Annotated in this window: 48 protein-coding genes and 2 pseudogenes (1 of these 50 only partly in view); 20 read left to right on the top strand and 30 right to left on the bottom strand. The window is 69.2% G+C overall.

The window, feature by feature from the left end; translation table 11 throughout:
• The 8 genes from AC1RQF_RS26750 to AC1RQF_RS26715 form a co-directional block, all read right to left on the bottom strand.
• Positions 1-37: the 5' portion of a class I SAM-dependent methyltransferase gene (locus tag AC1RQF_RS26750; RefSeq protein ID WP_492873319.1), read on the bottom strand. It extends 590 nt beyond the left edge of the window; only the first 37 of its 627 coding nucleotides appear in the window; the start codon lies at positions 35-37; its stop codon lies beyond the left edge, outside the window.
• Between the two features lie 59 nt (positions 38-96).
• Complete coding sequence (gene ubiB, locus AC1RQF_RS26745; protein ID WP_492873318.1) at positions 97-1674, bottom strand: ubiquinone biosynthesis regulatory protein kinase UbiB; 1578 nt, start codon at positions 1672-1674, stop codon at positions 97-99.
• 12 nt (positions 1675-1686) lie between these two features.
• On the bottom strand, positions 1687-2331 hold the full coding sequence (locus tag AC1RQF_RS26740; protein WP_273999083.1) for a ubiquinone biosynthesis accessory factor UbiJ: 645 nt from the start codon (positions 2329-2331) through the stop codon (positions 1687-1689).
• Positions 2332-2437: 106 nt separating this feature from the next.
• A complete protein-coding gene (locus AC1RQF_RS26735; protein ID WP_273999084.1) occupies positions 2438-3457 on the bottom strand; it encodes a Tim44 domain-containing protein in 1020 nt (339 codons plus the stop codon).
• A 42-nt stretch (positions 3458-3499) separates the two neighbouring features.
• Positions 3500-4231, bottom strand: coding sequence for a bifunctional demethylmenaquinone methyltransferase/2-methoxy-6-polyprenyl-1,4-benzoquinol methylase UbiE (ubiE, locus tag AC1RQF_RS26730; RefSeq protein WP_492873317.1), 732 nt, complete (start codon positions 4229-4231; stop codon positions 3500-3502).
• A gap of 52 nt (positions 4232-4283) precedes the next feature.
• Positions 4284-4697 (bottom strand): gamma-butyrobetaine hydroxylase family protein, encoded by a 414-nt coding sequence (locus AC1RQF_RS26725; RefSeq protein ID WP_252982323.1) that lies wholly within the window; start codon positions 4695-4697, stop codon positions 4284-4286.
• Positions 4694-5137, bottom strand: coding sequence for an HIT family protein (locus AC1RQF_RS26720; RefSeq protein ID WP_252982324.1), 444 nt, complete (start codon positions 5135-5137; stop codon positions 4694-4696). The genes AC1RQF_RS26725 and AC1RQF_RS26720 overlap by 4 nt, the downstream gene beginning before the upstream one ends.
• Positions 5138-5182: 45 nt before the next feature.
• Entirely contained in the window at positions 5183-9196 is a 4014-nt protein-coding gene (locus AC1RQF_RS26715) for an FAD/FMN-binding oxidoreductase (protein ID WP_273999089.1), read from the bottom strand.
• On the opposite strand from AC1RQF_RS26715, the gene AC1RQF_RS26710 reads away from it, so the two are divergent.
• Positions 9195-9482, top strand: coding sequence for a hypothetical protein (locus AC1RQF_RS26710; protein WP_252982326.1), 288 nt, complete (start codon positions 9195-9197; stop codon positions 9480-9482). The two genes, AC1RQF_RS26715 and AC1RQF_RS26710, sit on opposite strands and share 2 nt — an antisense overlap.
• Before the next feature lie 112 nt (positions 9483-9594).
• Here the strand turns inward: AC1RQF_RS26710 and AC1RQF_RS26705 are convergent.
• Positions 9595-9666: pseudogene (locus tag AC1RQF_RS26705) on the bottom strand (DNA methyltransferase); the annotation flags it as partial.
• A gap of 37 nt (positions 9667-9703) precedes the next feature.
• Between AC1RQF_RS26705 and ilvA the strand changes: the two are divergent.
• A complete protein-coding gene (gene ilvA / locus AC1RQF_RS26700; protein ID WP_273999090.1) occupies positions 9704-11227 on the top strand; it encodes a threonine ammonia-lyase, biosynthetic in 1524 nt (507 codons plus the stop codon).
• 14 nt (positions 11228-11241) lie between these two features.
• The gene (queF, locus tag AC1RQF_RS26695) at positions 11242-12066 is read left to right on the top strand and encodes an NADPH-dependent 7-cyano-7-deazaguanine reductase QueF (RefSeq protein WP_273999091.1); all 825 of its coding nucleotides are present in this window, start codon (positions 11242-11244) and stop codon (positions 12064-12066) included.
• A gap of 213 nt (positions 12067-12279) precedes the next feature.
• Here the strand turns inward: queF and AC1RQF_RS26690 are convergent, their stop codons facing one another.
• The 5 genes from AC1RQF_RS26690 to AC1RQF_RS26670 all read right to left on the bottom strand — a co-directional run bounded on the left by AC1RQF_RS26690 (position 12280) and on the right by AC1RQF_RS26670 (position 16323).
• Positions 12280-12702, bottom strand: coding sequence for a type II toxin-antitoxin system HicB family antitoxin (locus tag AC1RQF_RS26690; protein WP_492873316.1), 423 nt, complete (start codon positions 12700-12702; stop codon positions 12280-12282).
• Between the two features lie 98 nt (positions 12703-12800).
• A complete protein-coding gene (locus tag AC1RQF_RS26685; protein WP_273999093.1) occupies positions 12801-12974 on the bottom strand; it encodes a type II toxin-antitoxin system HicA family toxin in 174 nt (57 codons plus the stop codon).
• Positions 12975-13484: 510 nt separating this feature from the next.
• Entirely contained in the window at positions 13485-13871 is a 387-nt protein-coding gene (locus AC1RQF_RS26680; RefSeq protein ID WP_273999095.1) for a RidA family protein, read from the bottom strand.
• A gap of 87 nt (positions 13872-13958) precedes the next feature.
• Entirely contained in the window at positions 13959-15428 is a 1470-nt protein-coding gene (locus AC1RQF_RS26675; protein WP_273999096.1) for an N-acyl-D-amino-acid deacylase family protein, read from the bottom strand.
• A gap of 1 nt (position 15429) precedes the next feature.
• Positions 15430-16323, bottom strand: a complete 894-nt coding sequence (locus AC1RQF_RS26670; protein WP_273999097.1) for a MurR/RpiR family transcriptional regulator — start codon at positions 16321-16323, stop codon at positions 15430-15432.
• Positions 16324-16442: 119 nt separating this feature from the next.
• On the opposite strand from AC1RQF_RS26670, the gene AC1RQF_RS26665 reads away from it, so the two are divergent.
• Positions 16443-17780 (top strand): amino acid deaminase, encoded by a 1338-nt coding sequence (locus AC1RQF_RS26665; protein ID WP_492873315.1) that lies wholly within the window; start codon positions 16443-16445, stop codon positions 17778-17780.
• An 89-nt stretch (positions 17781-17869) separates the two neighbouring features.
• Positions 17870-18451, top strand: a complete 582-nt coding sequence (locus tag AC1RQF_RS26660) for a DJ-1/PfpI family protein (RefSeq protein ID WP_273999100.1) — start codon at positions 17870-17872, stop codon at positions 18449-18451.
• A 4-nt stretch (positions 18452-18455) separates the two neighbouring features.
• Here AC1RQF_RS26660 and AC1RQF_RS26655 read toward each other — a convergent pair whose 3' ends face one another.
• Positions 18456-18908, bottom strand: coding sequence for a MarR family winged helix-turn-helix transcriptional regulator (locus AC1RQF_RS26655; RefSeq protein ID WP_273999101.1), 453 nt, complete (start codon positions 18906-18908; stop codon positions 18456-18458).
• Positions 18909-18946: 38 nt separating this feature from the next.
• Positions 18947-20542, bottom strand: coding sequence for an MFS transporter (locus AC1RQF_RS26650; RefSeq protein WP_273999102.1), 1596 nt, complete (start codon positions 20540-20542; stop codon positions 18947-18949).
• Positions 20543-20647: 105 nt separating this feature from the next.
• On the opposite strand from AC1RQF_RS26650, the gene AC1RQF_RS26645 reads away from it, so the two are divergent.
• Positions 20648-21508: an EcsC family protein gene (locus tag AC1RQF_RS26645; RefSeq protein WP_273999103.1), complete on the top strand. Its 861-nt coding sequence runs from the start codon at positions 20648-20650 to the stop codon at positions 21506-21508.
• Here the strand turns inward: AC1RQF_RS26645 and AC1RQF_RS26640 are convergent.
• Together AC1RQF_RS26640 and AC1RQF_RS26635 are read right to left on the bottom strand one after the other, a co-directional pair.
• Positions 21478-22428 carry an alpha/beta hydrolase gene (locus tag AC1RQF_RS26640; protein ID WP_273999104.1) on the bottom strand — a complete coding sequence of 317 codons (951 nt, stop codon included), beginning with the start codon at positions 22426-22428 and terminating at the stop codon, positions 21478-21480. The genes AC1RQF_RS26645 and AC1RQF_RS26640 overlap by 31 nt on opposite strands.
• A 63-nt stretch (positions 22429-22491) precedes the next feature.
• Positions 22492-22926 (bottom strand): CHRD domain-containing protein, encoded by a 435-nt coding sequence (locus AC1RQF_RS26635; protein WP_273999105.1) that lies wholly within the window; start codon positions 22924-22926, stop codon positions 22492-22494.
• Between the two features lie 444 nt (positions 22927-23370).
• Between AC1RQF_RS26635 and AC1RQF_RS26630 the strand changes: the two genes are divergently transcribed.
• The gene (locus AC1RQF_RS26630; protein WP_274004371.1) at positions 23371-24330 is read left to right on the top strand and encodes a hypothetical protein; all 960 of its coding nucleotides are present in this window, start codon (positions 23371-23373) and stop codon (positions 24328-24330) included.
• Positions 24331-24339: 9 nt separating this feature from the next.
• Here AC1RQF_RS26630 and AC1RQF_RS26625 read toward each other — a convergent pair whose 3' ends face one another.
• From AC1RQF_RS26625 to AC1RQF_RS26605, 5 genes are all read right to left on the bottom strand, one after another.
• On the bottom strand, positions 24340-24933 hold the full coding sequence (locus tag AC1RQF_RS26625; protein ID WP_492873314.1) for a hypothetical protein: 594 nt from the start codon (positions 24931-24933) through the stop codon (positions 24340-24342).
• A 145-nt stretch (positions 24934-25078) separates the two neighbouring features.
• Complete coding sequence (locus AC1RQF_RS26620) at positions 25079-26311, bottom strand: glycosyltransferase family 4 protein (RefSeq protein WP_492873313.1); 1233 nt, start codon at positions 26309-26311, stop codon at positions 25079-25081.
• A 138-nt stretch (positions 26312-26449) separates the two neighbouring features.
• Complete coding sequence (locus AC1RQF_RS26615) at positions 26450-27727, bottom strand: polysaccharide biosynthesis/export family protein (protein ID WP_492873312.1); 1278 nt, start codon at positions 27725-27727, stop codon at positions 26450-26452.
• Between the two features lie 43 nt (positions 27728-27770).
• Positions 27771-29144: an undecaprenyl-phosphate glucose phosphotransferase gene (locus AC1RQF_RS26610; RefSeq protein ID WP_273999109.1), complete on the bottom strand. Its 1374-nt coding sequence runs from the start codon at positions 29142-29144 to the stop codon at positions 27771-27773.
• 18 nt (positions 29145-29162) lie between these two features.
• A complete protein-coding gene (locus tag AC1RQF_RS26605; RefSeq protein WP_273999110.1) occupies positions 29163-29957 on the bottom strand; it encodes a Crp/Fnr family transcriptional regulator in 795 nt (264 codons plus the stop codon).
• Between the two features lie 948 nt (positions 29958-30905).
• On the opposite strand from AC1RQF_RS26605, the gene AC1RQF_RS26600 reads away from it, so the two are divergent.
• From AC1RQF_RS26600 to AC1RQF_RS26570, 7 genes are all read left to right on the top strand, one after another.
• The gene (locus AC1RQF_RS26600) at positions 30906-31694 is read left to right on the top strand and encodes a Crp/Fnr family transcriptional regulator (protein ID WP_273999111.1); all 789 of its coding nucleotides are present in this window, start codon (positions 30906-30908) and stop codon (positions 31692-31694) included.
• Between the two features lie 178 nt (positions 31695-31872).
• Positions 31873-32124 (top strand): acyl carrier protein, encoded by a 252-nt coding sequence (locus AC1RQF_RS26595; protein WP_273999113.1) that lies wholly within the window; start codon positions 31873-31875, stop codon positions 32122-32124.
• On the top strand, positions 32121-33335 hold the full coding sequence (locus AC1RQF_RS26590; RefSeq protein WP_273999114.1) for an acyl-CoA dehydrogenase family protein: 1215 nt from the start codon (positions 32121-32123) through the stop codon (positions 33333-33335). Before AC1RQF_RS26595 ends, AC1RQF_RS26590 begins: the two co-directional genes overlap by 4 nt.
• Positions 33332-34297 carry an amino acid--[acyl-carrier-protein] ligase gene (locus tag AC1RQF_RS26585; RefSeq protein ID WP_273999116.1) on the top strand — a complete coding sequence of 322 codons (966 nt, stop codon included), beginning with the start codon at positions 33332-33334 and terminating at the stop codon, positions 34295-34297. Before AC1RQF_RS26590 ends, AC1RQF_RS26585 begins: the two co-directional genes overlap by 4 nt.
• Positions 34294-35358 (top strand): DUF1839 family protein, encoded by a 1065-nt coding sequence (locus AC1RQF_RS26580; RefSeq protein ID WP_273999117.1) that lies wholly within the window; start codon positions 34294-34296, stop codon positions 35356-35358. The genes AC1RQF_RS26585 and AC1RQF_RS26580 overlap by 4 nt, the downstream gene beginning before the upstream one ends.
• On the top strand, positions 35355-37880 hold the full coding sequence (locus AC1RQF_RS26575) for a glycoside hydrolase family 2 protein (RefSeq protein WP_492873311.1): 2526 nt from the start codon (positions 35355-35357) through the stop codon (positions 37878-37880). The genes AC1RQF_RS26580 and AC1RQF_RS26575 overlap by 4 nt, the downstream gene beginning before the upstream one ends.
• On the top strand, positions 37877-39706 hold the full coding sequence (locus AC1RQF_RS26570; RefSeq protein ID WP_273999120.1) for a serine aminopeptidase domain-containing protein: 1830 nt from the start codon (positions 37877-37879) through the stop codon (positions 39704-39706). The genes AC1RQF_RS26575 and AC1RQF_RS26570 overlap by 4 nt, the downstream gene beginning before the upstream one ends.
• Position 39707: 1 nt before the next feature.
• On the opposite strand, the gene AC1RQF_RS26565 is transcribed toward AC1RQF_RS26570, so the two are convergent.
• From AC1RQF_RS26565 to AC1RQF_RS26555, 3 genes are all read right to left on the bottom strand, one after another.
• Positions 39708-41102: a sigma-54 dependent transcriptional regulator gene (locus AC1RQF_RS26565; protein ID WP_273999121.1), complete on the bottom strand. Its 1395-nt coding sequence runs from the start codon at positions 41100-41102 to the stop codon at positions 39708-39710.
• 768 nt (positions 41103-41870) lie between these two features.
• Positions 41871-42518, bottom strand: coding sequence for a phosphatase PAP2 family protein (locus tag AC1RQF_RS26560; protein ID WP_273999122.1), 648 nt, complete (start codon positions 42516-42518; stop codon positions 41871-41873).
• A 25-nt stretch (positions 42519-42543) separates the two neighbouring features.
• Complete coding sequence (locus AC1RQF_RS26555) at positions 42544-43812, bottom strand: glycosyltransferase family 4 protein (protein ID WP_337995293.1); 1269 nt, start codon at positions 43810-43812, stop codon at positions 42544-42546.
• A gap of 323 nt (positions 43813-44135) precedes the next feature.
• Here AC1RQF_RS26555 and AC1RQF_RS26550 point away from each other — a divergent pair, with 323 nt between their 5' ends.
• From AC1RQF_RS26550 to AC1RQF_RS26535, 4 genes are read left to right on the top strand one after another with little or no spacing between them, the layout of a single operon-like run.
• Positions 44136-44720 (top strand): GNAT family protein, encoded by a 585-nt coding sequence (locus AC1RQF_RS26550; RefSeq protein WP_273999123.1) that lies wholly within the window; start codon positions 44136-44138, stop codon positions 44718-44720.
• Positions 44717-46303 carry a mannose-1-phosphate guanylyltransferase/mannose-6-phosphate isomerase gene (locus tag AC1RQF_RS26545; protein ID WP_273999124.1) on the top strand — a complete coding sequence of 529 codons (1587 nt, stop codon included), beginning with the start codon at positions 44717-44719 and terminating at the stop codon, positions 46301-46303. The genes AC1RQF_RS26550 and AC1RQF_RS26545 overlap by 4 nt, the downstream gene beginning before the upstream one ends.
• Before the next feature lie 52 nt (positions 46304-46355).
• Positions 46356-47594 (top strand): glycosyltransferase family 4 protein, encoded by a 1239-nt coding sequence (locus tag AC1RQF_RS26540; RefSeq protein ID WP_492873310.1) that lies wholly within the window; start codon positions 46356-46358, stop codon positions 47592-47594.
• A complete protein-coding gene (locus AC1RQF_RS26535; RefSeq protein WP_273999128.1) occupies positions 47591-48847 on the top strand; it encodes a flippase in 1257 nt (418 codons plus the stop codon). The genes AC1RQF_RS26540 and AC1RQF_RS26535 overlap by 4 nt, the downstream gene beginning before the upstream one ends.
• 28 nt (positions 48848-48875) lie before the next feature.
• Here AC1RQF_RS26535 and AC1RQF_RS26530 read toward each other — a convergent pair whose 3' ends face one another.
• Together AC1RQF_RS26530 and AC1RQF_RS26525 are read right to left on the bottom strand one after the other, a co-directional pair.
• Positions 48876-50954 carry a putative bifunctional diguanylate cyclase/phosphodiesterase gene (locus tag AC1RQF_RS26530; protein WP_273999129.1) on the bottom strand — a complete coding sequence of 693 codons (2079 nt, stop codon included), beginning with the start codon at positions 50952-50954 and terminating at the stop codon, positions 48876-48878.
• 424 nt (positions 50955-51378) lie between these two features.
• Complete coding sequence (locus tag AC1RQF_RS26525; protein ID WP_273999132.1) at positions 51379-52152, bottom strand: class II aldolase/adducin family protein; 774 nt, start codon at positions 52150-52152, stop codon at positions 51379-51381.
• Positions 52153-52289: 137 nt separating this feature from the next.
• Here AC1RQF_RS26525 and AC1RQF_RS26520 point away from each other — a divergent pair, with 137 nt between their 5' ends.
• Positions 52290-53195, top strand: coding sequence for a LysR family transcriptional regulator (locus AC1RQF_RS26520; protein WP_273999133.1), 906 nt, complete (start codon positions 52290-52292; stop codon positions 53193-53195).
• A gap of 223 nt (positions 53196-53418) precedes the next feature.
• On the top strand, positions 53419-55293 hold the full coding sequence (locus AC1RQF_RS26515) for a DUF3857 domain-containing transglutaminase family protein (protein ID WP_492873309.1): 1875 nt from the start codon (positions 53419-53421) through the stop codon (positions 55291-55293).
• Positions 55294-55347: 54 nt separating this feature from the next.
• Here AC1RQF_RS26515 and AC1RQF_RS26510 read toward each other — a convergent pair whose 3' ends face one another.
• Both AC1RQF_RS26510 and AC1RQF_RS26505 read right to left on the bottom strand, forming a co-directional pair.
• Entirely contained in the window at positions 55348-56904 is a 1557-nt protein-coding gene (locus AC1RQF_RS26510) for a DHA2 family efflux MFS transporter permease subunit (protein ID WP_492873308.1), read from the bottom strand.
• A gap of 41 nt (positions 56905-56945) precedes the next feature.
• Positions 56946-57264, bottom strand: a pseudogene (locus AC1RQF_RS26505) (EmrA/EmrK family multidrug efflux transporter periplasmic adaptor subunit); the annotation flags it as partial.

Raw genomic sequence — 57264 nt, 5'->3', positions numbered from 1 at the left:
CGCCGCTCGGGCCCGCGTCAGGGTGGGGAGGCTTCACTGCGCGCATCGTTCCGTGCTCCAGGTGCGGCGCCGCGCGCCGGCGTGTTGTGGCGGCGCTCAGCCGCCGTACGCGAGGACGATCAGGATCCGGGTCATCACCGCGCCGACGCCCATTGCGAGCCCAAACACCAACAGCGCCTGCAACAGCCGGTTGGTGCGCTTCTGTTCGAGCAGGATCTGCCGCATCATCTCGTCGCTCGCCACGCGCGGCGCCGCATGGCGTTCCGCGAGCACGTGGTGGATCAGCCGCGGCAGCTGGGGCAGCGTCTTGCTCCATTGCGGCGCCTCGACCTTGAAACGCTCGTACCAGCCGCGCAGGCCGATCTGCTCGGTCATCCAGCGTTCGAGATACGGCTTCGCGGTTTTCCACAGGTCCAGTTCGGGGTCGAGCGAACGGCCGAGGCCCTCGACGTTCAGCATGGTCTTCTGCAGCAGCACCAGCTGCGGCTGGATCTCGACGTTGAAGCGGCGCGAGGTGGAGAACAGCCGCATCAGCACCTGGCCGAGCGAGATGTCCTTGAGCGCGCGGTCGAAGTACGGCTCGCAGACCGCGCGGATCGCGCTCTCCAGCTCCTCGACCCGCGTATCGGACGGCACCCAGCCGGATTCGAGGTGTAGCGTGGCGACCCGGTGGTAGTCGCGCTTGAAGAACGCGAGGAAATTCTGCGCGAGGTAGTTCTTGTCGAAGTCGGACAGCGCGCCGACGATGCCGAAGTCGAGCGCGATGTAACGGCCGAAGTTCTTCGGGTCGAGGCTGACCTGGATGTTGCCCGGGTGCATGTCCGCGTGGAAGAAGCCGTCGCGGAACACCTGCGTGAAGAAGATCTCGACGCCTTCGCGCGCGAGCTTCGGGATATCGACGCCCGCCGCGCGCAGCGTATCGATCTGGCTGATCGGCACGCCCGACATGCGCTCCATCACGAGCACGCTCGAGGTCGAATAGTCCCAGAACATCTCGGGCACGAGCAGCAGATCGACGCCCGCGAAGTTGCGGCGCAGCTGGCTGCCGTTGGCGGCCTCGCGCATCAGGTCCAGCTCGTCGTGCAGGTACTTGTCGAACTCGGCGACCACCTCGCGCGGCTTCAGGCGACGGCCGTCCGGCCACAGCCGCTCGGTCCAGGTGGCGATGTCGCGCAACAGCGCGAGGTCGGAATCGATCACGGGCAGCATGTTCGGCCGCAGCACCTTGATCGCGACCGCGCGGCCCGCGTGCGTGCCCTCGCGGAACTTGGCGAAGTGCACCTGCGCGATCGACGCGCTCGCGACCGGATCGCGCTCGAATTCGTCGAACACCACGTCGACCTGCGCGCCGAGCGACTTCTCGATCAGCGCGATCGCGACCGCCGACTCGAACGGCGGCACCTGATCCTGCAGCTTCGCGAGTTCGTTCGCGAAATCGACGGGCAGCAGGTCGCGCCGCGTCGACAGCACCTGGCCGAACTTCACGAAGATCGGGCCCAGGCTTTCGAGCGCCCGGCGCAGCCGCACCGCGGGTGGATCGGAAAAGCGCCGGCCGATCGTCGTGATGCGCAGCAGCAGCTTCACGCGCCGGTCGTCGACGCGCGACAACATCACCTCGTCCAGGCCGAAACGGATAACGGTATAGACAATCTTGATGAAACGGAAAATGCGCATGCGTGACGGCCCTCAGTGCGCGCTGCGCGGGCTGCCGCCCGCGCGCGCGCCAATGCTTTGTTCTAGTCGCTCGACCCGCTTCTCGACCCGCGCGAGCGCATCGCGCGCGCGCGCCAGTTCCGCGCCGACATCGGCGAGCGCGGCGCGCCGCACCACCTGGGGATTCTCATCGAGCCAGTACTCGGTCAGCGAGCCCAGCAGGTTGCGGCCGGTGCGCCGCGCATGCTCGCCCGTCGTACGCACGAGCGCGGCGATCCGATGCGCCGGCGCGTCGCCGATCAGGCGCGCCAGATCCTCCTCCGGCTCCCAGCGCAGATGCTCGGCGAGCTTCGCGATCTGCGTGGCGAATTCGGCGTCGCCCTCGATCTTCACGTGCTTCATCAGCGCCGCCTGGCCGCCCTGCGCGAACGCAGCCGCCGCGTCGAGCGGCGAGCGCCCCGCCGCGCCGAGTGCGATCGAGACGTCGCAGCCGCGCGCGTCGTGTTCGTCGACCGCGGCCAGACAGCCGTCCGGCTGCACCGCGAGCAGCAGCGTCACGGGCGGCACGTCGAGCCGGGCGAGCTTGCCGGCGTAGGGAGTCAGGCGGTCGCGCGCCCAGGATTCGCGGGCGAGCAGGTGATTGACGGCAGCGACAAAAGGCTTGGCGGCAAAGGTCATCGGACAGGGAAAGAAAAACCCGCGCAGGCGGGACGCCTGCGCGGGTTTCTATTGTAACGTCGGTTCGGTCCCGCCCTCTTGCCGCGTGACAGGAAACCGATTTCGGTCAGTGCGTGTTGACCTGCTGGATGCCCGCGAGCAGCCAGCCCTGGCCGTCCGCCTTCGACAGGTTCCAGATTTCCTCGAACGGCTCGGCCGACGCGCCGGCCGCCTCGCGGATCAGCCCCGAGAAGCGCACGCTCGCGAGCGACTCGGCGCCGCGCTCCTCGACCGCCAGCAGCTCGGCGTCGAGCTGCGCGACGTCGGTCTGGTTGGCGCCCGCGCCGCGCGAGGCGAGGTCGACCTTCACTTCCGCGAACATCTCCGGCGTCGTGAATTCACGGATATCGGCCATGTTGCCTTCGTCCCAGGCAGCCTGCAGGCGCACGAAGTAGACCTTCGCGTTGCGCAGGAACGCCTCGGTGTCGAAGCCGGCCGGCACCGCCACGGCGGCCGCGGCCGCCGCGACCGGCGCCGCGCCGCCGCCGAACACGCGCTGCGCCTCGCCGGCGTAGCTGCTGCCCGAGCCCGCGTAGCCCTGATTCTGGTTCTGGCTGAAGCCGGTGTCGAAGCCACCCTGGTTCAGCGACGGCTGGCTGCCGCCCGTCGCGTACGCCGGTTCCTGCGAACGACGACGATTCATGAACTTGCGGATCAGCCAGATGCCGACCATCGCGAGCAGCGCGATCACGATGACGTTCGCCATCATGCTCGCGAACGCCCCGCCCAGACCGAAGTGCGACAGCAGCGCGGCGATGCCGAGGCCGGCCGCGAGACCGGCGATCGGCCCGAGCCAGCGCGAGCGGTTCGGCTGCGCGGCCGGCGTCGGCTGCGCGCCGGGCGCGCGCTGCGCCTGCGACGGCGCGGCCTGCTGCATCGGCTGCTGCGCGGGCGGGGTCGCCTGGCGCTGCTGCAGCGACTGCGACTGGCGGCCGACGCTGCGGCCGCCGCCCATGCGCTTCGCCTCGGCGTCGAGCGACGCGAACGTACCGGCCGTGAGCAGGCCGACCATCAGGAGCGTGCCGATCCGTTTCGCCCACGGCTTCGGCTGCTTGCTGCGGTTAAACAATGAACGGGAATCAGACATCTCCATCTCCAGAATGTAAGACAAATGTATGGAAAGAACCCCTTAGTACTTGGTTCCGAGGTGTAACGCTACCACGCCACCTGACAAATTGTAATATTTGACGGCGTCGAGACCAGCGAGTTCCATCATCGTCTTCAGCGTGTCCTGATCGGGGTGCATCCGGATGGATTCAGCAAGATACCGGTAACTTTCAGCATCTTTCGCGAACTTGTCGCCAAGCCACGGTAATACTTTGAAAGAATAGAGATCGTAGGCTTTCTTCAGCGGCGACCACACCTTCGAGAACTCGAGCACCATCACGCGGCCGCCCGGCTTCGTCACGCGGCGCATCTCGGCCAGCGCCAGATCCTTGTGGGTCATGTTGCGCAGCCCGAACGCGACCGTCACGAGGTCGAAGTGGTTGTCCGGAAAGGGAATTTTCTCCGCGTCGCACAGGAGCGAGGGGGTCACGACGCCGCCGTCGAGCAACCGGTCGCGGCCGACCCGCAGCATCGATTCGTTGATGTCGGTATGCCAGACCTCGCCCGTCGGGCCGGCCGCCTTCGCGAACGAACGGGTCAGGTCGCCCGTGCCGGCCGCGAGGTCGAGCACCTTGAAGCCGGGCCGCACGTTCGCCTGCGCGATCGTGAACGCCTTCCACGCCCGATGCATGCCGGCCGACATCAGGTCGTTCATCAGGTCGTAGTTGCTCGCGACCGAGTGGAACACCCCCGCCACCTTCTTCGCTTTCTCGGATTCCTCGACGGTTTCGAAGCCGAAGTGGGTTTTGCTCATCGCGTAGATTCCTCTGGAAAAGACAGAACGGCGCCGCATCCGGCGCCGTTGCTCAGTGGCAGTGGCCTTGCGACCCCGAGGCCGCTGGCATCGGGGCGTCGCGTTCGACGCCCGCCGCCTTCAATTTATCGAAATACTCGCGCCATAGCGCGTCCTGGCGGGTCGCCAGCTCGTACAGCAGATCCCACGAGTAGATGCCGGTCGAATGGCCGTCGGAGAAGGTCGGCTGCAATGCGTAGTGGCCGACGCCCTCGAGCGCCGTGATCGACACCTCGCGCTTGCCGGTCTGCAGGGTTTCCTGCCCCGGCCCGTGGCCGCGCACTTCCGCCGACGGCGAATAGACGCGCATCAGCTCGAAGGGAATCCGGTAGCTCTCGCCGTTCGGGTACTGCAGTTCGAGCACGCGCGACACCGCGTGCACGACGACGCCGGACGGAATCGGCGTCGTGGAAGTCAAGCCGCTCATGGCTCTCCCTGTTCGATGATCTGTTCGATTTCCTCGCGCACCGCGTTGTGCAGCAGCGTGGCCTGCGCGGCGCGCAGCCGCAGCAGCGCGTCCGACACCGAGCGCTGGCGAGGCGCCCAGACCGGCTGCGGAAAGTGCGCGTCGTTGGAGAAGCGCGGGATCACGTGCCAGTGCACGTGCGGCACCTGGTTGCCGAGGCTCGCGAGGTTCACCTTGGCGGGCTGCATCACGCGCCGCACCGCCCGCTCGACCGCGCACACGATCCGCATCAGGTACACGCGCTCCGCCTCGCTCAGGTCGGAGAATTCGGCGACGTGCGCATGCCAGATCACCCGGCAGAAGCCCGGGTAATCGGTCTCGCCGGTCGCCAGAACGACGCGCAGCGCGTCATCCTTCCACAGCAGTTCGCCGCCGTCCTCGCGGCAGAAGATGCAATCCATCGTCGCTTCCTTACGGGTGGAATTACGGGTGGAATGTTCGTGACATTACACCAGTACGCGCTCGATCCCGCCATTATTCGCGCGAGCGACATAGTCGGCCATCCAGTTCTCGCCGAGTACATTGCGCGCGATCTCGACCACGATGTAGTCGGCCGAGATGTCGGCGTCCTCGTTGTAGCGCGACAGGCCCTGCAGGCAGGACGGGCAGCTGGTCAGGATCTTCACGTCGGCAGCGGCGGCCGGCGGCGCGCCGTCGGCCGCCACGACCGGGATGTTGCGCAGCTTGGCCGCGCCCTTGCGCAGCTCCTCTTCCTTGCGGAAGCGCACCTGCGTCGACACGTCCGGGCGCGTGACCGCGAGCGTGCCCGATTCGCCGCAGCAGCGATCGTTCTTCTCGATCCGGTAGCCGTCCTTCTCCGCGCCCATCAGCTCGTTGACCAGCGTGACCGGGTCCATCGTCTTGATCGGCGTATGGCACGGGTCGTGGTACATGTAGCGCACGCCCGCCACGCCGTCGAGCTTGATGCCCTTCTCGAGCAGGAACTCGTGGATGTCGATGATCCGGCAGCCCGGGAAGATCTTGTCGAATTCGTACCCGGCGAGCTGGTCGTAGCAGGTGCCGCACGACACCACGACGGTCTTGATGTCGAGGTAGTTGAGCGTCGTCGCGACCCGGTGGAACAGCACCCGGTTGTCGGTGACGATCTTCTCCGCCTTGTCGTACTGGCCCGCGCCGCGCTGCGGATAGCCGCAGCACAGGTAGCCCGGCGGCAGCACCGTCTGCACCCCGGCTTCCCACAGCATCGCCTGGGTCGCGAGCCCGACCTGCGAGAACAGGCGCTCGGAGCCGCAGCCCGGGAAGTAGAACACCGCCTCCGAATCGACCGAGGTCGTCTTCGGATCGCGGATGATCGGCACGATCTTGTTGTCCTCGATGTCGAGCAGCGCGCGCGCCGTCTTCTTCGGCAGGTTGCCCGGCATCTTCTTGTTGACGAAGTGGATCACCTGTTCGACCACGGGCGGCTTGCCGGTGGTCGCGGGCGGATGCGCTGTCTGCTTCTTCACCACCTTCTTGAGCACGTCGTTGGCGAAGCGCTGCGCCTTGTAGCCCACCCCCATCATCACGCTGCGCGCGGCATTGATGGTCTGCGGATTGGTCGCGTTCAGGAAGAACATCCCCGCCGCCTGGCCCGGGTTGAACTTCTTCTTGCCCATCTTGCGCAGCAGGTTGCGCATGTTCATCGTCACGTCGCCGAAGTCGATCTTCACCGGGCACGGCGTCTCGCACTTGTGGCACACCGTGCAGTGGTCGGCGACGTCGTTGAACTCGTCCCAGTGCTTGATCGACACGCCGCGCCGGGTCTGTTCCTCGTACAGGAACGCCTCGACCAGCAGCGAGGTCGCGAGGATCTTGTTGCGCGGGCTGTACAGCAGGTTCGCGCGCGGCACGTGGGTCGCGCACACCGGCTTGCACTTGCCGCAGCGCAGGCAGTCCTTCACCGAGCTGGCGATCGCGCCGATGTCGGACTGCTGCATGATCAGCGATTCGTAGCCCATCAGCCCGAAGGACGGCGTGTACGCGTTGCGCAGGTCCGCGCCCGCGAGCAGCTTGCCCTTGTTGAAGCGCCCTTCCGGATCGACGCGCTGCTTGTAGGCGCGGAATTCGCCGATCTCGTCCTCGGTCAGGAACTCGAGCTTCGTGATGCCGATGCCGTGCTCGCCCGAGATCACGCCGTCGAGCGAGCGCGCGAGCTTCATGATGCGCGCGACCGCGGTATGGGCGTCCTGCAGCATCTCGTAGTTGTCGGAGTTGACGGGCAGGTTGGTGTGCACGTTGCCGTCGCCCGCGTGCATGTGCAGCGCGACGAACACGCGGCCGCGCAGCACCTGCTTGTGGACGCCCTGCGCCTCGTCGAGGATCTGCTTGAACGCGCCGCCGTTGAAGATCGCGCGCAGCTCCGCGCGGATCTCCTGCTTCCACGACACCCGCACGGTGCGGTCCTGAACGATGTGGAACACGGTTGCATCCGGCTGCGCGTCGACGCGGTCGGCGAGCTTTTCGGCGAGCGCCTCGTAGCCGAGCTGCACGAGGTAGTGCTGCGCCTCGCGCAGCGACAGGTCGAGCTTGTCGCGCAGGAAGATCCAGCGCGCGCGCACCCGCTTGAGCAGCGCGAGCGCCTGCTGCACGCGGTCCTCCAGCAGTTCCGCGCTCGGGATCTCGTTGGCGTCGTCGCTCTTGCCGAGCGGCAGCTTGCCCGTCGAGAAGAACGCCTCGAGCGCGTCGACCAGCTGCAGCTTGTTCTTGATCGACAGCTCGATGTTGATGCGCTCGATGCCGTCGGTGTACTCGCCCATCCGGTCGAGCGGGATCACCACGTCCTCGTTGATCTTGAACGCGTTGGTGTGCTTCGCGATCGCCGCGGTGCGGCTGCGGTCGAGCCAGAAGCGCTTGCGCGCCTCCGCGCTGACCGCGACGAAGCCCTCGCCGCTCTTGCCGTTCGCCATCCGGATCACTTCCGAGGTCGCGGTCGCGACCGCGTCCGCGTCGTCGCCGACGATGTCGCCGATCAGCACCATCTTCGGGAAGGCGTTGCGCTTGCTCTTGGTCGCGTAGCCGACCGCGCGCAGATAGCGCTCGTCGAGGTGCTCGAGGCCCGCGAGGATCGCGCCGCCCTGTTTCGAGGTCTCGAACAGGTAGTCCTTGATCTCGACGATGCTCGGAATCGCCTCGCGCGCCTGGCCGAAGAATTCGAGGCACACGGTGCGGGTATGCGCGGGCATCTTGTGCAGCACCCAGCGCGCGGACGTGATGAGCCCGTCGCAGCCTTCCTTCTGCACGCCCGGCAGGCCCGCGAGGAACTTGTCGGTGACGTCCTTGCCCAGCCCTTCCTTGCGGAAACGGCGGCCCTCGATATCGAGCGTCTCGGTGCGCAGCAGCTTCTCGCCCGGCGCGCGCGCGCCGTCGAACCACTTCAGTTCGAAGCGCGCGACCGCGATGTCGTGGATCTTGCCGAGGTTGTGCTCGATCCGCGTGACCTCCAGCCAGTTGCCGTCCGGATCGACCATCCGCCACCACGCCAGATTGTCGAGCGCGGTGCCCCACAGCACGGCCTTCTTGCCGCCCGCGTTCATCGCGACGTTGCCGCCGATGCAGGATGCGTCGAGCGAGGTCGGATCGACCGCGAACACGTAGCCGGCCGCCTCGGCCGCCTCGGTCACGCGGCGCGTGACCACGCCCGCGCCGGAGAAGATCGTCGGCACCTTGTGCGCGACGCCCGGCAGCTCGGTCAGCTCGACCGCGCCGAGCTGTTCGAGCTTCTCGGTGTTGACCACCGCGGAAAACGGCGTGAGCGGCACCGCGCCGCCCGTATAGCCGGTGCCGCCGCCGCGCGGGATCACCGTCAGGCCCAGCTCGAAGCAGGTCTTCACGAGCGCCGCGATCTCGGCCTCGCTGTCCGGCGTCAGCACGACGAACGGATACTCGACGCGCCAGTCGGTCGCGTCGGTCACATGCGACACGCGCGAGAGGCCGTCGAAGCGGATGTTGTCCTTTTGCGTGCAGCGGCCGAGCGCCTTCGTCGCGCGCCGGCGCAACTCGGCCATCTTCTCGAATTCGTGCGCGAAGGTGTCGACCGCGCGATGCGCGGCCGCGGCCAGCATCTCGACGCGCGCCGCGCGCTCGCGGCCGGCGTCGTCGCGGTGCGCGGTGAGGTCGGCGCTGCGGCGCTTCTCGATCTCGGACAGGCGGTGGTTCAGCGCCTCGATCAGCAACGCGCGGCGCTTCGGATTGTCGAGCAGGTCGTCCTGCAGGTAGGGATTGCGACGCACCACCCAGATGTCGCCGAGCACTTCGTACAGCATCCGCGCCGAGCGGCCGGTGCGGCGTTCGGCGCGCAGCTCGTCGAGCACGGCCCAGGCTTCGTCGCCGAGCAGGCGGATCACGATCTCGCGATCGGAGAACGACGTGTAGTTATACGGGATCTCGCGCAGGCGGGGCGCGGGGTCGGCGGCGACGGCAGCGGCCGCGCCGTGCGGGTCGAAAACTTGCGGTGCGTTCATGTTCGGACGATTCGAAGCGCCGTCCACGCCGTCACGACGTGAGACCGGCAAGCGCGAGGTGCGCAATCTTGGGGAAATCTTCTGTTACCAGGCGCGTGGCTTTGCATGGGACCCGAGCCGGCGCGACGGCGCCCGACTGCGAATCGATCATCACGCCCTGGCGGCGCTCGGAGCCATCAACACGATCGCGCGCAACGCGCGTGCCGTTCCGCCGCAGGACATGCTGCGCGCGGCGACGGCTTCAAACTGGCGATCCGGGGCGGCCTTTGCATCTTCCGATCCTTGATTCAAAAAGGGATTCTAACCCATGATCGCCCATCCCGTGAGGGGCCGGACCGGACCCGGGACCGGACCCGGGACCGGCTCCGGCGGGCCTCGCGGCGCGGCGCGCGCGGCCTTTCACCATCCGTCCGGTCGGTAACCATCCGGTTAAGCCCGAAACGACGAGGGTTGGCGCTATCATTGCCGTTTTACCGTTCGCTTACCGCTTCCGTCCCGCGTTCTCTCATGGCTTCCCACGATTATCTGAAGAAAATCCTGACCGCACGCGTCTACGACGTCGCGGTAGAGACCGAACTCGAACTCGCGCGCAACCTGTCCGCGCGGCTCGGCAACCCGGTCTACCTGAAGCGCGAGGACAACCAGCCGGTGTTCTCGTTCAAGCTGCGCGGCGCGTACAACAAGATGGCGCACATTCCCGCCGACGCGCTCGCGCGCGGCGTGATCACCGCCTCGGCCGGCAATCACGCGCAGGGCGTGGCGTTCTCGGCCGCGCGGCTCGGCGTCAAGGCGGTGATCGTGGTGCCCGTGACCACCCCGCAGGTCAAGGTCGACGCGGTGCGCGCGCACGGCGGCCCGACGGTCGAGGTGATCCAGGCGGGCGAGTCGTACAGCGATGCCTATGCGCATGCGCTCGAGGTGCAGCGCGCGCGCGACCTGACCTTCGTGCACCCGTTCGACGATCCGTACGTAATCGCCGGCCAGGGCACGATCGCGATGGAAATCCTGCGCCAGCATCAGGGCCCGATCCACGCGATCTTCGTGCCGATCGGCGGCGGCGGCCTCGCCGCGGGCGTGGCCGCGTACGTGAAGGCGGTGCGCCCGGAAATCCGCGTGATCGGCGTGCAGACCGACGACTCCTGCGCGATGGCGCAGTCGCTGAAAGCCGGCGCGCGCGTCGCGCTCACCGAGGTCGGGCTGTTCTCCGACGGCACCGCGGTCAAGCTGGTCGGCGAGGAAACCTTTCGATTGTGCGACGCGTATCTTGACGATGTCGTGACGGTCGATACCGACGCGCTGTGCGCCGCGATCAAGGACGTATTCCAGGACACCCGCAGCGTGCTGGAGCCCGCCGGCTCGCTCGCGGTCGCGGGCGCGAAGCGCTACGCGGAGCGCGAGGGAATCGAGGGCCAGACGCTCGTCGCGGTCACCTCGGGCGCGAACATGAATTTCGACCGGATGCGCTTCGTCGCGGAGCGCGCCGAGGTCGGCGAGGCACGCGAGGCGGTGTTCGCAGTGACGATCCCCGAGGAGCGCGGCAGTTTCCGGCGCTTCTGCGCGCTGGTCGGCGACCGCAACGTGACCGAGTTCAACTACCGCATCGCCGATGCGCGGGCGGCCCACATCTTCGTCGGCGTGCAGATCCGCCGGCGCGACGAACCGGCCGAGATCGCGGCCAACTTCGAGGCGCACGGCTTCACCACCGTCGACCTGTCGGGCGACGAGCTGTCGAAGCAGCACGTGCGCTACATGGTCGGCGGCCGCTCGCCGCTCGCGCGCGACGAGCGGCTGTTCCGCTTCGAATTCCCGGAACGGCCGGGCGCGCTGATGAAATTCCTGTCGTCGATGGCCCCCGACTGGAACATCAGCCTGTTCCACTATCGCAACCAGGGCGCCGACTACAGCTCGATCCTGGTCGGGCTGCAGGTGCCGCAGGCCGATCATGCGGAGTTCGACCGCTTCCTCGCCGCGCTCGGCTACCCGTACTGGGAAGAAAGCGGCAATCCGGCGTATCGTCTATTCCTTTCCTGACTTCAGACCGCACCATGCATCCCGAACATTCCCCACTCGGCAAGGACACCGTCTACTCGGACCGCTACGATGCGGCGCTGCTGTTCCCGATCCCGCGCGCGGGATCGCGCGAGCAGATCGGCATCGGCGCGCAGCTGCCGTTCTTCGGCACCGACATCTGGAACGCCTACGAGCTGTCCTGGCTCAACGCGCGCGGCAAGCCGCAGGTCGCGGTCGCGACCTTCTTCGTGCCGGCCGAATCGCCGAACATCGTCGAATCGAAATCGTTCAAGCTGTACCTGGGTTCGTTCGCGCAGACCGTGTTCGAGTCGCTCGACGCGGTGCGCGACACGCTCAAGCGCGACGTCTCCGCCAGCTGCGGCGCGAGCGTGGCCGTGCAGCTCACGGCGGCCGCCGACTTCCGCAAGCTGAAGATGGAGGAGTTGGACGGGCTGTCGCTCGACCGGCTCGATCTCGATGCGGAGGTCTACCATCCGGATCCGTCGCTGCTGTCGGCGGCGCACGACGAGGCGCCCGTCGAGGAAACCCTGGTGTCGGACCTGCTGAAGTCGAACTGCCCGGTCACGGGCCAGCCGGACTGGGGCAGCGTGCAGATCCACTATGTCGGCCCGCCGATCGACCACGCCGGGCTGCTGCGCTACATCATCTCGTTTCGCAGCCACACGGGCTTCCATGAGCAGTGCGTCGAGCGGATCTTCGCCGACGTGCTGCGCGCGTGCAAGCCGGTCAAGCTCGCGGTGTATGCGCGATACACGCGGCGCGGCGGGCTCGACATCAACCCGTTCCGCACCAACTACAACCAGCCGATGCCGGACAACGCGCGCACGGCGCGGCAGTAAGCAGCGTAAAAACGGACGCCAACGATGCGCGCCGCCGGGCGGAAAGGTCCGACAAGCCGCGCATGGTTAGCATCGAGTTTCCGGTAGTGAATCAAGGAGTTTCACGTAACGCGTCGATCGCGCAATGCAAAAAGAAAACGCCGAACCATCGATCAGTCGGTCGTCGGACCATCCATCGGCCCGTTCGCTCCGGATCATGTCGGCCGATGCCATCTAGAACGCCTCGGCGGTAATCTCCAGACGCTTTCCGAGCGCAGCAAACGCCGCCTCCAGCGTGTCGATCTTCGTCACGTGCGACAGATCCATGATCCTTTGAACCTCCTGACGCCGGATCCCCATCCGCTTGGCCAGTTCGAACGGCCGCACGCTTTGATCCACCATCGCATTCAGAAGCAGAACCTTGGCGGACACGCTCGCGGGCAACTCCACGAACGCCTCGCCACGTCTTGCGCCGGAGGGAGGGGGAACCACCCGCTCATCTTCGATGTAGAAGTCCATCGCGGTCAGCAGCGCGTCCTCCGCCATGACCCACGCCTCCTCCTTCGTGGCGCCGGAGGTAATGGCTTCAGGAATATCTCGAAACGTTACGACGTATCCCTCTCCGTCCCGCTCCAGTTTGGCCGGATAACGCAACATAGGAATCTCCTTCTACTCATCAAGCACGATTGCATGAAGTCGTGCGCATCAAGCAATCAGTGTGGCCGGTGCGACCGAAACCCCTTGGGGCTTCCTCCTCACGCCAATCCCAGTTGCTTGCAAATTGCCCTCCTCAAGCCCTCCCCTATCTCTCCGGAGTGCCTCGGAAGCGTCGTCTGCCGGCCATTCAGGTACACCTTCGCATGCTTCGCCCCCTCCTCGAAGGTGGCGCCCCGATCGACCAACCATCGCCTGAATTCGCTGAATTTCACTCGGCCTCCCGCTTCTGCCTGCCCGCGCCTCCGCTCGCCTCGTGATTCAGATGCCACGCACCCGAGAAGAGTAAACAATTTTGTTTACTTCAACAAGGCCCCGGAAAACATTTTTGCCGACGCCGAAGCACAGTGCCGGCCAACGATCGGCCGACTCGACAGACGCGCATGACACGTGTCGGCGCGATCCCTCCCGCCGTGGCTGAACGACGCACACCGAAAGGGAGCCCTCACGGGCCGCGCATCGGGGAAAGGACGAGATTGAAATGGGACGCGCTTCGGAAAGCGCCGCGCAGGATCGTCGACGCACGACTGCGACGGCGCGCCGGCAAGAGCAGGTGCGCGATCCGCGCCTGCCGATTCCTCGGCACGCCAGCCGCCAACAGCGGCGCGCAGAGATTTCCATCGAGCGGGATCGGGCGATCCCGCCATGTCAGGACGCCCGTTCAGCGCCTGAATACAACGACACACTTGCGCGGCCCCGCTCGCGGCGCCGCGCGATCCGGCCGCTTACGCGCCCGGCTTCTTGTACGCGATGCAGTCGACCTCGACCTTGCAGTCGATCACCATGCTCGACTGCACACAGGCGCGCGCCGGCGGATGCTCGCCGAAGTACGACAGGAACACCTTGTTGAACGACGCGAAATCGCGCGCGTCGTCGAGCCACACGCCGCAGCGCACGACGTGTTCGAGCCCGTAGCCCGCTTCCTTCAGGATCGCGATCACGTTCTCGATCGTCTGCTTCGACTGCGTGACGATGCCGCCCTCGACGACCTCGCCGTTCACCATCGGCGTCTGACCCGACACGTACAGCCAGCCGTCGGCCTCGACCGCCCGCGCAAACGGCATCACCTGACCGCCCGTCCCCTTCGCATCACCCACACCATAACGCTTCATCGATTCACTCCTGTTCGGTTTCGATGCATGACGGCGCGCCCGCGCGCGCCGGATTGAGATTGGAATTGACGCCGCGCGCCGCCGGACTCAAAACGCGTCCGCCGCCCGCGCGCCGCGCGCGACGAAATGGCCCGCGCGCTCGCCCGTCGGCATGCCGTCGCGATACGACAGCACGCCGTTCACCCATACCGCGTCGATCCCGCGCGCCGGCTGCTGCGGCCGGTCAAAGGTCGCGGCATCGAGCACCCGCGCCGGATCGAACAGCACCAGGTCGGCGTGGTAGCCGATCCGCACCTCGCCGCGCTTTTCCAGACCGAAGCGGCGCGCCGACAGCGAGGTCATCTTGCGCACGGCTTCTTCCAGCGGCAGCAGGCCGCTGTCGCGCGCATAGTGGCCGAGCACGCGCGGGAACGCGCCCCACAGCCGCGGATGCGGCAGCGGATCGTTGGGCAGCCCGTCCGAGCCGACCATCGTCGCCGGATGCGAGAGGATCCGCCGCACGTCGTCCTCGGACATGTTGTGATACACCGCGCCCGCCGGCTGCAGCCGGCGCGCGGCGTCCTGCTCGCTCACGCCCCATTCCGCCGCGATCGTGCTGATCAGCTTGCCCGCCATCTCCGGATGCGGCTCCGACCAGGTGATCGTGATGTCGATGTCGCCCGTCACCTGCTTGAGGTCGAGCGTCGACGAGCTGCGGCTGTACGGATAGCAGTCGCAGCCGATCGGCTGCAGCCGCCGCGCGCCGTCGAGCGACGCGAGCACTTCCGCGCTGCGCCCCCAGTTCGACGGCCCCGCGCATTTCAGGTGCGAGATCACGACCGGCACGCGTGCATGGCGGCCGACCCGGTAGGCCTCGTCCATCGCCTCGAGGATCGCGTCGAACTCGGTGCGCATGTGCGTCGTATACAGCGCGCCCGCCCACGCGAGCGGCTCCGCGAGCGCCATCACTTCCTCGGTGGGCGCCGCGAACGCGGAGCCGTAGGCGAGCCCCGAGCTGAGGCCGAGCGCGCCGTGCGCGAGCGCCTCTTCGAGCTGCGCGCGCATCGCGGCGATCTCCTCGCCGGTGGCCGCGCGATCGAGCCGGTCCATCTGGTTGCTGCGCAGCGCGGTATGACCGACCAGCGCCGCCACGTTCACCGCCGGACGCGCCTGGTTGACCGCGTCCACGTAGGCGGCGAAGCTCGGGTAGCAAAACGCGTCGCGCTCGCCGAGCAGGTTCATCGGATCGGGCGGATCGCCCGCCAGCGTGACGGGCGACGCGCTGATCCCGCAGTTGCCGACGATCACCGTCGTCACGCCCTGCGAGATCTTCGGCAGCATCTGCGGCGCGCGGATCACGTGCGTGTCGTCGTGCGTGTGCACGTCGACGAAGCCGGGCGCGAGCGCGCGCCCCTCGGCGTCGATCACCGTCTCCGCGAGCCAGTTCGACAGATTGCCGATCGCCGCGACATGACCGTCGCGCAGCGCGACGTCGCGCTCGACGGGCGGCGCGCCCGTACCGTCGTACAGCTGGGCGCCGACGATCAGCGTGTCGGCGGCTTCGGGATGCGAATGCATGTCAATCTCCCAAGGGTTGGCGGTCTCCGCCGCCGCGATAGGCATCGAGCGCCAGCTTGACGCGGCGCAGCCGCTCGCGGCACGCGTCGCCGAGCAGCAGCGCGACCTCGGTGACGAGCACGTCGAGCGCCATCATCATCACGTAGCGCGACGTCGACGGTTTGAAAATGAAATCGGTCTCGTACGCGACCACCGGGATCAGGTGATCCGCGAGCTGCGCGAGCGGCGAGGCGGGCGCGGTGATCGCGATCAGCGTCGCGCCGTAGCGCTTCGCGAGCGCGCAGCTGTCGAGCAGCTCCGGCACGCGGCCGGTCGCGGACAGCGCGACGATCACGCAGTCCTTCGTCACCGTGCTCGCCACCATCCGCTGCAGCAGGCCGTCCTGGTAGCTCGCGACCGGGCAGCCGAAACGCACGAGCCGGAAGCGCAGCTCGTCGGCGAGCGCGGTCGAACCGCCGCCCTGCCCGTACACGTAGATCATGCGCGCGGCCGCCAGCGCCTGCGCCGCGGCGTCGAAGCCGGTCTGCCGCAGCAGTTGCTGGTTGTGCGCGAGCGCGACCTGCACGTCGTCGAACACCCGTGCGACGGGGCTCGCCTCGCCGCTTGCCGGATCCTCCGCGGGCACGAGGAAGCGCTGCCCGACGGCCGCCGCCTGCGCGAGCCGCAGCTTCAGCTCGCGCACGTCGCGGCAGCCGACCGCCTTCGCGAAACGGGTCACCGTCGCGACGCTGACATCGGCCTGACCCGCGAGCGCGTTGATACTGGCGTGAGCGGCGCGCGCGAGGTCGTCGAGGATGAAGCCGGCGACCTTGCGCTCGGCGTCGCGCAGCTCCGGCGCGCACTCGGCGATCCGGGCGACGATGTCGAAGGCGGGCGGTTCGGCGAACGAATTCATGTGAATAAACGAGGGATGCGGATGCTGTTAGTAAATAACATTGCGGTGCCGATGCTACTTTCTGTACTATCGCCAAGTCAACTTCCAAGCGATATACATGGATGATGGAGCGAGATGACATGAAAGTTACAAACTATCAAGACGCGACGATCGCGCCGTTCAGCAAGGGCCTCGGCAACCTCCCCAGCGCGAGCGTGCCGCTCGCGGACGCGAGCCGGCTCGAATGGAACCTGCTCGCCGAGGACGTGAGCCTGCCCACCGCCGTGCTGTACGCGGACCGGGTCGAGCACAACCTGCAATGGATGCAGGCGTTCGTCGCCGAGTACGGCGTGAAGCTCGCGCCGCACGGCAAGACCACGATGGCGCCGCAGCTGTTCCGCCGCCAGCTGGACGCGGGCGCGTGGGGCATCACGCTGGCGACCGCGCACCAGGTGCAGGCCGCGTACCACGGCGGCGTGAGCCGCGTGCTGCTTGCCAACCAGCTGGTCGGCAAGCGCAACATGACGATGATCGCGGAGCTGTTGAGCGACCCGAGCTTCGAGTTCTTCTGTCTCGTCGATTCGGTCGACGGCGTCGAGCAGCTGGGCGCGTTCTTCGGCGCCGCGGGCCGCACGCTCGACGTGCTGCTCGAGCTGGGCGTGCCGGGCGGACGCACCGGCGTGCGCGACGACGCGCAGCGCGACGCGGTGCTGGCCGCCGTCGAGCGTCACCCGGGCGTGCTGCGGCTCGCCGGCATCGAGCTGTACGAAGGGGTGCTGAAGGAGGAAACCGAGGTGCGCACGTTCCTGCAGCGCGCGGTCAAGCTCGCGCGCGAGCTGGCCGCCGCCGGGCGCTTCGCGCGCGGGCCGGCGCTGCTGTCGGGCGCGGGCTCCGCGTGGTACGACGTGGTCGCCGACGAATTCGCGCAGGCGCAGTCGGAAGGCGTGATCGACGTCGTGCTGCGGCCGGGCTGCTACCTGACGCACGACGTCGGCATCTACAAGCAGGCGCAGAACGACATCTTCGCGCGCAATCCGGTCGCGAAGAAGATGGGCGAAGGGCTGCTGCCCGCGCTGCAGCTGTGGGCCTACGTGCAGTCGATCCCGGAGCCGGGCCGCGCGATCATCGCGCTCGGCAAGCGCGACGCGGCGTTCGACGCGGGCTTCCCCGAGCCCGCCCGCCATTTCCGGCCCGTCGCCGCATCGGGCGCCGAGGCGACGTCGGACGAGGATGAAGCGTCGGGCGCCGCTGCGTCGGGCGCCGCGCCGCGCCTGCTGGGCGCCGACGAAGGCTGGAAGGTCACCGGCATGATGGACCAGCACGCTTACCTGCAAGTCCCGGCCGATGCGGACCTGAAAGTCGGCGACATGGTCGCGTTCGACATCTCGCACCCGTGTCTGACCTTCGACAAATGGCGTCAGCTGCTGGTGCTCGACCCGCAGTACCGCGTCACGGAAGTCATCGAAACCTTCTTCTGAGCCGTCGCGCGCCCGCCGCCGCCCGAGCGGGCGGCGCGCACGGCGCGCGCGGAGTACACTGCGTGGCGCCCACCCGTCAGGAGAACGCCATGCCCGCCAAGAAGATCCTGTTTCTGACCGGCGATTTCGCCGAAGACTACGAAACCATGGTGCCGTTCCAGGCACTGCAGGCGATCGGCCATCAGGTCGACGCCGTGTGTCCCGGCAAGCGCGCCGGCGACAAGATCAAGACCGCGATCCACGATTTCGAAGGCGACCAGACCTACACCGAGAAGCCTGGCCATCAGTTCACGCTGAACGCGAGCTTCGACGGCGTCGACGCCGCGCGCTACGACGCGCTCGCGATCGCGGGCGGCCGCGCGCCCGAGTATCTGCGGCTCGATCCACAGGTGATCGCGCTGGTGCGCGCGTTCGCCGCCGCGGGCAAGCCGATCGCGGCGATCTGCCACGCGGCGCAGCTGCTTGCCGCGGCCGAGGTGATCCGCGGCAAGCGCATCTCCGCCTATCCGGCCTGCGCGCCCGAAGTGCGGCTCGCGGGCGGCGAGTACGTCGACCTCAAGGTCGACGAGGCCGTCACCGATGCGCCGTTCGTCACCGCGCCCGCCTGGCCCGCGCACCCCGCATGGCTCGCGCAGTTCCTCGTGCTGCTCGGCACGCGCATCGAACTGTAGGCGCTCAGGGCGCGCCCGCCTCGTCGGACAGCCCGACTTCCGACACCCGCACCTCCAGCAGCGCGAGCGCGCCGGACAACGCGTCGAGCGCGTCGTCCGGCAGCGACGCCATGGTCTTGCGCAGGAACGCATTGCGACGCGGCAGGCAGCCCTCGAACGCGGCGCGCCCCGCCGCCGTCAGCGTCACGTTGGTCACGCGATTGTCGCGCGGGTCCGGTTCGCGCTCGATCCAGCCGAGCGCCTCCAGCGTCTTCAGTTGCCGGGTCAGCGCGCCCGGGTCGATCCGCATCGTCTCGACGAGCCGCTTCTGCGACGACGAGCCGCCATGCTGGTTCAGCATCAGCATGATGCGCCAGCGCGGCAGCGGCTGGCCGACGTAGTGTTCGAATGCGCCCATGAAGGCGCGGTAGGTGCGGCCGAACTGCTGCATGACCGCGACGTGATCCCGTTCTTCCATCCGCTCGCTCGATCCTCGTGTAGTGGTCACGGCGCGCGTCAGTCGACCGCGACGGTCGGCTCGGCCGCGCGCCGCAGCGTGATGGGCGGCACGCGCCGCGCGTGCCAGGCGGCGAACAGCGCGACCAGCGCGCCAAGCGCCACGCCCAGGTGGATCGCGCCCACCAGCGCATCGCGCGCCGCCTCGATCAGGCGCGCGCCGTCGTGCCCCGCGCGGGTCAGCTCGTCGATCACGCGCGCCTGCGCGACGCGGTCGATCAGGATCTGCGGATCGGCGAGACGCGCGAACCAGCGCGACGCATGCTCGACACCGAGCGCGCCGCGCACGCCGCCTGCGTACATTTCGCTGACGAGGGTGCCCGTCAGCGCGGTGCCGACCATCCCGCCCACCATCCGCAGCGACTGCAGCAGCGCGGTCGCGATCCCCAGATGCTCGCGGCCCGCCGTCTGCTGCGCGAACACCGTGAGGTTCGGCAGCACGAAGCCGAGGCCGATCCCGCCCACGACCATCAGCGTCATCAGCAGCCAGCCGGGCGTCGCGTGGTTCGCCGCGACCACCCCGCCGCACGCGATCGCGAACAGCGCGAAACCGAGCGGCAGCATCACGTTCGGGCGGCGGATCCGCGTGATCACGCGGCCGTTCATGATGCTGCCGATCGTGATGAACACGACGAGCGGCGTGATCACGAGCCCGGCGTCCTTCGGCGACATCCCGAAACCGCCCTGGAACAGCAGCGGCGCGTAGAACAGCAGCGAGAACATCGCGAAGCCGCCGAGGATCGCGAGCACGAACAGCGTCGACAGCGCGCGGTTCGCGAACATGTCGAACGGCAGGATCGGCTGCGCGCAGCGCTTCTCCCACCACCACAGCGTCGCCCCGCCCGCGAGCCCGACCGCGAGCAGCAACGTCGGCCAGCCGACGAGGCCGTACTTCGGCAGCCATTCGACGAACAGCTGCAGCGCGCCGAGCGTCACCGCGATCAGCACCGCGCCGGGCCAGTCGAGCCGCATCTTCTGCGTGTGTTCGACATGGCGCAGGTGCGGCAGGAAGCGCCACACGAACAGCAGCGACAGCAGCCCGACCGGCAGGTTCACGTAGAACACCGAACGCCAGCCGTAATACTGCGTGAGGATCCCGCCCAGCGACGGGCCGATCGCGTTCGCGATGCCGAACGCGGAACTCATCATCACCTGCCAGCGCAGCCGGACCACCGAATCGGGAAACAGGTCCGGGATGCACGCGAACGCGGTGCCGACCAGCATCCCGCCGCCGATGCCCTGCAGGCCGCGCGCGAGCACCAGGAACAGCATGTCGTTGGCCATCCCGCACAGCACCGACGCACCGGTGAACACGACGATCGACGCGATCACGAACGGCTTGCGCCCGTAGTAGTCGCCGAGCCGGCCGAAGATCGGCACGGTGATCACCGAACTCAGCAGGTACGAGGTCGCGACCCACGCGTACAGCTCGAACCCCTTGAGTTCCGCGACGATCGTCGGCAGCGCGGTGCCGACCACGGTCTGGTCGAGCGCGACGAGCATCGTGACGAAGGAAATGCCGAGCATCGCGAGCAGCGATTCCCGGAACGGCAGGACTTGCCCGCTCGAATGGTGGGCAGCGGTATGAACAGCCATTTTTTGTCGGCGCAACGTTTGACGAGTCAACGAATAAAAAATTCTATCATGTGGCGTTGCGCAGCGCAGAACGCGCGCGCGCCCATCCGCCCCATCAGGAGGGATATGGAACCGATTTCATCCATCACCGGTCCGACGCTGTCGGCCGCCGATCTGGATACGCTGCGGCGCGCCAAGCTCGCGCTCGAAAGCCCGTCGCTGACGGTCAAGCTGACGAGCGTGGTGGGCGCGCCGATCGAGAAGCTGATCGCGAAGCTGCCGGGCTTCGCGACCGACAAGATCAACGACGCGACCCAGCTCGCGCTGCGCAAGTGCCTGCACCTCGCGCTGCGCACGATCGGCAAGTCGGGCGGCGTCGCGAGCGCGGGCGAGACGCCGGACAAGCCGAGCAACCTGCTGCACAAGCTCGCGGTCGCCACCACCGGCGCGGCGGGCGGCGCGTTCGGGCTGTTCGCGCTGCCGGTCGAGCTGCCGGTCACGACCACGCTGATGTTCCGCTCGATCTGCGACATCGCGCGCAGCGAGGGCGAGGACCTGCATTCGATCGAGACCCAGCTGCAATGCCTCGCCGTGCTCGGCATGGGCAGCGGCTTCCAGCCCTCGGACGGCAGCGCCGAAAGCGCCGATTTCGGCTATTTCGCGCTGCGCGGCGCGCTCGCGCAGGCGGTGTCGAAGGCGTCGTCGGAGATCGCGTCGAAGGGTTTCGCGGTCAAGGGCTCGACCACCCTGCTCAAGCTGCTGCAGGCCGTGACCGCGCGCTTTTCCGCGCAGGTCACGGAACAGGTCGCCGCGAAGTCGATTCCGGCGCTCGGCGCGGTGCTCGGCGCGACCGTCAATACGCTCTTCATCGATCACTTCCAGCAGGCCGCGCACGGCCACTTCGCGATCCGCCGCCTCGAGCGCCGCTACGGCACGGCGGCCGTCGAGGCCGCGTATCAGGCGATCGACGCGTCCGCCGTGCGCTGAGTGCCCCGCTCGACCGCGACGCGCCGCATGAACGCGGCCGCGCGCTCGAGCGCCTGCCCCGCCTCCGGCACGAACGGCGTATAGATCTGCCAGACATGCGGCTGCCGCGGCCAGATCTCGAATTCGACCGGCACGCCGGCCGCGCGCGCCTTGTCGGCGACGCGCCGCGCGTCGTCGAGCAGCACCTCGGTGCTGCCCGCCTGGATGAACAGCGGCGGCAGGCCGTCGAAATCCGCGTACAGCGGCGACGCATGCGGATGGGTGGCGGGCGCGTCGCCGAGATAGAGCCGCGCGGCGCGGCCGAGCGCCGCGCCCGCGAACATCGGGTCGATGCCGTCGTGGCTGCGCAGGGTCTCGCCGGTGGCGGCGAGATCGGTCCACGGCGAGAACAGGATCGCCCCCGCCGGCAGTGCCTCGCCGGCGTCGCGCAGCGCGACCAGCGTCGCGAGCGCGAGGCCGCCGCCCGCCGAATCGCCGCCGAACACGATCGACTCGGGCGGCGTGCCGAGCGCCAGCAGGCGCCGGTACGCGGCGAGCGCGTCGGCGAGCGCGGCCGGGAACGGATGCTCGGGCGCGAGCCGGTAGTCGAGGGAAAACGCGCGCACGTTCGCGCGCCGCGCGAGCGTGAACACGATCGGCCGGTGCGTGGCGGGCGAGCAGAAGTAATAGCCGCCGCCGTGGAAATACAGCAGCAGGCGGCCGGGCGTCGCATCGGTGCGCTCGAACCATTCGCCGGCAAGCGGCGCGTCCTCGGGCCGGCCGTGCTCGCGCAGCCGCCAGCCGGACGGCGCGCGCCGCGCCCAGCGCGCGCGCAGCGCGGTGAGCCGGCGCGCGCGCGCCGGATCGATCACGGGATTGAGCGTTTCAGGATAGAAATGCCGGCGCAACAGCCAGCATGCGACCTTGCTTTGCCAACTCATCGAACGCACTCGGGAACGGGAACGCGCACCATACCATGCGCGCCGAACCGCACGCCTTGCCGGTCAGCCCGCGGGCAGCACCTGGCCGCGGATCTCGCCCATCGGATGCGCGCCCGTGTGGATGTTGAAGTACCACTTGCCCGCCATCAGGTCGGTGACCTGCGAGTCGGTCAGTTCCTTCGAACCCTTGATCGGGCTCGCCAGCCCGTCCTTCGGGATCGGCACCTGGACCCCCGCGTTCTGTCCCACGGGCGCCGGCCCGTGGAAGTGCGCGGCGGTCGCGGGCCCCGTCAGGCCCGCGTAGGACACGCTCCAGCTCAACGTGCGGCTCGCGGTGTCGAAGGTCGCGGCAAGCTTGCCCTCGCCCTTGCTCGTGGTCGGCGGCACCTCGCTCGACGGCTGCAGGCTCGCGGCGAGCTGCACGGTTTCGGCATGCGCGCCGCCCGCGGCGAACGCCGCGGCCAGCACGCCGATGCGGATCAGGCGAAACGAAAACATGGATGGACCCCTCCCGTCACGACGGTCTGCGATCGCACGACAGGCTGCCGCGCCGATCCGACCGCTCCGGTCATGGTAGTCGATCGCGCGCCGCGCGCGCACGACGCACGAATGCGCCGCGCGAAACACGCACGCGCGCCGAACAGAGTGTTGCGCGGATCCGGCTCAATCCGCGCAACGCGGTTCGCTACACTGCGCGGCACAGTATTTCCTTCCGTCCGAAGGATTCTGCGAGTTTTGACGCGGCCCGCGGGCCGCGTTTTTTTTTGCCTGCCCGCCGCGCCGCGCGCCCCGTTCCGCACGCACACAAAATTGCGCAGCGCGGGCGCGCGCGATCATCGACAATGCCCGCATCGATCACTTCCACGGAAGCCCATCGTGCGCACCCGCGAACTTGTTCCCGGCAACAATCCGCGTCACTGCTGCACGCTTCACCGTCTATTGCTGACCGGCGCGGCCTGCGCCGCCTTGCACGCGGGCGCCGCGTCCGCGCAGGAGTTCGCGCTGTTCGGCGGCCTGCTGCGCGGCAACGACGGCCACAGCTACGCCTGGGCCTTCGATTACCAGGAGGGGCTCGGCCGCTACGCGGCGCTCGGCTTCACCTGGTACAACGAGGGGCACATTCCCGACCATCACCGCGACGGCCAGGCCGTGCAGCTGTGGGGCCGCCTGCCGCTCGCCCAGCGCCGCTTCGTGATCTCGGCGGGCGCGGGCCCCTACCGCTACTTCGACACGACCGCCGCGTCCAACGGGCGCGGCTACTCGGACACGCACGGCTGGGGCGTGCTGATGAGCGTGCGCGCCGCGTATTACACCTCGCACCGCTGGGTCGCGCAGCTGCAGCTCAATCGCGCGCAGATCTTCGGCGGCCCGAGCACCACCTCGGTGATGTTCGGCGTCGGCTACCAGCTCGCCGCGCCCGCCACGCCCGGGCCGCGCGACGAGGCGCCGGGCCGCGCCGGCCCGGTCACGCGCAACGAGATCACGGCGATGGTCGGCGAGACGATCCTCAACAGCACGCGCTCGCCGAGCGCGCTCGGCGGCAGCGTCGAATACCGGCGCGGCATCCTGAACGAGGTCGACTGGACCGCGACCTACCTGTACGAAGGCTCGAAGAAATCGATCCGGCGCAACGGCGTCGCCACGCAGCTGTGGCTCACCCGCGCGTTCTTCGACGAGCGGCTCACGCTCGGCATCGGCGCGGGCGCGTATGTCGCGCTCGACGAACGCGAGGTGCCCGGCAAGGCCGGCCCGCCGGACGGACGGCTCGCCGGCCTGATCTCGATCTCCGCGAGCTACCGGATCGGCCCGCGCTGGTCCACCCGGCTCACCTGGAACCGTGTGATGACGCGCTACAACCGCGACACCGACGTGATCCAGGCCGGCGTCGGCTACCGCTTCTGAGCGCCGCGCTCAGCGCGGCGCGAGGCGCTTGAAGAAACCGTCGTAGAACGCGGGATCGGTGACGGTGGTCGTGATCGAATCGCCGTTGGTGTCCCACTGCGTGACCACGAAGCGCGCCCACACCGAGACGCCACCGTCCGCGCGCGGCCGCACCATCAGCAACGCGCGCGCGCTTTCGTGATCGGTGCGCGCGGACAGCGGAACGCCCTTCGCCTTGAACACCGCGCGAATCGCCTCGCGCGCGCGATCGCCGACCACCCGGTTGCGCTCGCCCTCGACGAGCGCGCCGTCCGCATCCACCGTCACCGGATCGAAGTCGAGCGCGCGCAACGCGCCCGCGCCGGCGTCGCTCGCGGCGCGCAGCGTGCTCGCCGGATACGCGCGCTGCTGGACCCGCGCGAGCGACACGGCCTCCGCGTTCGTCAGGTCGATCGTGGTCTGCTTGGAGCTGAGCCGGATCAGGCCCGTCCTGCCGCTGTCGCCCGTCACCCGCGCCTGCGGGTTCGGGGTCTTGCAGCCGGCGAGCGCGAGCGCGCAGAAAGCGCCGGCGAGCGGGACGAGCCAGCGCGACGCGCGGCCGGAACGAACGGACGGAACGGACATGGCGGGACGGGGACGAAAAGGCGAAGCCCGCATCATGCCATGGGCGCGCGCGGTTTCGGCCATCGCGCACGCAACGCGCGCGGGCTGTCATGCAAACGTCATGCGACGACGGGCAGGACGCACCGCCGCACCTGTGCACGACGCCTCAATCGATCGCGCGCAGCACCCCGGCCAACTGCCGCGCCGCGCGCGCCCAGGTGAATTGCGCGGCGTGCGCGCGGCCGCGCGCGCGCATGCGGCCGCGCAGCGCGGGATCGTCCATCAGCTGCGCGATGCGCGCGGCGATGTCGGCCGGATCGCGCGCATCGCAATACAGCGCCGCGTCGCCGCACGCCTCGGGCAGCGACGCCTCGCGCGACGCGATCACCGGACAGCCGCACGACATCGCCTCGAGCGGCGGCAGGCCGAAGCCCTCGTACAGCGACGGGAACACGAAGCAGCCCGCGTGCTCGTACAGCGACTTCAACTCGCCGTCGCTGACATAGCCCGCCCGGATCACCTGTTGCGAAGCCTCGCCATCGGCCGATGCCGCCGCGCCGAAGATCTTCACGTTGGCGCCGCCCGCGATCACCACCTTCAGGTCGGGATGCGTGCGTTCGAGCAGCGCGACCGCCTCGAGCGCGCGCGCGAGGTTCTTGCCCGGCGCGAGCGAGCCGACGATCAGCACGAAGCGGTCGTAGGCGAGGCCCAGGCGCGCGAGCACCGCGTCGTCGCGTTCGATCCGCTCGAAATGATCCACGCCGGAATAGATCGTCGACACGTCGGTCGGCGCGACGCCCAGTCGCTCGACGATGCGCGCCTTCGAGAATACCGAGACGGTCAGGATGTGCCGCACGCGGCGCTTGAGCACCATGAACGCGAGCCGGTACCACAGCCGGAACGCAAGCGAATAGCCCTCCGGGAAATCAAACACCGCGGCGTCGTGGATCATCAGCACCTGGTTGCGCTTGAACAGCGGCCCGATGTTGCACAGGCTGAGGAGCGTCTGGTCGCGCGTGGCGAACGGCAGCGCGAGCTGTTCCCACAGCGCGCCGCGAAAACGCGGCACCACGCGGCACGCGAGCGTCGGCGGCAACGCGAGTGCGCCATGATCGCGCGGCACCACGAGCGTCGGCCCGCGCGCATCGGCCGGCGCGAGCCGCGCGAGCGCCGCGGTGAATTCGTGCGCGACGCGCTGCACGCCCGTCAGGCGCTGTGCGGTGAACTTGCCGTTGATCGCGACCGACGCGGGCAGCGCGGCGCGCGCCGCGCCGCGTTCGTCGGCGTCGAACCCGGGCCGGTACGGCGCGCCGGCGACGCCGCCCGAGGCGACCGCGTACGCGCCCGGCTCGGACGGAAAGGAGGAGCGGGATTCGCTCCCGGACGAAGGAGAAGTCATGGCTGCGGCGCTCGCGCGACATTCGGAGAGGGGCGCCCGTGTCCGCGCGGCGCGGTCACGAGCCCGGCCAGCCAGTGTCGCCGCGCGGGCGAGCGCGGTCTGTACGCTCGCCCGCACAAGCCGCGCGCCGCGCAAGCGTCAGCGATTGCGCGCGACCGACCAGACCAGGTAGAACGACTCCGCCGACGGCAGGATCTGCGCGAGCAGGCGGTTGAAGCGCGCCGCGGGCGCGGTGCCGACATAGACGACATCGAGCGGCTTCATGTCGAACTCGGTCGCGAGCATCAGCGCATCGACCTGGGTCATGTCGAGCCGGAACACCTCGGGCCGGTTGTGGCCCGGCGCGTAGTTGATCTTCTTGATGCCCTCCTGCAGGCCCGCCTGCGTGCCCGCGACCGACGTGAGCGGCGGATCCGGATGACGGATCACGATCACCTGGCGCGGATTCGCGCCGTTCGGGTCGATGCTGCCCGCGGTCGTGAGCGCGTCGGCGAGCGACAGCTGGCCCTGGTTCATGTACACGGTCTGCGGCTTCGGCACTTCGCCCATCACGAACACGCGGTTCTGCGTATGGTCCGGCACGTGCACGATGTCGCCCGTCCGCAGCACGATGTTCTGCCGCTGATCGCCGCGATTGAGGATCCGGTTCATGTCGATCGTCACCACCTGATCGCCGCGCGACACCAGCACGCGCTGCAGATCCGCGTCGGGATTCCCGCCGCCCGCGCGGTTGACCGCGTCGACCACGCGCATCGGCGAGCCGGTCAGCGACAGCTGGCCGGGGTTCTTCACGTCACCCGTCACCTGGACGCGCTGGCTGCGGTACTGCATCACCCGCACGTCGATCTGCGGATCCCTGAGGCGTGCCTTCAGCCGCCGCGTCAGCAGCGCGGCGATCTGCACGGGGCTCATGCCCTCGACCCGCACGCGGCCCAGCGTCGGAAAGAAGATCGTGCCGTCCGCCGCGACCCGCTGCCCCTGCGCATCGAGGTCGCCCTGCCCGTTCGCGCCGAACGCGCTGGTCTGCTGCGGCAGCACGCCGCCGAGGCTGCCGGTCGCCTGCAGCGTGCCGGGGTCGCCAAGCGGCGTGGTGGAGTCGGCGCCGCCGCGCGTCAGTTCCGGATGGCCCCACACGGTGACGCCGAGCACGTCGTCGGCGCCCACGCGGTAATCGTTGAAGGCGGCGGGCAGGCCGGACTGGATGCCGGCCTCGCGCGCACGCGCATCGGCCTCGTCGCCCTGCTTGAGCGTGTAGACGAGCTGCGGCGTGATCAGCTTGACGTCGTAGACGGTCGAATCCGTCGGTGCGCTCAGATTGTCGTTCATGCGGCTCGAATCGAGCGCTGGCCCCGGGGCCAGCGCGCAGCCCGACAGGACGGCCGCGAGCGCGGCCGCCATCGCGAGGGGCTTCAACATCGGGAAGTTCTCCTTATTGAGGGTGCCGCGCGGTGGCGCGGCGTCAGAATGCATTGCGGCCGACGAATCCCCTGACGAGCGTCATCAGGATGATCTTGATGTCGAACCAGAAGGTCCAGTTCTGCATGTAAAACAGGTCGAACTTCACGCGCGCGGCCATCTTCTCGACCTTGCGCGTCTCGCCGCGATAGCCGTTGATCTGCGCCCAGCCGGTGATGCCGGGACGCACGCGGTAGCGGTACATGTAGCCGTCGACCAGCTCCTTGTAGAGATCGTCGTGCTCGATCGCGTGCGGGCGCGGCCCCACCACCGACATCTGGCCGAACAGCACGTTGAAGAACTGCGGCAGCTCGTCGAGCGAGGTGCGGCGCAGGAATGCGCCGACCCGCGTGATGCGCGCGTCGTTGCGCGAGGCCTGCGCCACGACGCCCGTGTGCTGCGCATGCACGCGCATCGTGCGGAATTTCAGGATCTCGAACTCGCGGCCGTCGACGCCCTTGCGGCGCTGCCGGAACAGCACCGGCCCCGGCGAGGACAGCTTGACCGCGCACGCGAGCGCCGTGAGCAGCGGCAGCAGCGGTATCAGCACCGCGAGCGCGAACAGCCGGTCGAACACGAACTTCGGCCACAGCTGCGGCACCGACAGCGGGCTCGTCGCGAGATTGATGGCCGGCATGCCCAGCACCTCGGTGACCGAGCGATTGAAGAACGCGATGCCGCGCACGTCCGGCAGGAAGCGCAGGTTGACGAAGTCGTGGCGGAATTCGCGCACGATGCGCTGGATCTGCCGCTCGTGCGACAGCGGCAGCGCGAGCCAGATCTCGTCGACGCCGTCCATCCGCACCTGTTGCCTGAACGCGCGGAAATCGGTGACGAGCGGTACGCCGCTCACCGACGGCTCGCCGGCTGCGCCCTCGTCGAACACGCACACCGGCACGAAGCCGGCCCGCCGCGCGGCCTGCATCTGTTCGAGCACGGCGCGCCCGTAGGCGCGCGAGCCGACGATCGCGACCCGCCGGCGCCGCATCCCGGCGCGGTGCATGCCGCTGCCGAACGCGTGGCCGAGCGCGCGGCCCAGCAGCAGCACCACGCCCGCCATCAGCACGGTGCGGCCGAGCCACGACAGCGACACCTCGGTGTCGCGATGCAGTGCGCCCGCGCACGCGGCGGCGAGCGCCGCGACGCCGAGCCAGCCGAGCAGCACGCGCACGAGCGCGCGATACGAGATCCGGTCGCGCGCCGCACCGTAGACGCCGAGCGCCGGGAACACCAGCAGCGTCAGCACGCACAGCAGCGCGACGAAGGCGCGCTGCGCGTCGGACAAATCGAGCGCGCCGCCGTCGCGCAGCGCCTGCGCGAGCAGCGCGCCCGCCGCGACCAGCAAAACATCCGCGAGCCGCACGAAGATTCCAGGCATGGTGAATTCTCCCGACGCTCAGGCCGCGGGCCGCACGGCGTCGCGATAGCCGCCGATCCGCAGCGGCCGGCCGTCCGCCGGGCACGTATCGTCCTCGTGCTGCGCGTGCGTGATGAGCCGGCTGAATTCGCCGCGGATCAAGCGATAGCATTCGCATGCATGCGCTTCCAGGCCCGCGCGATCGAGCACGGTGATATGGCCGCGCCGCTGGCGGATCAGGCCCGCCTCCTGCAGCTTGCCGGCCGCCTCGGTCACGCCTTCGCGGCGCACCCCGAGCATGTTCGCGATGGTCTGCTGCGTGACCGCCAGCTCGTCGCCCTCGATCCGGTCGTGCGCGAGCAGCAGCCAGCGGCACAGCTGCTCGCCGACCGAGTGGTGGCGATTGCACAGCGCGCTGCGCGAAATCTGCGTCATCGCCGCCTGCCAGTAGCGCAGCATCAGCGCGTAGGTATCGAGCGAGCGGTCGAATTCCTGGCGGAACACATGGGTCGGGATCCGGTAGGCGAAGCCGCCGCTGCGCACCTCGATGCGGCTCGACATCGCGCCCGAACCCGCCAGCGTCGATACGCCCACCGCGCCCTCGTTGCCGATCGCCGCGACCTCGACCATCGTGCCGTCCTCCATCAGGTACAGCACCGACATCATCGCGGTGGTCGGGAAATACAGGTGGCGCATCGGCTCGTCCGCGCCGTACAGCAGCTGCGCGCTCTTGATCTTGACCAGCTCAAGATGCGGCTCGAGCGCACACAGGCTGTCCTCGGTCAATGAACCCAGCAGCGCGTTCGTCTGGAAACCCTCTCGTTGATGCAACATGTTCGTGCCCTGATTGATCCACCCCGCCTGAAGCGGGTGCGGGTATTTGCTTTCGCAAGACACGGTCACGGCAAGATTCACTCATTACCTCTGCGTCGTGTCGGCGGCCTGAAGGTCGTCCTCATTGCACGTTGCCGTGCCGCCCTCTTGCAGGGGCGCCGATACGTCAAAGCGATTTACGTGCCAATTGCGGCTCATCCTTAATATCAAAAGACCTGGATTCGAATTAACATTCACCGCACAGTTTTATTCGTGCAAAAGCGTCGCATTCGCGGACACTTTGGCGCGCGCCAAGCGACATCCGATGTTGCATCGAACCATTGCACATGACGCACGCGCCCACCTTCTCCACACGGCATCCGCCTTTACACACAATGGTTTGCATCGTTTCGCCCCTACCCTAGGGCGAATACTTAGATTTCCGTAACGAAAGCAACCTGCGCACTGTAATCCGTATGAAACTGTCGCAAAAGTGAGCCGAAAGACCTTTACCCCGATCTGTGACTCAACCCGCACTTGCTGCGCAACACATTGATTTACATAGGGATTTTTTAAAGCCGGAAAATTCATCAAACAATGTTTAATCCATCTGTAAAATTTTCTTCATACATTTTCCCAGCAAGCAAAAAATACCCATTGGTCTTATATCGGTATTATCGAAAAATAAACCCCCTTGACCAATCCCATCACAAGCCATATCGATTTATCGCCCAAAAACTTTCATCGATAATCGGAAATCGTTAAAGTTTGTGAAATCGCGCATTATATGCAATCCCCATAAAAATCAAGCGTGATAATCTGGTTTCTCATCATCAACAGTCAAATCGAATTAACAAATCGATCGGTACGTCGCCTATGCGCTGCCGCGCCGATCGCCGCGATTCGACGCCTCACGTGCGGCCGCGGCCCACGCGATCGCTTCCGGCGCCAGCCGGACAAGGAAGCCACGTGACACATCGTGAATACAAGGAACCGGCCGTACGGCCGGGCGGCGTCATGATCGAGCTGCCCCATCGCACCGACGCGAACCGCTTCCTCGGCGCGCTCGGCGCGGCCGAGCGCGCCGCACTCGCCGGCCACCTGCAGCTCGTGCACGTGAAGTCGGGCCAGGTGTTGTGCGAGCCCGGCGAGGCGCTCGACTACGTCTACCTGCCCGTGACGACGGTGATCTCGATCCAGTACGCGTCGTCCGACGGCATGACGCTCGAGGTCGCGGAAATCGGCAGCGAAGGGCTCATCAGCCAGGAACTGATCGGCAGCAACGGCGCGACGCCGTGCCGCGTCGTCACCTGTCGCGACGGCTTCTCGTACCGGCTCGGCGCGCGCGTGTTCTCGAACCTGCTGCGCGATTCCGCGGACCTGCGCCGCCTCGTGTTCCTGTGCGTGCAGCTGCTCATGGTGCAGGCCACGCAGATCTCGTTCTGCAGCCGCCATCACGTGCTGAAGAATCAGTTGTGCAGATGGTTCATGCTGGCGTACGACCGTTCGCGCAGCGTCGAGATCCAGGTCACCCACAGCATGCTCGCGCAGATGCTCGGCGTGCGTCGCGAGACCGTGACGGACGCCGCCGGCGACATCCAGAAGGCGGGCCTGATCCGCCAGTACCGCAGCTCGATCATCCTGCTCGACCTGCCCGGCCTCGACGCACAGTCGTGCGGCTGCCACACGATCGTGCGCGACGAGATGAACAAGATCCTGTCCGGCAACGTCGGCGTGCTCGCCGAGCTGCGCAGCTGAGCCCGCCCGCGCACCGGTAAACCGCGTACTTCCGCTCGCGAGACGGACGTTTTTGTAACTGTCTGTAAGGTGACGAACAGAAGCGCCGCGGCCGCGATGGTCTACTAGCTCATCGGTTGGGTATGCAATCGGGTATTGCCCGCCGATCCGGAGACCATCTCCCATGCCGGAGCGCCAGGTGAACAACGAGCTCAGAACCATCATCAAGGATGTCGCGCACCTCGAGGTGCCGATCGATACAGTCGCCAACGGCGACGATCTGTACGAAGCAGGGCTGTCATCGCTGAATACCATTCAGCTGCTGCTCGCGATCGAACATCATTTCAACATCGAAGTGCCGGACGACATGCTGAACCGTCAGCTGTTCCAGAGCATCGATTCACTCGCCGGAGCCGTCACGCAGTTGCAGCGTGCCGCGCAATCCGCATGAAGCGCTTCGATGCCGAGGCCGGCCCCGGCTTCGCCGCCGCCGATGCCACCGACGACCATGCGCTCGACGACGCCGCGCGGCGCGTCGCGCAGGTCGCCGCCCAGTTCGCGGACGACGTCGATCGCGCCGCGCGCTTTCCCGGCGAGGCCCTCGACGCGATGCGCGAGCATCTGTTGCTCGGCGCGATGGTGCCGCGCGATCTGGGCGGGCGCGGTGCGTCGCTGGCCGCGGTCGCGTCGGCGTGCCGCATCATCGGCCATGCCTGCTCCTCGGCCGCGATGATCTTCGCGATGCACCAGATCCAGGTCGCCTGCATCGTCGAACATGCGCTGTCGGACAGCTGGTATCGCCAGTTCCTCCGGCAGCTCACGCAGCGCGAGTGGCTGCTCGCGTCGGCGACCTCGGAGGACCAGGTCGGCGGCAACCTGCGCAACAGCCATTGCGCGATCGAGATGCGCGAGGGCAGCTTCACGCTGCACAAGCTGGCGCCGACCATCTCCTACGGCGCGCACGCCGATGCGATCCTCGCGACCGCGCGGCGCGACGCGAACGCGCCCTCGTCCGAGCAGGTGCTCGTCACGCTGCTCAAGGAAGACACCACGCTCACGCCGCGCAGCGGCTGGGACACGTTCGGCATGCGCGGCACCTGCAGCGAGGGTTTCGCCCTCGACGCGCGCGGCCACGCCGAGCAGATCTTCCCGGCCCTGTTCGCGGAGATCGCCGAGCAGACCATGGTGCCGACCTCGCACATCCTGTGGGCCGCCGTGTGGGCGGGCATCGCAGGCGACGCGTTCCGGCGCGCGCATCAGTTCTTCCGCACGCAGATGCAGAAGCAGGGCAGCACGCTGCCGCCGTCCGCCCGCCGGCTCGCGGAAGCGCTCGCGCTGCTGCAGGCGATCGACGCCCGCATCGAGGGCGCGCTGCGCCTGCACGGGCGCGGCATCACGCGCAGCTGGTCGGCGTCGATGGCGCACGCGGCCGAGCTGAACACGCTCAAGACCTATACGTCGTCGACCGCGCTCGAGATCGTCTCGCACGCGGCCATGATCTGCGGCATGGCGTCCTACAAGAACGGCACGCCGTACACGCTGGGCCGCCATATCCGCGACCTGCACTCCGCGCCGCTGATGATCAGCAACGACCGTATCGAGGCCAACACGGCCAACCTTTTGCTCGCGCTGCGCCCCGCTTCGCTGGAGAGAGATTCGTGAACGACATGACCATCCCCGCCGCGCCGGCCGCCGCCGCCGCCATCGACCGCGACGGCGTCAACCCGCTGCGCGACGAACTCGTCGCCGCCGGCCTGCTGATTCCCACCGGCGTGCAGGGCCTGTTCGGCCGCAGCGAACGCTTCGAGCGCGTGGTCGAGGGGCTCGACGCCTATATCTCGCGCCTCGGTGCGGACCAGCACGCCGAAGTGATGCGCTTCCCGCCCGCGATGAGCCGCCCCGAGTTCGAGCGCAGCGAATACCTGAAGAGCTTCCCGCAGCTCGCCGGCACCGTGCACAGCTTCTGCGGCGACGAACACGCGCAGCAGCGCGTGCTGCAATGCCTCGATCGCGGCGAAGACTGGACGGCCGACCAGAAGCCGACCTATGTCGTGATGACGCCGGCCGCCTGCTATCCGGTCTATCCGGTGATCGCGCAGCGCGGCCCGCTGCCGGCCGACGGCCGCATCGTCGACGTGTTCTCGTACTGCTTCCGCCACGAGCCGTCGCTCGACCCGACCCGCATGCAGTTGTTCCGGATGCGCGAGTACATCCGCATCGGCACGCCCGAGCAGATCCTCGCGTTCCGCGAGGACTGGATCGCGCGCGGCACGCGCATGATCGACGCGCTGCAGCTGCCGAACAGCATCGACCTCGCGAACGACCCGTTCTTCGGGCGCGGCGGCAAGATCGTCGCGAGCAGCCAGCGCGAGCAGAACCTCAAGTTCGAGCTGCTGATCCCGATCGAGCACGACGGCCGCCTGACCGCCTGCCTGAGCTTCAACTACCACATGGACCACTTCGGCCTGCTGTGGGGCATCAAGACCGACGCGAAGGCGGTCGCCCACACCGGCTGCGTCGGCTTCGGCCTCGAGCGCCTGACGCTCGGCCTGTTCCGCCATCACGGCTTCGATCTCGACCGGTGGCCGCAGTCCGTGCGCGACACGCTGTGGGGCGCGCAATGATTCGGGGCGCGCTCGATGCGCTGCCGGGCGCACCGCCCGGCGACGCGTTCGCCGATATCCGGCACCGCGCGCGCCACTATCGCCCGCATCCGCTGCACGGCCCGCAGATGGTCTGGAAACAGAGCAACTGCTATGTCGACCTGTGGATCGAGGTGCTGGGCTGGTGGGGGCTGAATCCGTATGCGGCGCTGCCGTTCACGGTCGGGCTCGACTTCGAGGGCGACCAGTTCACGTTCTTCAAGTTTCCGTTGGAGGACCTGGAGACGCTGTACGGCATCGTCGTGCAGGAGCATGCGATCTTCGAGTCGGTCGACGTCCACGTCGAGCGGCAGGTCGCGCGCGGCAACCTGATGCTGGTCGAGGTCGACGCATGGCATCTGCCGGACACGCGCGGCGCGACCTACCAGGCCGAGCACGCCAAGACCACGATCGGCATCGACGCGATCGATCGCGCGCAACGTCAGATCGGCTATTTCCACAACAACGGCTACTACCTTGCCGAGGGCGCGGATTACGACGGCCTGTTCGACGCCTCGTCGCCCGCCCGCCTGTTGCCTTACGTCGAACGCGCGGCGCGGCGCTTCGACCCGCTGCCGGAACGCGCGCTGTGCGACGCGTCGCTGGAACTGCTCGCGTGGCACCTGAAGCGGCGTCCCGCGCACAATCCGATCACGGCGTTCCGTCGCCAGTTCGCGATCGACGCGCATGCGATCGCCACGCGACCGCTCGGCTATTTCCACGCGTACTCGTTCAACACGGTGCGCCAGCTCGGCGCGAACTTCGAGCTGCTGGGCCGCTACCTGCGCTGGCTGGAGGCGAGCGGCTGCGGCGGGCCGTTCGAGTCGATGGTCGCGACCTGCGACACGATCGCCTCGGAATCGATGGTCCTCGAATTCCGGCTCGCCCGCGCCAGCGCGCGCGGCAAGGTGGAGCGCGGCGACAGCAGCCTCGACATCCTCGAGCGCGCGTACGCGACGCTCGTCGACCAGCTCGGCGCGCTCACGCCGCCGTCGCGACACGACGCCGCGTCGCCGGCCGGGATCACCACGGCAACGCAATGACCGCGGCGCCGGACAGCCTGGCGCGACTCGACGCCGGATGGACCCTCTGCGCGACGCCCGCGGGCGCGATCGACCGGCCTGAGCGCCTGCCCGACACCGGCTGGTGCGAGGCGCGCGTGCCCGGCACGGTCGCGCAGGCGCTCGCCGCCGCGGGCCGCTTCGATCCGGCCGCGCCGTATCCGCTCGGCGAATCCGACTACTGGTATCGCCTCGCGCAGCCGGGACGCGGCGCGCGCCGGCTGCGCCTGAACGGCCTCGCGACCCTCGCCGAGGTCTGGCTCGACGGCAAACGGCTGCTGTGCTCGACCAGCATGTTCATCGCGCACGAGCAGGACATCGTGCTGAACGACGCGAGCGTGCTGCATCTGTGCTTCCGCTCGCTCAAGCGGCATCTCGATACCGAGCCGTCGCCCGGCCGCGCGCGCTGGCGCACCCGGCTCGCCGAACCCGCCGGCCTGCGCGCGGTGCGCACCACCCTGCTCGGCCGCATGCCGGGCTGGTTCCCGGCCATCGAGCCGATCGGTCCGTGGCGCGCGATCGAGCTGATCGATCCGGCCGCCGGCCTCGCGGTGCTGCGTCATACGCTGCATGCGCGCGTCGACGGTCGCGACGGCCGGCTCGACGCCACGCTCGAATTCAGCGCGCCGCTCGCGCCGGGCGACGATGCGCGGCTCGTCTGCGGCGCGCACGCGGTATCGCTCGAACGCACCGGCCCGCGCACCGCGCGCGCCGGCCTGACCCTGCCCGAGGTCGCGCTGTGGTGGCCGCACACGCATGGCGAGCCCACCCTCCACACGGTCGAACTCGAACTGAACGGCACGCGGCGGCCGCTCGGCCGCACCGGCTTCCGCACGATCGCGCTGTCGCGCGGCGACGACGGCCGGGGCTTCGCCCTGTCGGTCAACGGCGTGCCGCTGTTCGCGCGCGGCGCATGCTGGTCGAGCGCCGACCCGCTCGCCCTGCACGCGCCGCCGCATGCCTACCGGCACGCGCTCGGTCTCGCGCGCGAAGCCGGCTGCAACCTGCTGCGCATCGGCGGCACCATGACCTACGAGGCCGAGGCGTTCTACGCGGCCTGCGACGAACTCGGCCTGCTGGTCTGGCAGGACTTCATGCTCGCGAACTTCGACTACCCCGCGGCCAACCCGCGCTTCGTCGACGCGCTCACCGAGGAAGCGCGCCAGTTCCTCGCGCGCCACGCCGCCAATCCATGCCTCGCCGTGCTGTGCGGCGGCAGCGAGATCGCGCAGCAGGCCGCGATGGTCGGGCTCGCGCCCGCGCAGCGCGACACGCCGCTCACGAGCGGGCTGCTCGCCGAGCAGGCCGCCGCCGGCCGCCCGGACGCGGTGTACATCGGCGATTCGCCGCACGGCGGCGTGCTGCCGTTCCTGCCGCGCGAGGGCGTGTCGCACTACTACGGGGTCGGCGCCTACCTGCGGCCGCCCGAGGACGCGCGACGCGCCGACGTCCGTTTCGCGAGCGAATGCCTGGCATTCGCGAACGTGCCCGGCGACGCCACGCTCGCCGCGCTGGGCCACCCGATTCCTCACAGCCCCGAATGGAAGCGCGCGGTGCCGCGGGACCGGGGCGCGTCGTGGGACTTCGACGACGTCCGCGACCACTACCTGCACACGCTGTACGGCGTCGCGCCCGCCCAGCTGCGCGCGCGCGATCCGGACCGCTACCTCGCGCTGTCGCGCGCGGTGGTCGCCGACCTGATGGTCGCGACGCTGTCCGAATGGCGGCGCGTCGGCTCGCGCTGCGCGGGCGCGCTCGTCTGGCAATACCAGGACGTGACGCCGGGCGCGGGCTGGGGCCTCGTCGACGCGTTCGGCCGCCCGAAATCGGCGTTCCACGCGCTGCGCCAGGTGTCGCAGCCACGCCAGGTGCTGCTGACCGACGAAGGGCTGAACGGGCTCGACGCGCACCTGCTCAACGACACGCCCGAGCCGCTCGACGCGCGGCTCGAACTGGTCGCGCTGCGCGACGGGCGCACCCCGGTCGCGCGCGCGGAACGGGTCGTGCGGATCGCCCCGCACGGCGGCGTCTGCCTGTCCTCGGCGGACCTGCTCGGGCGCTTCTTCGACTTCACCTACGCGTACCGCTTCGGCCCGCGCGAACACGACTGCGTGGTCGCCTCGCTCCATCACGCCGACGGCGCGCTGCTGTCGCGCGCATTCCACTTCCCCGAGCCCGCCGCCGCGAGCGTGCTCGAACCGCGCGACCTCGGCCTCGAAGCCGCGCTGTTGCGCGAAGACGCACGCTGGTGGGTCGAGTTGCAGACCCGCCAGCTCGCGCGCCACGTGCGGATCAGCGCGCCCGGCTGGCGCGCGCGCGACGACAGCTTCCATCTCGCGCCCGGCGCCGCGCTGCGCGTCGAACTGGTCGCAGAACCGGTCGACCGCTCCCCCGACGCTCACCAGGCTGCCCCGGTGGCAGACCAATGGCCGCCCGACCCGCCCGTGGTCGACGTGCGCGCCCTCAATTCCAACAAGACGATTCGCCCGAGGACACAACCATGAGACCTATCCAGTTCGATGCCTGTCTGGGATGGCTGCACGCGGGACGCACGACGCACGGCGTCGTACTGTGCGAACCGCTCGGACACGAGGCGCTGTGGACCCACAAGCTGGTGCGTGCGCTCGCGGAGCGGCTCGCGGCGCGCGGCCTGTGGGTGCTGCGCTTCCACTATCCGTCGAGCGGGGATTCAGCGGGCGACGACCTCGCGCCGGGGCGCTTCGCGCGCAGCCTCGCGAGCGTGCGCGCCGCCGTGCGCGCGCTGCGCCTCTACGGTGGCGTCGACCACGTGACGCTCGCCGGCACGCGCGCGGGCGCGGCGTTCGCGCTGCTCGCGGCCGCCTCGCCCGAGTCGGACGCGCCGCCCATCGACGCGTTCGTCGCGCTCGCGCCCATGGTGCGGGGCCGCGCCTATCTGCGCGAACTCGCGATGGTCCAGCAGCGCTGGCTGGACAGCGCGCCGCCCACGGTGCGCGCGGGCCAGCGCGATGAACCCGGGCTCAATATCCTCGGCCACCGCTATCCGGCCGATCTCGTCGACGCGCTCAAGGGCGTCGATCTCGTCGACGCGGTCGCCCGGGCGTCCACGCTGCCGCACGCGGCGCTGCTCGTCGACACCGAATACGGCGCGAGCCCCGCGCTGCGCGACGCGTTGCGCGCGCGCGGCGTGCCGGTCGACGAACTGGGCCTCGACGGCTGGGCGGGCGCGCTGCAGGAAGGCGCGCGTTCGCGGCTGCCGCTGCGCGCGCTCGACGCGCTGGCCGGCTGGATCGCGCGCGATCTCGGCACCTCGCCCGCGCGCGCCGCGCCGTCCATCCCCGCGGAAGCGCCGCTCGCCTGCACCGCCGACGGCGTCGCGGAACAGCTCGTGAGGATCGGCCCCGCGCGGCTCGTGGGCATGCTCTGCGAACCGGCGGAACCGACCGCCGTGCGCACCGACGTGCCGCTGCTGCTGATCCCGAATACCGCCGCGAATCCGCGCAGCGGCGACGGCCGGATCGCGGTGCGGCTGGCCCGCGCGCTCGCGCGCCAGGGCATCGCATCGCTGCGCATCGATATCGACGGGGTTGGCGACAGCGGCGCGCGCGCGCCCGACGATCAGTCGGTGGTGCTGTATTCCGAACGCACGATCGCCGACGTCGCGACCGCGGCCGACTGGTTCGCCGCGCGCGGCTGCCGGCCGGTGGTCGCGTTCGCGGTGTGCTCGGGCGCCTACGCGGCGCTGCACGCGGCCGCGCAGTCGACCTCGCTCGCCGGCGTGATCGCGATCAACCTGCCGCGCTTCATCTGGCCGCGCGGCATGACGCTCGCGGATGCGCTGCGCCAGCAGACCAACTCGGCGCGCGGCTATCTCGCCTCGGTGCGCGACTGGCGCAAGTGGCGCCAGCTGCTGCGCGAGCGCCGCGACCTGCGGCCGATCATCGGCGCGCTGCGCCGGCTTGCGCTCGCGCGCGTGCGCGTGCCGGTCGCGCGCCTCGCGGAGCGGATCGGCGTCGAGCCGTCGCGCGACACGCCGCGCGGCCTGCTGCGCGCGCTCGCGCGGCGCGGCGTGCGCACCTGGTTCGTGTACGGGGAATATGATCCGGGCGTCGACGAGCTGCGCCGCCATTTCGGCGCACCCGCCACTGCGTTCCGGCGTGCGCCGCTTGCAGACGTGCGGCTGATTCGCGAACTCGATCACTCGGTATACGGCTCGGCGGCGGCGGATCGGGTGATCGAGTTTTGCATCGAGACGCTGACCGGCTGGTCGCGCCTCGCGGCGGGCTCCGCCGCGCCGGCCCAGCCGGCCGTGGGCGAGCAACGCCGCGCATCGCGCCCGGCGTCGGCCTAGGTCAGTTCGACGAGGCGGCGCCGGCGCTCGCGCGCGGCCGCTCGATGCCGTAGGCGTCCATCCAGCGGTACAGGGTCGCGCGCGAGATGCCCAGCTCGCGCGCGGTGCCGGCGAGGCGGCCGCGATTGCGCAGCAGCGCCAGCTCGATCACCTCGCGCTCGATCGACTTGCGGATCTCCGCGACCGACAGCGGCGCGGTCTCGGCGCAATGGTCCAGCTCCAGGTCGTGCGCGGTGATCAGGCGGCCCTCGGCCATCACCAGCGCGCGCCGCACGCGGTTGATCAGTTCGCGCACGTTGCCCGGCCAATCGTGCTTGTACAGCGCGGAAATCGCGTCGGTCGAAAAACCGCGTACGCGATGCCGCGCGTCCGTCTTGAAGCGTTCGAGCATGTGCCGCGCGAGCAGCTCGATATCCTTGCCGCGCGCGCGCAGCGGCGGCTGGTCGACGCGCAGCACGCACAGACGATGGAACAGGTCCGCGCGGAAACGCCCTTCGTTCATCGCGCCGCGCAGGTCCACGTGGGTCGCCGACACGATGCGCACGTCGACCGGCACGGGATCGCTGCCGCCCAGGCGATGAATCGTGCGCTCCTGCAGGAAGCGCAGCAGGCTCGCCTGGCTTTCGAGCGGCAGGTCGCCGATCTCGTCGAGCAGCAGGGTGCCGCCGTTGGCCGCCTCGACATGGCCGACCTTGCGCCCGCTCGCGCCCGTGAACGCGCCGCGTTCATAGCCGAACAGCTCGGATTGCAGCAGATGCGTCGGGATCGCACCGCAGTTGACCGCGACGAACGGCCCGGCGCGCCGCGCGGAATTGCGATGGATCGCGGCGGCCGTCAGTTCCTTGCCGGTGCCGGTCTCGCCCGACACCAGCACGGGCGCGTCGGTGCGCGCGATGCGCCGCACCGTCTCGAACAGTTGCAGCATCGCCTCGCAGGTGCCGATCATGCCCTGCTCGTCGGTCGCGAGCGGCGTCGCATTCGGCGTGAACAGGCATTCCATCCCGTACGCATGGCCGACCGCGTCGACGATCCGCTGGTGCGACGCCGGCATCGTGATGTAGTCGAAGCAGTGATCGCGCAGCAGCGCGCGCACTTCGGGCATGCCCGCCTGCGGCGCCTCGATGAGCGCGACCCACGCGACCTGGCGCAGCGCCGCGCACACGGCCGCGACGCTGCCCAGCTCGTCGGGCGGCACACCGCTCAAGTCGAGGATGCCGCCCGTGACCTCACTCGTCGTGCTGCGGACCTGATGCGTGCCCGACACGATCGACACCCGCCAGTCGCGGCGCGCGAGTTCCTTGCGCAGCAGCGTCGACGGGGTGTGCGTCCAGTAAATCAGCGGGCGCTGTCGGGGAGATCTCCGAGTGAGACCCCCGATGATCGCGCTCGTCGTCATTGGTGCCTCCATAATGAACTGACCTGTCTACTCCACGAATTCGACCCACGAGGGAACCGGGCTACGCCGCGTGCGCACAGGCGCGCCGACACGAAAACCTCGGAAGAATGACGACCGGCCCGACCGGGCACGGCCATGGGATGCGAAGCGACGCCCGGCGCTCGACGCTTGCCGGACACGCGCCACGCGCGCGCAAGATCCGGCTGTCCGTCCCCGTTGGTGCTCGAAGCCGGGACACGATCCGGGCTGCGCCCGTCCGGATTGCTCGGGAGCGCGCATCAGATGCCTCGTTGGTCTCTCTGAGAGTTATTTGATTTTGCAAGGCGCACGGCTTCGCCATTGACGAGCCTCGTTGCGCCACAGGATTTGCAGTCAGCCATGCGGAGAATCCGGGACTATCCCTGCCGACAGGCAATCAAGCCACCTCGCCCGCATCGGGTTCCGGCTCGCCGGGGACGAGCGGCCGCGATGCAAGCGAGCCGCCTCGCCAACCCGCTGCGCCTCGTATCAGGGTGGCTTTCTATTGCGTCGTGCTTATGATGTCGACTGCGGAAGTTACTGTAACATTGGCCTTCACGAGCCATTCAATTCACAACCCTGATTTGACTATCATTGACCATTGCTGATTCGATTGTGATGAATACCGTGATGCAACTCCTTTTGCGTCTGTCGATTGTGGTACGGCTTTCACGTAATAACTGTGAAGGTGTGAAACAAGTTGCACACAGGGATTAATCAGAACAAATTGGCAGGCCGCGCGGCGCGCGCTCAACGCGTGTCGTCGAACCACGTTCGGCTCCATTCGGCCATCTTTGGCGCCTGAATCGAAATCCACGCGCTGACGGGCGCCGTGCGCCCGTAGCTCAACACGACGATCGCGCACGCCGCCGCGACGAAAGCGACGCTGGCGCGCGCCCCCGCCGCGTGCACGCCGGCGGCGCGGCCGGGCACGCGGCCGGCGCGCGGCGCGTCGGCCGGCGCGGAGCGCATCAGCCGCAACGTCGACGCCGCCGCCGCCGCGCCGAGCGCCCACCCCGACACGACTTCCGACCATGCGTGGAAACCGAGCGCGACGCGCGACCAGCCGATCGCGAACGCGAACAACAGGCCGCCGAGCGCCGCGCGGGCGCGCCGTCCGTCGCGCGCGGCAATCGCCGCGACGAGCGGATAAACCGCCGCGCCCAGCATCGTGTGGCCGCTCACGCCGGTGAAGTGCAGCGCCTCGATGCCGATCCCCCAGCCCGCGTAGACGAACTTGCTCAGCGCAACCAGGCCGATCGCACCGGCAAGCGCGGCGCCCCATTCGAGCGCGGCGCGCCGACGCCCGGTCGCGGCCAGCCAGCCCGATGCCGCGACGGCGAGCGGCGCCGTCATGTAGGGATCGCCGAAATTGGTCAGGAAAGACAGGAATTGCATGGCCGGCCGTCGCTGTGCGTCGCGCTCACGCGCGCGCCAATGCGCCATCGCGGGCCGCGTCAGGTCCGGCGCCGCCCGCGCCGGCCGCATCATGGCCCGCCGCGCCGCCCCCGCCGTCCGCCGGCGCCTCGTCCGCGTCGCGGTCGAACGGCGCGCCCAGCATGGGCGCAGCCAGTTCCGCGCGCAGGCCCGCATACGCTTCGAGCACGAGCCGCGCGAAGGCCGAGCGGAACCGCGCGGCGCTGAAGCGCTCCGCGTTCGCACGGCAGGCGTGCGGATCGAAGCTGCCCGCCGGCAAGGCCTCGAAGCGCGCGAGCGCGTCGAGCAGCGCGTCGCTCGTCTGGACTCCGTAGAACAGACCGGTCGGATGATCGCCGGTCGCGCGCACCGACTCGCACACGCCGCCCTTGCCGTACGCGATCACCGGCGTGCCGCAGGCCTGCGCCTCGACGGGCGAGATGCCGAAGTCCTCTTCCGCCGCGAACACGAAGGCCCGCGCGCGCTGCAGATGGTCGTGCAGCACCTCGAACGGCTGATAGCCGAGCAGCGTGACGTTCGGCCCGGCGAGCGCGCGAATCTTGGCGTGCTCGGGACCGTCGCCGATCACGACCAGCCGGCGCGACGGCGTGCGCGAGAACGCCTCGACGATCAGGTCGATGCGCTTGTACGGCACGAGGCGCGAGGCGGTCAGATAGAAGTCGTCCTTGTCGTCGCGGCGCGTCAGGTGCTCGACGTCGACCGGCGGATAAACGACCCGCGCATCGCGCCGATAGGTCTTGCGAATGCGGCGGCTGACGAACTGCGAGTTCGCGAGGAGCAGGTCGACGCCGTTCGCTGAGCGGGCGTCCCAGTTGCGGATGTAGTGCAGCAGCGTGCGCGCGAGCGCCGATTTCGGGCCGCGCGCGAGTCCCGCCTCATTCAGATACTGATGCTGCAGGTCCCATGCGTAACGCACCGGCGAATGCACGTAGCTGACATGCAGCTGGTCGGGTCCCGTCAGCACGCCCTTGGCGACCGCGTACGAACTCGACAGCACGAGATCGTAGCCGGACAGGTCGAACTGCTCGATCGCGAGCGGAAACAGCGGCAGGTAGCCGCGATAGCGGGTGCGTGCGAACGGCAGTTTCTGGATGAACGACGTGCGCACGGGCCGGCCGCGCAAGCACGAACGATCTTCCAGGAAGTCGACGAGACTGAAGAGATCGGCCTGCGGGAAGCAATCGATCATCTGCGCGAGCACGCGTTCGGCGCCGCCATGAACCACCAGCCAGTCGTGAACGATTGCAACCTTCAAACACGGAATCCTATGGAGATGCTGCGCTGAATCGGATGGAGCCTGCGTCGCGAGCAACGGCGCACGGCCGTCGTCGCATGCTGTGCATTATCCGAACAAGCCCGCGCCGCCTATGTGCGGAACCGCACACTATCGCCGCATCGCGTCACGATCCGCGCGGCGCGTGCACCAATCACCAAACAGTGCGCTTACGAACAGAACAACAAGGGGCCTGTCCGTATCGTGGACCCAATGCGACGAGGCTGCGTCGCGCCCTTCTTTCGGCCGCGCGACCGCGCCGCCGACGGGCGCCGGATGCGGCCGTCAGATGAGGAATCGACATCATGGATTGGACCTGCTGTGAATTCAGGCACCTGAGTTCGAACGAGCTTTACCTGATCCTGCGCGTGCGCAACGCGGTCCTCGTGGTCGAGGACGCACACACGTTCCTGGACATCGACGGCAAGGATGAATCGGCCGTCCACGTGTTCGCCACCGACCGCAGCGGCGCCAGGCCCGCGATCGCGGCCTACGCGCGGCTGCTGCCGGGCGACGAGATCGATCCGGAGACGACGATCGACAAATGGCTGACGAGCGCCGCGCACCGCGACGACGGCACGGCAGCCGCGCTGGCCGAGCACGCGCTCGCGGCCGCGCATGCCCGCTGGCCGGAGGCGCCGGTGCGCACCCAGGCGCCCGCGCATCGCGAAGCGTTCTTCGTCGGCTTTGGCTTTCGCAAGGCGGACGGCCCATTTCTCGAACACGGCGCGCCCTACATCGGCATGGTGCGTCCGGTCGGCGGCGCGGCGCGCAGCGTGCGCACGCTGATCCGGCGCGCAAGCCGCGCGGCGGGCGCCGACGCGCACGGCGACGCCGAGCGCTATGTCTTTTCGAACCGACTTTCCGCCGACTCCGGGGCGAACCAATGACCGACACCACCTTGAACACCGCGGCGCGCGCCGCCACCCCCACCCTGCTGCCCGTGATTCTCGCGGGCGGCTCGGGCACGCGGCTCTGGCCGCTATCGCGCGAACACCATCCGAAGCAACTGATCGACCTGATCGCCGACGAATCGCCGCTGGCCGCCACGGCGCGTCGCCTGAACGGCATCGAGCACGCCACGCTCGCGGACACGCTGCTGCTCGTGTGCGGCGAGCAGCACCGTTTCACCAGCGCCGCGCAGGTCAACGCGCGCGGCCTGCCCGCGCGGATCCTGATCGAGCCGGCCGCGCGCAATACCGCCCCCGCGCTCACGCTCGCCGCGCTCGAGGCGCGCGCGCGGCACGGCGACCCGGTGCTCGCGGTGATGCCCGCCGATCACGCGGTGGCGGACGTCACCGCGTTCCAGGAAGCCATCGCGCAGGCCGCGCGCTACGCGCAGGACGACGCCATCGTTACGCTCGGCGTGCTGCCGCGCCGCGCGGAAACCGGCTACGGCTACATCAAGCTCGGCGCGGGCGTGCCGGACGCGCACGGCGCGACGGGCGGCCACGCCATCGAGCGCTTCGTCGAGAAGCCGCACCAGGAGCTCGCGCAGCAATACCTGCAATCGGGCGAATACTGGTGGAACAGCGGGATCTTCGTGGTGCGCGCATCGACCTGGCTCAAGGCGATCGAAGCGCTGCAGCCGAAGATCTTCGCCGCCTGCGAGACCGCATGGCGCACCGGCGCGCAGGACGGCGCCTTCTTCAAGGTCGACGCCGCGACCTTCGCCGCCTGCCCGTCCGATTCGATCGACTACGCGGTGATGGAACGGCTCGCGGACGCGCGCGGTCTCGGCATCCGCGGCCTGATCGTGCCGTTGACGGCCGGCTGGTCCGACGTCGGCTCCTGGGACGCGGTCTGGGAAATCATGCCGAAGGACGAGTCCGGCAACGTCGCGCGCGGGCCGGTCGTGTTCGAGGGCACCGCCGACAGCCTGGTGCGCTCCGAGGGCCGCCTGATCGCCTGCGTCGGCCTCAAGGACGTGGTGGTGATCGAGACGGCCGACGCTGTGCTGGTCGCCGACAAGCATCGCGTGCAGGACGTCAAGCACGTGGTCGCGCGGCTCAAGTCCGACCAGCACGCCGAGGTGCGCGACCATCGCAAGGTCCGGCGGCCCTGGGGCTACTACGATTCGATCGATCTCGGCGAACGCTTCCAGGTGAAACGGATCGTGGTTGATCCGGGCAAGCAGCTGTCGCTGCAGATGCACTACCACCGCGCCGAGCACTGGATCGTCGTGCGCGGCACCGCGCGCGTCACCTGCGGCGAGCGCACCTTCCTGCTCAGCGAGAACGAATCGACCTACATCGCGGTCGGCACCGTGCACCGGCTCGAGAACCCGGGCCGGATTCCGCTCGAGATCATCGAGGTGCAGTCGGGCAACTATCTGGGCGAGGACGACATCGTGCGCTTCGAGGACCAGTACGGTCGCGCGGAAGCGGCAGGCGGTCCTGCGGCAGGCGGTCCTGCGGCTGCCGCCGATGCGCCCGCCGCCGAGGCGGCCGGCTCCACCCCTCGCGCGCATTGACGCCGACCGTCGCGACACGGCGCGCAGCGAAGCGCGCCGCGCCCTTCCCCTCATGAAGATCCTGGTCATCAACGACTACGCCCGCAAGGGCGGCGCCGAGGAGGTCTATCGCACCTCGGTCGAAGTCCTGCGCGCGCAGCCCGGCGTCGATGTGCTCACGTTCGACGAACGCACGCCGGGCGTCGCCGCGGACGGCGCGGCGCGCGCCTGGAACACGGGCGCGGCGCGCGCGCTCGCCGCGCTGCTCGCGCGCGAACAGCCGGCGCGCGTGCTCGTGCACAACTACCACAACCTGCTGTCGCCCGCGATCCTGCCGGTGCTCGCGCGCCATCGCCGCCGCAGCGGCTGTCTCGCGCTGCTGACCTGCCACGACTACCACCTGGTGTTCTACAACCCGAACCTGCTGACTTATCCGGGCGGGCGGCCGACGCCGCTGCCGCTCGACGCGCTGCGGCGCGGCGCGCGCCTGTTCATGCGCGCGAGCCCGCGCGGCGCGCTGCACGACGCGGCGAAGAAGCTGCACTGGCACGCGGTCGACGCGCTGCTGCATCCGGCGCGCGGCTTCGACCTGCTGCTGTGCCCGAGCCCGTACATGCGCGACGCGCTCGCGCAGCGCGGGCTGACCCGCACCCTGCTGCTGGAAAATCCGGTCAGCACCGCGCTCACGGCCGTCGCGCCGGTGACCCGGCAGCGCGAGCGCTTCGATCTGGCCTTCGTCGGCCGCCTCGATCGCGAGAAGGGCCTCGACGAATTCCTCGCGCTCGCGGAGCAGACCGGGTTCGCGCGGATCGCGGGCGTCACGGTCTACGGCGACGGCGACGAGCGCGCCGCGCTCGAACGCAGGTACGCGGCGCACATCGCGGCGGGCCGGCTGCGCTTCGCGGGCCGGCTCGACCACGCCGCGCTGTTCATCGCGCTGCGCGCCCACGACGCGCTCGTGCTGCCGTCGATCTGGGCCGAGAACGCGCCGCTCGTGATCGTCGAGGCGGCGCTGTCCGGGTTGCCCGTGCTCGCGCACGACGTCGGCAGCCTGTCGAGCTTCGGCGACGAGATCGGCAACAAGATCCGCTACACGCATACGCCGGCCGGCCTGGCCCGGGCGTTCGACGCGCTCGGCGCGCATCTCGCCGACCCGCGGCGGCGCTACGACTGGTCGCGCTATACTCTGCCCCACTACGCGGCACGGCTCGGCGCCGCGCTGCAACTGAGCGCCGCCGACGCGCGCGCCGACTCCGTCATGCAACTGACCGCTCCACTCCGATCCGCCGCGCGGCACGAAGGCCGCGCATGACGACGGTACGCAACAACTTCCTGCTGCTGATGACGCTGCAGATATCCACCTACGTGGTGCCGCTCGTCACGCTGCCGCTCCTGACCCGGGTGCTCGGCCCGGACGGCTACGGGCAGCTGTCGTTCGTGCTCGCGGTGGTCACCTACTTCATCAACTTCACGAACTACAGCTTCGACCTCACCGCGACGCCGCGCGTCACGCTCGCGCGCGACGATCGCGACGCGCGTTCGCGGATCTTCTGGGCGACCTTCCTCGCCCAGGCGGCGATCACGCTGGCGGGCTTCGCGATCCTGCTCGCGCTGACCTTCGCGATCCCGCGCTTCGGCGTGGAACGGCCGCTGCTGATGATGGGCTTCGGCATGACGGTCGGCGCGCTGTTCACGCCCGGCTGGTATTTCCAGGGCATCCAGAAGCTGCGCATCTACAGCATCACGCTGTTCGCGTGCCGCGCGCTCAGCGTGCCCGCGATGTTCCTCTTCGTGCACTCGCCCGCCGACCTCGGCGCGGCCGTCGCGATCAACGCGGCCGTGCCGCTCGCCTGCGGCGCGCTGGTGTTCGGCTATCTGATCGTGCAGCGCGAGGTCGGCTTCGTGCGGGTCGGCGCGGCCGACATCGTGGCCACGCTCAAGGGCGGCTGGCAGGTGTTCCTCGCGTCGACCTCGGTCGCGTTCTACGCATCGACCAACACGGTGCTGCTCGGCTTCGTGTCCGGCAACGTCGCGGCCGGCTATTTCGCGGCCGGCGACAAGCTGATCCGCGCGGCGATCAGCCTGCTGCAGCCGCTCAAGGCGGCCGCCTATCCGCACGTGAGCTACCTGATGCATCACGCGCGCGACGACGCGATGGCGTTCCTGCGCAAGCTGCTCGTGGTGCAGGGCGCGCTGGTGCTGTCGATCTCGCTCGCGATCTTCTTCTTCGCGCCGCTCGCGGTGCGGATCCTGTACGGCCCGAGCTACGCGCCGACCGTCGGCGTGCTGCGCTGCATGGCCTTTATTCCGTTCATGGCCGGCATGACCGATCTGTTCGGCGTGCAGACCATGCTGCCGCTCGGCATGAAGACCGCGTTCAGCCGGATCCTGATCTCGTCGGGCATTCTCAACGTCGCGCTGCTGCCGCTGCTCGCGAAGTTCTTCGCGGAACAGGGCGCGGCCGCCGCCGTGCTGATCGCCGAGACCTCGGTGGCGGCCGCGCTCGCGTGGGTGCTGTACCGCCAGCGCGTCGCGATGTTCGCGCGCCCCGCCCCGCGCCGCTAGCGCGGCGGCCGCGCGGCCGGGCCCGTGCTCAGCCCGGGCCCGCCTCGCACCACGGCGCCGGCCGGCCGAGGAAATAACCCTGCACATAGTCGACGCCGAGCGCGCGCAGCTTGCGCAGGGTCGCGGCGTTGTCGACATACTCCGCGACGGTCTTGCAGTTCATCGCGTGGCCGATGTCGTTCAGCGACGCGACGATGTCGAGGCTCGCCGGATTGCGCGCGATGTCCGCGACGAAACTGCCGTCGATCTTCAGATACTCGACGGGCAAGTGCTTGAGATAGCCGAACGACGCCATGCCCGCGCCGAAGTCGTCGAGCGCGAAGCGGCAGCCGAGCGCCTGCAGCTCGCGGATGAAGCGCGCCGCGCCGTCGAGATTGATGATCGCGGCCGTCTCGGTGATCTCGAAGCAGATCAGCGACGGCGGCACGCCGGTGCGCTCGAACTGCGCGCTCACGAAGGCGAGAAAACGTTCGTCGCCCACCGACGCGCCGGACAGATTGATCGCGTACTCGACGAAGCGCCGCTGCCGGATCCGCGCCAACGCGTCGAGCACGGTGCGCACCACCCAGCGGTCGATCTCGGTCATCAGCCCGTAGCGCTCGGCGGCCGGAATGAAGCGCGCGGGCGGCACGACGCCGTCGTCGTCGCCGTCCTGCGTGGCCATCCGCAGCAGCAGCTCGCAGCGCCGCGGCCCGTCCGCATCGGTCTGCGCGCGCGCATCGACGATCGGCTGCGCGTACAGGCGGAAATCGTCGAAGGCCAGCGCATGCCGCACCCGCGCGCTCCACGACACGTCGTTGATGTGATCCGCGAGCGCGCGGTCGAGCGGATCGGCGAACTGCAGGCGATTGCGGCCGCGCTGCTTGGCGACGCCGCAGGCGAGATCCGCGAGCCGCATCGTCTCCTCGAGGCGTGCGTCGCGCCCGGTGCCGCACAGACGCGCGATGCCGATGCTCACGCTGAGCGTGAACGGGTGGCCGTCCCAGTCGAACACGAAGCCATCGAGGCTCGCGCGCAGGCGTTCGGCGCCCTGCTCGACGGCCGCCTCGCCGCCCGCGTGCAGCAGCACGCAGAACTGGTCGCCCCCGAGCCGCGCGAGCACGTCGTCCGGGCCGATGCCCGCGGCGAAGCGCGCGGCGATCTCGCGCAGCAGCGCGTCGCCCGCCGCATAGCCGCAGGTATCGTTGACGAGCCGGAAGCGATCGATATCGAGAAACAGCAGCGCATCGGCGCGCGTCGCGCCGCTCAGCCGGAAATGCCGCTCGAATTCGCCACGGTTGGCAAGCCCGGTCAGCGCGTCGTGCGCCGTCTGCCACCCGCGCTGCCGCGCCAGCTCGCGTTCGCGCACGCGATGCCGCAGCATGGCGCCGGGCTCGCGCGCCAGGACGACGTCGTGCGCCGGATCATCCGATCCCGCCTTGGGCACATCGAGCATCTGCAAGGTCGTGCGCAGCGGCCGCCCGCCCGCGCCGGCCCACGCCGCGCGCGCGGCCCGGCCCGGCGCGCGGCTTTCGCGGCCCGCCCGCGCACCACGCTCGCCGAGCCCGAGCGCGCGCTCCATCCTGCTGACCCGAATCAGGAGACGGCGCAACTGCAGCGCGGGCAACAGCAGCAGCGCGCCGAGCGCGACGATGCCGATCGCCAGCGCGACGAGTGCGCCGTCGCGCGTGGCGGCCAGTTGCCCGTCATCCGCATCGACCTGCGCGAAATCCATGTCGCCCGCGCGCGGCGCACGCCACTGGACCTCGCGCAATGCCGGGCCCAGCGTATCGCGCGACGCCCAGTCGAGCGCCAGCGGCGCGGCATAGGGCGTATCGGCGGCATCGCCGTGCGGCGTCGACGATACGCTGTCGAGACCGTGCCGGATCTCGCGCGGCGGCCCGGCACGGCGCGTGCAGACGCGCGTGAGCGTGCACGCGCAGGCGAAGCCGCCCGCGCCGCACGACGCGCGTCCGCCGCTCGCGAGCGCATCGCGCACGGCGGGCGTGAGCGCGACGCCGAGCAGGCTCACGCAGAACAACGCGCACGCCAACCCGGCGACGGGCCAGATGAGCGGCAGGAGTTGAAGGTTCGCAACTCTGAAGGATCGGGACAGGGCACTATCCATTGACGCGGATCCGGCAGCGGGGAGCTGCTACGCGTCCAAGGAAGCGGATGCAGCGGGACATGAAGGGGTGACGCATTCAAACGTCAAGCGAAGTCCGTTTTACTGTCATTCGATATCACTGCATGATCCGCTATCTATAAACAAGAGTATGTTGTCTGGATCACCCAACTTTATCCGATTTGACGATCATTCGCTTCATCATCTCGCCACGCCCGTCCAGCGCGCCTTTCGCGCCGGCGTCGGCCCGCGTCGCACGCGCCGGCACGCGGCCGTACATCGCGCAATCGTCACGCATCCCTCATTAAATATTCATCGCACGCGACGCCGCGCATTCGGCAATCGGCTTATAGATATTTAAAAATTAACAATCCGAACTAACCGACTCGTATTCCATGCGATCTGGTTTTCAACCATGCCGCGCGACTCAGCGCCGGTAGCCGGGATCGACGCCGTCGACGAGCCGCTGCAGGGCATCGAACGCATCCTGGCCGGCGCCGAAGCGCGGGTCGAGATTGAGCGAGTCGCGCGCGCAGCCCTCGAGCACGGGCGTCGCGATGTCGAGCGCGGGGCCGACGGCCCCGGTCGCGACCTGCACCTCGCACGCGCGGTTGAGCAGCCACATCAGCGCGAACGCGTGCGCGAGGGTCGCGCCGATCGTCACCGGGCCGTGGTTGCGCAACAGCAGCACCGGCCGGCCGGCCGCGCTCGCGACGATGCGCGCGCCCTCGTCGCGCCGCACCGTGATGCCCTCGAAGTCGTGATACGCGATCCTGCCGTACAGCTGCGCCGCGTAGAAATTCGAGAACGCCAGGCCGCCGCGCGACGCGCACACCGCCATGGTCGGCGTCGTATGCACGTGCATCACGCAGTGCGCGTCCGGCAGCGCCGCGTGCAGGGCCGCGTGGAAGGTGAAACCCGCGGGATTGATCGGCCAGTCGGCGTGGCCGATCACCTGGCCGTCGAGATCGATCTTGACCAGGTTCGACGCGCACACCTCGCGGTAGTGCAGCCCGAACGGATTGATCAGGAAATGCCCGTCCTCGCCCGGCACGCGCAGCGAGATATGGTTGTAGATCAGCTCGGTCCAGCCGAGCCGATCGAAGATCCGGTACGCGGCCGCGAGCTGCACGCGGGCGCGCCACTCGGCTTCGCCGAAGCGCGCCGGGCGCGGAAAAGGCTGGTCGGAATGCGAAGTCATGGGGCGTCTCCTGAATGGTCCGGCGCGGCGTCCGGCCTTAAGATGCGAGACGGCGCGCGCCCCGCGAACGACCACGATACGGGCCGGCCGCGCGATGCGCCAACGAACTTTTCTGATCGATTCATCCGTATACCGATATGAATATCAGCCTGAGACAGCTGCGCGCGTTCACGGCCGTCGCGCGCCACGGCGGCTTCACCGAGGCCGCGCGCGCGATGCACGTGACGCAATCCGCATTGAGCCTGCTCGTGAAGGAGCTGGAAGCCGACCTCGGCTTTCGCCTGTTCGACCGCACCACGCGCAAGGTGAGCCTGTCGCAGGCCGGCGAGGAATTCCTGCCGCTCGCCGAGCGGATTCTCGACGACCTGCGCATCGCGACGCAGAACGCGTCGAGCATCGCGCAGTTGAAGCGCGGCATCGTGCGCGTGTGCGCGCCGCAGATCGTCGCGTGCACGCTGCTGCCGCCCGCGCTCGCCGCCTATCGCACGCGCTTTCCCGACATCCGGGTGCGGCTCGTCGACACCCTGCTCGACGCGATGCTGAACCCGGTGCTCGGCGGCGAGGCCGATTTCGCGATCGGCCCCGATCCCGGCCGCGACGACTATCTGGCGAAGCGCCCGCTGTTCCGCAGCCCGCACGTCGTCTGGTGCCGCCCCGACCATCCGTTCGCGGGACGCCGCACGCTCGGCTGGGACGCGCTCGCGGGCGAGCCGCTCGTCGCGACGGGCAGCGACTTCGCGCAGCGCATCCTGCCGCAGGTCCGCGCGCGCCATCCGCGCCTCGCGCTCGACATCGCGCACGAAGCGGCGTTCGTCACCACGGGCTTCGGCCTCGTCGCCGCCGGCCTCGGCATCAATGTCGGCCCCGACTATCTGGCGACGCTCGCGCACAGCTTCCAGCTCACCTCGGTCAAGCTGCGCGCGCCGGTGCTCGGCAGCGTCGTGTGCGCGTTCCACCGGCGCGACCGGCCGCTGTCGCCGGCCGCCGCGAGCCTGCTCGCGTTTCTCGCAGCGCATCTCGTCGCCGCGCGCGGCGGCGCGTGACGCGGCGGGCGGCGCGTTCCGCGATTTGCGCACCGCACAATCCTTCATTAAACTTTCATTTCCATTGCATCCCGTGGCCTCCTCGCCACGTCCTCACGCGCCGCCCGCCCGGCGCGCCCGCCAGCCACGCAGCCCCCTCCGCCTGCGCAGCCAGCCCCGGCCACCGGGACGGCGCGCACGGGCTCGCCGGATGCCGCCTTTCCCCTTCGAGGACGTTCCATCGATGACATTCCGCTTCACCCCACCCATCCACCTCGCCGTCAGCCTCGCGCTGGCCTCGACCGCCCCGGGCGCGGGCGCCGCGCTGCAGCCGATCGACGAAGCGCCCGTCGCGCGCACGGTCGACATGCGCTGCCGGATCCATTCCGATACGAGCACCGACTGCACCACGACCGTCCGTCTCACGATCCTGCGTCCGGCCGGCCGCGAAATGATCTCGCGGCTCGACTTCCGCTACCTCGAGAACGACCGCCTCGACATCCGCGACGCAGCCGTGATCCAGCCCGACGGCACGCGGACGCCGCTCGCGGCGTCGCAGATCGACACCCGCACCGCGCCGAACCCGGCCGCCGGCCTGCGCCGCACCCGCCAGACCTCGCTCGCGTTTCCGGGCCTGCGGGTCGGGAGCGCCGTGGTCTACACGCGCGTCGAGCACACCTCGGCCACACCGCTCGCCGCCGAGTTCCACGAACGCCTGACATTCGGCCCGAAGCCCATACGCGACGACCGCTACCGCGCCGAATTCCAGGCCGACCGGCCCATCGTGTGGCGCGGCGAGCAGATGGAGGACTATCGCATCGAGACGTCCGACGACGACAAACGGCTCGTGATCGACCTGCGCGCGCCGCGCTACGTGAATCTCGTCAACGAAGCGGACAGCGTGCTGCGCCGGATCCCGCGCATCGAAATCGCGAGCAGCCTGAACGCGCAGGACCACTTCGGCGCATACGCGGCCCGCTACGACGCGATCCTGTCCGCGCCGCTGCCGCCCGCGGCCGCGGCGGCCGTGGCCGAGGCGCGCGCGCGTCCCGAGCCGGAGCGGGTCGCCGCACTGCTCAGGCATATCGATGCGCACTACCGCTATCTCGGCGACTGGCGCGCGAGCGAGCGCGGCTACGTGCCGTTCGAGCTGGAGAAGATCGAAGCGAACGGCTACGGCGATTGCAAGGATCTCGCGATCCTGCTCGCCGCCATGCTGAACGCGAGCGGCATCGCCGCGCGCCCCGCGTGGGTGTCGCTCGGCAGCGATGCGCCGCCGCTGCTGATCCCCGGCGCCCGCGCGCCGAATCACGTGGTGGTGCGCGCCATCGTCGACGGTCGCATCTGGTGGCTCGACCCGACCAGCCCGACCTATCTGCCGGGCCGTACGCTGCCCGGCCTGCAGGATCGCTGGGCGCTCGTCGCGGAAGCGGGTGGGCGCGTGCGCGAAGCGCGCATCGCGGCGGAAGCGCCGACCGTCGGCGCGGACGCGATGCTCCACAGCCGCATCGCCCCCGACGGCAGCGCGCGCCTCGACGGCCGCGCCGTGCTCGGCGGGCTGCCGCTGCTGCGCCTGCTCGCGCTCGATCGCGACCAGGGTGCGAGCGTCGGCGACCAGCGGCTGTGCACGCGCTGGTTCAACGAGCCCGTGCGCTGCGACATCGAACGGCCGCGTACCGACAGCATCTGGAGCGGCCCCTATGCGGTGCGCGCGATGGGCGAGGACCGCAACGTGCTGGAACGGGTGTCGGGAAAATCGGTGTATGACGGCGGCAAGCTGCGCGCGCAGTGGGAATACTACGCGGACTACCGGCAGTCGCGCGGCGCGGGCGACCTCTACCTCTCGGACGCCGACGTCACCGAGGTCTCGGTCCGTCTCGACGGGGTGCGGCCGGCGCGGCCGCTCGGCGCGTGCGCCGCGCATTCGCCGTGGTTCGATCTCGACGTGACGCCGGAACCGCGCGCGGAAGGTCTTGCGTACCGCTACCGGTTCGCGCAGAAGGTGCGCTGGCTCGATCACGACGACCTGGCGGGCGACGCGTTCGGCCGCTTCCTCGACGATGCGCGCCGCTGTACCGACGCGCTGCGCCAGACCGTGACCTTCGGGCCATCGCGTTGATGGGTTGATGCGCCGATGCGCCGATGCATTGCGCATCGGCGCATCGGCCTCGGCTCAGTGCGCGCCCGCCGCGCTCGCGGTGTCGGCGCCGCCCGCGCGCGACGGCTTGGTGATCCAGATCAGCGGGATGATCAGGATGAAGATCACGGACGCCGCGTAGAAGATGTCGTTGAGCCCCATCACGGACGCCTGGTTGTTCACCGACGCGTTGAACAGCGCATGCGCGGAGTCCGTGCCGAGCTGCAGCATCGAGCGCGAGTTGTCGATCTGCGCGGCGAACAGCGGATTGGTCGCGTTCGCCTGCTCGGTCAGCCGTTCGTGGTGCAGCACCATGCGGTTGTTCCAGGCATTGCCGATCAGCGAAGTGCCGACCGCGCCGCAGAAGGTCCGCCCGAAATTCGACAGGCCCGCCGCGGCGGGAATCTTGTCGGGCGGCAGCCCGGACAGGATGATCGAGGTCAGCGGCACGAAGAACATCGCCATCGGAATGCCTTGCAGCAGCGTCGGCAGGATCAGGTGCCACTGGTCGATGTCGGTGTAGAACGTGGTGCGCATCATGAACACGATCGCGAAGCTGACGAACGCCATCGTCGCGATGATGCGCGGATCGGAGCGCGGCAGGATGCGGCCCATCAAGGGCGTCAGGATCACCGCGAACACGCCGAGCGGCGCCGTGGTCAGCCCGGAGTCGACGGCGCGGTAGCCGAGGCTGCCCTGCATCCACTGCGGCAGGATCACGAGCGTGCCGAAGAACAGCCCGTACGCCACCGAGATCGCGATCGTGCCGCCCGCGAAGTTGCGCATCTTGAACAGCCGGATGTCGACGATCGGGTTCTTCTCGGTCAGTTCCCACACGATGAAGAACGCGAACGAAACGAGCGACACGATGCCGAGCGCGACGATCATCGGCGAGTTGAACCAGTCGAGATCCTTGCCCTTGTCGAGCATGATCTGCAGCGCGCCGACCCACAGCACCAGGAGCCCGAGCCCGACGGTGTCGATCGGCAGGCGTCGCGCCGGCGTCTCGCGATGCCGGAAGATGCCCCAGGTCACGGCCGCGGCGAACAGGCCCACCGGCAGGTTGATGTAGAAGATCCAGGACCAGCTGTAGTCATAGGTGATCCAGCCGCCGAGCGACGGCCCCGCGATCGGCCCGACGAGCGCCGTCATCGACCACAGCGCGAGCGCGGTCGACGATTTCTGTTTCGGCCACGCGCCCAGCAGCAGCGCCTGCGAGAGCGGCGCGAGCGGCCCCGCGACCGCGCCTTGCAGGATCCGCGCGGCGAGCAGCGTCGGCAGGTTCGGCGCGACGCCGCACAGCCAGGAGGCGAACACGAACAGCAGGATCGAGGTCACGAACAGCCGCACCTGGCCGAAGCGCTGCGTGAGCCAGCCCGTCAATGGAATCGAGATCGCGTTCGCGGCCGCGAAGATCGTGATCACCCAGGTGCCCTCGTCGACGGATACGCCGAGGTCGCCCGAGATGGTCGGGATCGCGACGTTCGCGATCGACGAATCGAGCACGTTCATGAACATCGCGAGCGACACCGCGAGGGTGCCGAGCGCGAGCTTTCCGCCCGAGAGCGGTGGAGGAGCAGCGTGTTGGGACATGGAGGCGTGCCTGCGTGGAAGGGGCGCGGCGGATGCGCCGCTCAGGCCGCCGGCCGCGCGGCCGGCGCCGGCGCGGCAGCGTTCGCGCCGCCTGCGTTCGCGCGGATGATGCGGGCGATCTCGGCATCGGCCTCGTCGCCGTACTTCGCGAACACGTCGGTCTGGTAGACCGTGTTCTGCACGCTGCCGAGCTGGCCGCCGCTTTCGTCCTTGATCGCGACGTCGACCTGCATCGACAGGCCGATGCGCAGCGGATGCTTCGCCAGCGCCTGCGGATCGAGCGCGATCCGCACGGGCAGGCGCTGCACGACCTTGATCCAGTTGCCGGTCGCGTTCTGCGCGGGCAGCAGCGAGAACGCG

Source organism: Burkholderia sp. GW821-FHT14F03, assembly GCF_058803765.1.
The sequence above is the reverse complement of the archived record's forward strand: the minus strand, read 5'-3'. Positions and strand labels throughout refer to the sequence as shown.

Coding starts and splice junctions, on each gene's coding strand:
- ubiB (WP_492873318.1), bottom strand. CDS start 1,674: ATGCGCATTTTCCGTTTCATCAAGATTGTCTATACCGTTATCCGTTTC.
- AC1RQF_RS26740 (WP_273999083.1), bottom strand. CDS start 2,331: ATGACCTTTGCCGCCAAGCCTTTTGTCGCTGCCGTCAATCACCTGCTC.
- AC1RQF_RS26735 (WP_273999084.1), bottom strand. CDS start 3,457: ATGTCTGATTCCCGTTCATTGTTTAACCGCAGCAAGCAGCCGAAGCCG.
- ubiE (WP_492873317.1), bottom strand. CDS start 4,231: ATGAGCAAAACCCACTTCGGCTTCGAAACCGTCGAGGAATCCGAGAAA.
- AC1RQF_RS26725 (WP_252982323.1), bottom strand. CDS start 4,697: ATGAGCGGCTTGACTTCCACGACGCCGATTCCGTCCGGCGTCGTCGTG.
- AC1RQF_RS26720 (WP_252982324.1), bottom strand. CDS start 5,137: ATGGATTGCATCTTCTGCCGCGAGGACGGCGGCGAACTGCTGTGGAAG.
- AC1RQF_RS26710 (WP_252982326.1), top strand. CDS start 9,195: ATGTTCGGACGATTCGAAGCGCCGTCCACGCCGTCACGACGTGAGACC.
- AC1RQF_RS26715 (WP_273999089.1), bottom strand. CDS start 9,196: ATGAACGCACCGCAAGTTTTCGACCCGCACGGCGCGGCCGCTGCCGTC.
- ilvA (WP_273999090.1), top strand. CDS start 9,704: ATGGCTTCCCACGATTATCTGAAGAAAATCCTGACCGCACGCGTCTAC.
- queF (WP_273999091.1), top strand. CDS start 11,242: ATGCATCCCGAACATTCCCCACTCGGCAAGGACACCGTCTACTCGGAC.
- AC1RQF_RS26690 (WP_492873316.1), bottom strand. CDS start 12,702: ATGTTGCGTTATCCGGCCAAACTGGAGCGGGACGGAGAGGGATACGTC.
- AC1RQF_RS26680 (WP_273999095.1), bottom strand. CDS start 13,871: ATGAAGCGTTATGGTGTGGGTGATGCGAAGGGGACGGGCGGTCAGGTG.
- AC1RQF_RS26675 (WP_273999096.1), bottom strand. CDS start 15,428: ATGCATTCGCATCCCGAAGCCGCCGACACGCTGATCGTCGGCGCCCAG.
- AC1RQF_RS26670 (WP_273999097.1), bottom strand. CDS start 16,323: ATGAATTCGTTCGCCGAACCGCCCGCCTTCGACATCGTCGCCCGGATC.
- AC1RQF_RS26665 (WP_492873315.1), top strand. CDS start 16,443: ATGAAAGTTACAAACTATCAAGACGCGACGATCGCGCCGTTCAGCAAG.
- AC1RQF_RS26660 (WP_273999100.1), top strand. CDS start 17,870: ATGCCCGCCAAGAAGATCCTGTTTCTGACCGGCGATTTCGCCGAAGAC.
- AC1RQF_RS26655 (WP_273999101.1), bottom strand. CDS start 18,908: ATGGAAGAACGGGATCACGTCGCGGTCATGCAGCAGTTCGGCCGCACC.
- AC1RQF_RS26650 (WP_273999102.1), bottom strand. CDS start 20,542: ATGGCTGTTCATACCGCTGCCCACCATTCGAGCGGGCAAGTCCTGCCG.
- AC1RQF_RS26645 (WP_273999103.1), top strand. CDS start 20,648: ATGGAACCGATTTCATCCATCACCGGTCCGACGCTGTCGGCCGCCGAT.
- AC1RQF_RS26640 (WP_273999104.1), bottom strand. CDS start 22,428: ATGAGTTGGCAAAGCAAGGTCGCATGCTGGCTGTTGCGCCGGCATTTC.
- AC1RQF_RS26635 (WP_273999105.1), bottom strand. CDS start 22,926: ATGTTTTCGTTTCGCCTGATCCGCATCGGCGTGCTGGCCGCGGCGTTC.
- AC1RQF_RS26625 (WP_492873314.1), bottom strand. CDS start 24,933: ATGTCCGTTCCGTCCGTTCGTTCCGGCCGCGCGTCGCGCTGGCTCGTC.
- AC1RQF_RS26620 (WP_492873313.1), bottom strand. CDS start 26,311: ATGACTTCTCCTTCGTCCGGGAGCGAATCCCGCTCCTCCTTTCCGTCC.
- AC1RQF_RS26615 (WP_492873312.1), bottom strand. CDS start 27,727: ATGTTGAAGCCCCTCGCGATGGCGGCCGCGCTCGCGGCCGTCCTGTCG.
- AC1RQF_RS26610 (WP_273999109.1), bottom strand. CDS start 29,144: ATGCCTGGAATCTTCGTGCGGCTCGCGGATGTTTTGCTGGTCGCGGCG.
- AC1RQF_RS26605 (WP_273999110.1), bottom strand. CDS start 29,957: ATGTTGCATCAACGAGAGGGTTTCCAGACGAACGCGCTGCTGGGTTCA.
- AC1RQF_RS26590 (WP_273999114.1), top strand. CDS start 32,121: ATGAAGCGCTTCGATGCCGAGGCCGGCCCCGGCTTCGCCGCCGCCGAT.
- AC1RQF_RS26580 (WP_273999117.1), top strand. CDS start 34,294: ATGATTCGGGGCGCGCTCGATGCGCTGCCGGGCGCACCGCCCGGCGAC.
- AC1RQF_RS26575 (WP_492873311.1), top strand. CDS start 35,355: ATGACCGCGGCGCCGGACAGCCTGGCGCGACTCGACGCCGGATGGACC.
- AC1RQF_RS26570 (WP_273999120.1), top strand. CDS start 37,877: ATGAGACCTATCCAGTTCGATGCCTGTCTGGGATGGCTGCACGCGGGA.
- AC1RQF_RS26565 (WP_273999121.1), bottom strand. CDS start 41,102: ATGACGACGAGCGCGATCATCGGGGGTCTCACTCGGAGATCTCCCCGA.
- AC1RQF_RS26560 (WP_273999122.1), bottom strand. CDS start 42,518: ATGCAATTCCTGTCTTTCCTGACCAATTTCGGCGATCCCTACATGACG.
- AC1RQF_RS26550 (WP_273999123.1), top strand. CDS start 44,136: ATGGATTGGACCTGCTGTGAATTCAGGCACCTGAGTTCGAACGAGCTT.
- AC1RQF_RS26545 (WP_273999124.1), top strand. CDS start 44,717: ATGACCGACACCACCTTGAACACCGCGGCGCGCGCCGCCACCCCCACC.
- AC1RQF_RS26540 (WP_492873310.1), top strand. CDS start 46,356: ATGAAGATCCTGGTCATCAACGACTACGCCCGCAAGGGCGGCGCCGAG.
- AC1RQF_RS26535 (WP_273999128.1), top strand. CDS start 47,591: ATGACGACGGTACGCAACAACTTCCTGCTGCTGATGACGCTGCAGATA.
- AC1RQF_RS26530 (WP_273999129.1), bottom strand. CDS start 50,954: ATGGATAGTGCCCTGTCCCGATCCTTCAGAGTTGCGAACCTTCAACTC.
- AC1RQF_RS26525 (WP_273999132.1), bottom strand. CDS start 52,152: ATGACTTCGCATTCCGACCAGCCTTTTCCGCGCCCGGCGCGCTTCGGC.
- AC1RQF_RS26520 (WP_273999133.1), top strand. CDS start 52,290: ATGAATATCAGCCTGAGACAGCTGCGCGCGTTCACGGCCGTCGCGCGC.
- AC1RQF_RS26515 (WP_492873309.1), top strand. CDS start 53,419: ATGACATTCCGCTTCACCCCACCCATCCACCTCGCCGTCAGCCTCGCG.
- AC1RQF_RS26510 (WP_492873308.1), bottom strand. CDS start 56,904: ATGTCCCAACACGCTGCTCCTCCACCGCTCTCGGGCGGAAAGCTCGCG.